At 60.2% G+C, this 57,671-nt stretch carries 37 protein-coding genes (2 of these 37 cut by a window edge); 26 read left to right on the top strand and 11 right to left on the bottom strand.

The features are described 5' to 3' along the window. From WMO46_RS02295 to WMO46_RS02260, 8 genes are all read left to right on the top strand, one after another. Positions 1-115, top strand: partial view of a lipopolysaccharide biosynthesis protein gene (locus WMO46_RS02295; protein WP_349093709.1) — the 3' portion only. Its footprint begins 1,391 nt before the window's first position; the window shows 115 of its 1,506 coding nt (coding positions 1,392-1,506); the start codon falls outside the window, past its left edge; it ends in the stop codon at positions 113-115. Continuing rightward, positions 85-1,086: a glycosyltransferase family A protein gene (locus tag WMO46_RS02290; protein ID WP_129651391.1), complete on the top strand. Its 1,002-nt coding sequence runs from the start codon at positions 85-87 to the stop codon at positions 1,084-1,086. Before WMO46_RS02295 ends, WMO46_RS02290 begins: the two co-directional genes overlap by 31 nt. Beyond that, complete coding sequence (locus WMO46_RS02285; protein ID WP_349093708.1) at positions 1,077-2,300, top strand: Coenzyme F420 hydrogenase/dehydrogenase, beta subunit C-terminal domain; 1,224 nt, start codon at positions 1,077-1,079, stop codon at positions 2,298-2,300. Before WMO46_RS02290 ends, WMO46_RS02285 begins: the two co-directional genes overlap by 10 nt. Further along, the gene (locus WMO46_RS02280; protein WP_129651395.1) at positions 2,297-3,352 is read left to right on the top strand and encodes a polysaccharide pyruvyl transferase family protein; all 1,056 of its coding nucleotides are present in this window, start codon (positions 2,297-2,299) and stop codon (positions 3,350-3,352) included. Before WMO46_RS02285 ends, WMO46_RS02280 begins: the two co-directional genes overlap by 4 nt. A 141-nt stretch (positions 3,353-3,493) precedes the next feature. Continuing rightward, positions 3,494-4,747, top strand: a complete 1,254-nt coding sequence (locus WMO46_RS02275) for a hypothetical protein (protein ID WP_129651397.1) — start codon at positions 3,494-3,496, stop codon at positions 4,745-4,747. Then, positions 4,723-5,730 carry a glycosyltransferase family 4 protein gene (locus WMO46_RS02270; protein ID WP_349093707.1) on the top strand — a complete coding sequence of 336 codons (1,008 nt, stop codon included), beginning with the start codon at positions 4,723-4,725 and terminating at the stop codon, positions 5,728-5,730. Before WMO46_RS02275 ends, WMO46_RS02270 begins: the two co-directional genes overlap by 25 nt. Next, the gene (locus WMO46_RS02265) at positions 5,727-6,815 is read left to right on the top strand and encodes a glycosyltransferase family 4 protein (protein WP_349093706.1); all 1,089 of its coding nucleotides are present in this window, start codon (positions 5,727-5,729) and stop codon (positions 6,813-6,815) included. Before WMO46_RS02270 ends, WMO46_RS02265 begins: the two co-directional genes overlap by 4 nt. Then, positions 6,790-8,013, top strand: a complete 1,224-nt coding sequence (locus tag WMO46_RS02260) for a glycosyltransferase family 4 protein (RefSeq protein ID WP_129651403.1) — start codon at positions 6,790-6,792, stop codon at positions 8,011-8,013. The genes WMO46_RS02265 and WMO46_RS02260 overlap by 26 nt, the downstream gene beginning before the upstream one ends. 230 nt (positions 8,014-8,243) lie before the next feature. Here WMO46_RS02260 and WMO46_RS02255 read toward each other — a convergent pair whose 3' ends face one another. The 10 genes from WMO46_RS02255 to WMO46_RS02210 all read right to left on the bottom strand — a co-directional run bounded on the left by WMO46_RS02255 (position 8,244) and on the right by WMO46_RS02210 (position 25,678). Beyond that, on the bottom strand, positions 8,244-9,821 hold the full coding sequence (locus WMO46_RS02255) for a beta-N-acetylhexosaminidase (RefSeq protein WP_349093705.1): 1,578 nt from the start codon (positions 9,819-9,821) through the stop codon (positions 8,244-8,246). A gap of 13 nt (positions 9,822-9,834) precedes the next feature. Then, complete coding sequence (locus tag WMO46_RS02250) at positions 9,835-11,028, bottom strand: GDSL-type esterase/lipase family protein (protein ID WP_349093704.1); 1,194 nt, start codon at positions 11,026-11,028, stop codon at positions 9,835-9,837. 50 nt (positions 11,029-11,078) lie between these two features. Then, the gene (locus WMO46_RS02245; protein WP_349093703.1) at positions 11,079-13,226 is read right to left on the bottom strand and encodes a SusE domain-containing protein; all 2,148 of its coding nucleotides are present in this window, start codon (positions 13,224-13,226) and stop codon (positions 11,079-11,081) included. Positions 13,227-13,237: 11 nt separating this feature from the next. Beyond that, positions 13,238-14,935: a right-handed parallel beta-helix repeat-containing protein gene (locus WMO46_RS02240; RefSeq protein WP_349093702.1), complete on the bottom strand. Its 1,698-nt coding sequence runs from the start codon at positions 14,933-14,935 to the stop codon at positions 13,238-13,240. A gap of 26 nt (positions 14,936-14,961) precedes the next feature. Then, positions 14,962-16,077, bottom strand: a complete 1,116-nt coding sequence (locus tag WMO46_RS02235) for an FISUMP domain-containing protein (RefSeq protein WP_349093701.1) — start codon at positions 16,075-16,077, stop codon at positions 14,962-14,964. Between the two features lie 18 nt (positions 16,078-16,095). Continuing rightward, positions 16,096-17,703 (bottom strand): RagB/SusD family nutrient uptake outer membrane protein, encoded by a 1,608-nt coding sequence (locus WMO46_RS02230; protein WP_349093700.1) that lies wholly within the window; start codon positions 17,701-17,703, stop codon positions 16,096-16,098. A 3-nt stretch (positions 17,704-17,706) separates the two neighbouring features. Further along, on the bottom strand, positions 17,707-20,784 hold the full coding sequence (locus WMO46_RS02225; protein ID WP_349093699.1) for a SusC/RagA family TonB-linked outer membrane protein: 3,078 nt from the start codon (positions 20,782-20,784) through the stop codon (positions 17,707-17,709). A gap of 61 nt (positions 20,785-20,845) precedes the next feature. Beyond that, positions 20,846-21,958, bottom strand: a complete 1,113-nt coding sequence (locus WMO46_RS02220) for a glycoside hydrolase family 43 protein (protein WP_349093698.1) — start codon at positions 21,956-21,958, stop codon at positions 20,846-20,848. An 8-nt stretch (positions 21,959-21,966) separates the two neighbouring features. Then, positions 21,967-23,826, bottom strand: a complete 1,860-nt coding sequence (locus WMO46_RS02215) for an alpha-1,3-galactosidase-related protein (protein WP_349093697.1) — start codon at positions 23,824-23,826, stop codon at positions 21,967-21,969. A 10-nt stretch (positions 23,827-23,836) separates the two neighbouring features. After that, entirely contained in the window at positions 23,837-25,678 is a 1,842-nt protein-coding gene (locus tag WMO46_RS02210; RefSeq protein WP_349093696.1) for a right-handed parallel beta-helix repeat-containing protein, read from the bottom strand. A gap of 202 nt (positions 25,679-25,880) precedes the next feature. Between WMO46_RS02210 and WMO46_RS02205 the strand changes: the two genes are divergently transcribed. The 16 genes from WMO46_RS02205 to WMO46_RS02130 all read left to right on the top strand — a co-directional run bounded on the left by WMO46_RS02205 (position 25,881) and on the right by WMO46_RS02130 (position 53,534). Beyond that, positions 25,881-29,834, top strand: coding sequence for a two-component regulator propeller domain-containing protein (locus WMO46_RS02205; protein ID WP_349093695.1), 3,954 nt, complete (start codon positions 25,881-25,883; stop codon positions 29,832-29,834). A gap of 108 nt (positions 29,835-29,942) precedes the next feature. Next, on the top strand, positions 29,943-31,241 hold the full coding sequence (locus WMO46_RS02200; RefSeq protein WP_349093694.1) for a TolC family protein: 1,299 nt from the start codon (positions 29,943-29,945) through the stop codon (positions 31,239-31,241). Between the two features lie 19 nt (positions 31,242-31,260). Beyond that, positions 31,261-32,445, top strand: coding sequence for an efflux RND transporter periplasmic adaptor subunit (locus WMO46_RS02195; RefSeq protein ID WP_349093693.1), 1,185 nt, complete (start codon positions 31,261-31,263; stop codon positions 32,443-32,445). A 2-nt stretch (positions 32,446-32,447) separates the two neighbouring features. Further along, positions 32,448-33,188: an ABC transporter ATP-binding protein gene (locus WMO46_RS02190; RefSeq protein WP_349093692.1), complete on the top strand. Its 741-nt coding sequence runs from the start codon at positions 32,448-32,450 to the stop codon at positions 33,186-33,188. 3 nt (positions 33,189-33,191) lie between these two features. Next, positions 33,192-34,412: an ABC transporter permease gene (locus WMO46_RS02185; RefSeq protein ID WP_349093691.1), complete on the top strand. Its 1,221-nt coding sequence runs from the start codon at positions 33,192-33,194 to the stop codon at positions 34,410-34,412. Positions 34,413-34,436: 24 nt separating this feature from the next. Then, on the top strand, positions 34,437-35,486 hold the full coding sequence (locus WMO46_RS02180; protein WP_276715081.1) for a sensor histidine kinase: 1,050 nt from the start codon (positions 34,437-34,439) through the stop codon (positions 35,484-35,486). Beyond that, a complete protein-coding gene (locus WMO46_RS02175) occupies positions 35,483-36,202 on the top strand; it encodes a LytR/AlgR family response regulator transcription factor (RefSeq protein WP_019151616.1) in 720 nt (239 codons plus the stop codon). Before WMO46_RS02180 ends, WMO46_RS02175 begins: the two co-directional genes overlap by 4 nt. A 107-nt stretch (positions 36,203-36,309) precedes the next feature. Beyond that, positions 36,310-36,828 carry an RNA polymerase sigma-70 factor gene (locus WMO46_RS02170; protein WP_187120523.1) on the top strand — a complete coding sequence of 173 codons (519 nt, stop codon included), beginning with the start codon at positions 36,310-36,312 and terminating at the stop codon, positions 36,826-36,828. Between the two features lie 36 nt (positions 36,829-36,864). After that, complete coding sequence (locus tag WMO46_RS02165) at positions 36,865-38,046, top strand: FecR family protein (protein ID WP_349093690.1); 1,182 nt, start codon at positions 36,865-36,867, stop codon at positions 38,044-38,046. Between the two features lie 127 nt (positions 38,047-38,173). Next, entirely contained in the window at positions 38,174-39,022 is an 849-nt protein-coding gene (locus WMO46_RS02160; RefSeq protein ID WP_349093689.1) for a WG repeat-containing protein, read from the top strand. A gap of 577 nt (positions 39,023-39,599) precedes the next feature. Continuing rightward, positions 39,600-43,139 carry a SusC/RagA family TonB-linked outer membrane protein gene (locus WMO46_RS02155; RefSeq protein WP_349093688.1) on the top strand — a complete coding sequence of 1,180 codons (3,540 nt, stop codon included), beginning with the start codon at positions 39,600-39,602 and terminating at the stop codon, positions 43,137-43,139. 13 nt (positions 43,140-43,152) lie between these two features. After that, on the top strand, positions 43,153-44,688 hold the full coding sequence (locus WMO46_RS02150) for a RagB/SusD family nutrient uptake outer membrane protein (protein ID WP_278819158.1): 1,536 nt from the start codon (positions 43,153-43,155) through the stop codon (positions 44,686-44,688). An 18-nt stretch (positions 44,689-44,706) separates the two neighbouring features. After that, on the top strand, positions 44,707-45,657 hold the full coding sequence (locus WMO46_RS02145) for a hypothetical protein (protein ID WP_349093687.1): 951 nt from the start codon (positions 44,707-44,709) through the stop codon (positions 45,655-45,657). A gap of 22 nt (positions 45,658-45,679) precedes the next feature. Further along, a complete protein-coding gene (locus tag WMO46_RS02140; protein ID WP_349093686.1) occupies positions 45,680-48,268 on the top strand; it encodes a zinc-dependent metalloprotease in 2,589 nt (862 codons plus the stop codon). A gap of 13 nt (positions 48,269-48,281) precedes the next feature. Beyond that, positions 48,282-50,846 (top strand): zinc-dependent metalloprotease, encoded by a 2,565-nt coding sequence (locus WMO46_RS02135; protein WP_349093685.1) that lies wholly within the window; start codon positions 48,282-48,284, stop codon positions 50,844-50,846. 12 nt (positions 50,847-50,858) lie between these two features. Further along, the gene (locus WMO46_RS02130) at positions 50,859-53,534 is read left to right on the top strand and encodes a zinc-dependent metalloprotease (protein WP_349093684.1); all 2,676 of its coding nucleotides are present in this window, start codon (positions 50,859-50,861) and stop codon (positions 53,532-53,534) included. 135 nt (positions 53,535-53,669) lie between these two features. On the opposite strand, the gene WMO46_RS02125 is transcribed toward WMO46_RS02130, so the two are convergent. Next, positions 53,670-54,590: a helix-turn-helix domain-containing protein gene (locus WMO46_RS02125; protein WP_349093683.1), complete on the bottom strand. Its 921-nt coding sequence runs from the start codon at positions 54,588-54,590 to the stop codon at positions 53,670-53,672. 153 nt (positions 54,591-54,743) lie between these two features. Here WMO46_RS02125 and WMO46_RS02120 point away from each other — a divergent pair, with 153 nt between their 5' ends. Both WMO46_RS02120 and WMO46_RS02115 read left to right on the top strand, forming a co-directional pair. Beyond that, complete coding sequence (locus WMO46_RS02120) at positions 54,744-55,757, top strand: efflux RND transporter periplasmic adaptor subunit (protein ID WP_349093682.1); 1,014 nt, start codon at positions 54,744-54,746, stop codon at positions 55,755-55,757. Next, on the top strand, positions 55,754-57,671 hold the 5' portion of the coding sequence (locus WMO46_RS02115; protein WP_349093681.1) for an efflux RND transporter permease subunit. 1,133 nt of this gene lie beyond the right edge of the window; the window shows 1,918 of its 3,051 coding nt (coding positions 1-1,918); it begins with the start codon at positions 55,754-55,756; its stop codon lies off the right edge, out of view. The genes WMO46_RS02120 and WMO46_RS02115 overlap by 4 nt, the downstream gene beginning before the upstream one ends.

The raw sequence follows: 57,671 nt of genomic DNA, 5'->3' as shown, positions 1-57,671 counted from the left end.
CTTTACGATAGCCGTCCTTACAATCGTGCTGCTATTCCACCGTACTCCTGAATATCGCCAAATCGTCAATCAAATCAATGAGATATGGAACAAACTGTGCCGAAGGTCAGCATAATCGTCCCATGTTATAATTCAGAACCTTATCTGGATGCTTTTTTCAAAAGTATTCTTGCTGATTCGTATGCCCGGATCGAGCTGATCATGGTCAATGACGGAAGTACGGACGGAACCGAATCGAAGATTCTGTCATATCGAGCCCAAATTGAACAGCGGGGTGGAAAATTGCTTTATATCCGTCAGGAAAACCAAGGGGCTGCTGCTGCAATTTCTTCCGGGTTGAAAGTCTTTACCGGCGATTATCTGATTTGGCCTGATTCGGACGATGAACTGATGAACGATTCGATTTCCGAACGGGTCGCCTATATGGAAGCCCATAAAGAGATCGCTTTGTTGATTACCAATTTTGTCAGTGTGCGGGAAGACGAACCGGAAAAAGTCGTGTGCAATTACAGACGCATTCTCGGAAGAATGAATTCCGAAAATTTTTTTGACGATGTGCTCGAAGGGGGCGGGCTCGTCGGACCTCCGGTTTATATGGCCCGCGGAGCTGTCGTGCGGGAGCGAATCCCCGATGGAGAGATTTTCAGTCTTACGCGTTCGGGGCAAAACTACCAGATGCTTCTGTCTGTGTGCTATAATAACAAGGTCGCTATCCTTCCCGACATGGGACCCCATTACAAATATTTTCTCCGACCGTCGAGTCACAGCCATACCAATCAGAAAGACCGGGAATCGGCCTATGCTCATTATGATCGTATCGGAGATAGTATAGTCGAAACAGTGCGTAGGTTACCCGGTATTGATCGGTCGGAACGGCAGATTTTGTTGGAGCGGGCCGTAGCATTAAAAAAGAATTTGCAGCTGACGGGCAGCTATGTGTTCGGAGATGATTCTCGGTTTCGGAAATTGTACAGGCAATACCGAAATGAGAAGGTTCACATCTCGGTCAGAAATCGAATCCGAAGAGTTATCATCGCGTTTCCCGGATTGAAATATCTCGAGCAAACATTCAGAAAATGGCGGTAAAACCCAAACTGGCCAATCGGCGGACTTGTACAGGGTGCATGGCGTGTGTCGATGCGTGTCCTCATGGTGCCTTGAGGAGTTATATGGGGCGGGACGGGCATCTTTATGTTCGGTGGAACAGGACGCAATGTATCGGTTGCAATATATGTAGCCGTACATGCCCTATTGTTTCCGGGCATGAACCGGCTCCGGGAAAATCCGAAATTTTTGCAGCCTGGGCCAATGACGAGGCGTTGCGCATGAAAAGTTCTTCGGGAGGTGTGTTTGCGGCATTGGCTGTGGAAATTTTGGCCCGAGGAGGTGTGGTGTTCGGAGCGGCGATGAACGGGACCGTTGTCGTTCACCGGGCTATCGAACGGATCGAAGATCTCGAAGCATTGCAGGGTTCGAAGTATCAGCAGGGCGATTTGAGCGGTGTGTATCGAAAAGCGAGGGAATACCTGCGCGAAGGACGGCCTGTACTTTTTTCGGGGGTGCCATGTCAGATCGCAGGGTTGTATGGTGTGCTCGGAGGCAGACGGCACGACAATCTCCTCACGGTTGATTTGGTGTGTAGCGGTTTCCCATCGCAACTCCCATTGTTAAGTTTTTTGAATCATGAATCGTATGGTAAAATCGTTACATTAACTTACCGTGATAAAAGAGACGGTTGGTATAATGATATAAAACAAAAGATCAGTTCTCAGGATCTTACATTATATCCAATGCATAAGATGCCGATTAAATGTTATGGAGGTCTTGTATATAAAGCTTTTGGCTCACATCTTACGAATCGGACAAGTTGTTTGAATTGCCGGTTTGCCAAAATACACCGAATTGCTGATTTAACTCTCGCAGATTTTTGGGGAGATCAAAATCATCCGGATCAACATTACGCAGGAGTATCAGCTGTTATTGTTCATAACAATAATGTTCGTGATGTAATAGCAAAGGCAAATCTAAGTATATATCCGACAACTTGGGGAAAGTTTCTGCAAATCAATTATCGGATGATTTGTGGTAAGCATAGTTTTATTAGTCTCCATCCCGGACGTTGGTTGAGAACAATCGCGTTTACAAAAGGTTCATATACTTTGCAACAACATATTTTTTATGCAAAGCCAATTAATCCGTTTACATTCTTATATCGGGCGTGGGGTGGATTATTAACTCGGATGTCTAGAATTCGGATTAATCGTGTTGTCAAACAAGCCATCAAAAATTTAGATCGATGAAACCTTGGGTTGCTTTACTGACTTTCCATCGGTCGTTCAATTATGGGGCCGTGTGTCAAACCTATGCCACTTGTCATGTGTTAAGGAAATTGGGCTGTGATGTTCGATTGATTGATCTGCGAATCCGTGAACATTATTCGTTTTTGCAACGTTTGCTCGGCCTGATTCGGACTGTTCGGTTCGCTCGGTTTCGGCATCGGTATTATCCGGCTTTGACGCACCGGTACCGTTCGGCTGCCGAGTTACGGGCGCAGCCGCCGGAGGCGGATATATATATGACTGGAAGCGATCAGACATGGAATACGCTGATTACGAAAGATCTGGCTCCGGCGTTCTGGCTCGATTTCGGTTCGCTCGAAAAAAAACGTATCGGCTTTTCAGTCAGTTTTGGACAGGATACATGGCCTGTGAAAGATGCGGCGGAAACGGCACGGTTTAGAACGCTTGCAAATCGGTTCGATGCCGTTTCGGTCCGTGAAAAGGAAGGTGTCGGATTATGCCGTGAGATATTCGGAATAAATGCGGTCCAAACGCTCGATCCGACTCTGCTCATGGATAATTTCGATGAATTGACAGGTCCGATTGTTCCTCGCCATCATATTGCCAGCTATAAGTTTCTGGATTCTCCGGCTTACTACTCGTGTCTTAAAGAATTGGGGCGCATATATGGCAAACCGGTCGAATTGCTCGGGAAGCTGAAACCCATACGAGGTTTTCGGTATCGTTACCCGCAGGGAATAGCCCGCTGGATCGAGTCTATTGCCGCGGCTGATCTGGTCCTTACCGATTCGTTTCATGGGGTGGCTCTCAGTATCGTCTATCGGCGTAATTTTGTCGCATTTGTCGGTGACCGAACCCGTATCGGTCGTATTCGAAGTCTTCTCAGTCAGCTCGGCTTGGAGGACCGGCTTTATTCCGGAACGCAAATTGACATGCGGTCCGTCCGGTTGCTTTGCGATACTCCGATAGATTATGTCGCCGTAGAGGAGCGGCTCAATAGACTGAAAACTGTCTCGATCGGATTCTTGCGCGAAATGACCGACCGTTTGTGAGTCGGCTGAAAGACTGTCGGCTGGATCGGGATGCACGTGCCGGTCAGCATATTATCGCAACCATTTATATTTCGCAATTCTGTGCGGCAGCGCTCTTTGCATATATCCGGGATTGGATTGACCGCTGAACGGATCAGGACGATGATCGCCGCCATTTTCTTATTGGCGGCTATTCCCTTGGGGGTATTCACCTCGGGGGGAATGCCTACTTACCGCATTATCGTACCGGCTGTGATTCTGATGCAGTTCTATTTGATAAGGTGTTTTCGGAATGTACAGATGCTGATGATTCTGACACTCTATCTGCAAATTTATTTTCTGTATTTAGTGCCGTATTTTTATTTTGGCACCGAATTGTCTCAGTATTCTGAATTTCAGAATCCGGTATATTTCGGAAAAATCGCTTTTTTGTTTTATCTTTTTTATACGGGTTTGGTTTGTTCTGCCCGCAAACCGTTCAATCCGTCGCGGATCGCCTTATGCCGGTTGATTCGAATCACGACTCCGCGCTATAAACAGGTTCTTTATCTGCTGTTCCTATTCGTCGCATTGGGACTGGTTCTGCGGCAGGGCCAGAATGTTTTGACGGCTGAAGTCGATTCGTACGGCGTATATATCGAAAATCTCGATAATACGAACAGTTTGCCGCTTTTCTATATCCTTTTTCTGATGATCGGTCATTATGTCATTGCCGATTGGCGATGGCGGAAATTGTTGACGGTCGTATTGATTGTTATGCTGACCGGTTATTGCGTCACCCGCGGGTTCCGGATGATTCTGGCACCGACCGGACTGCTTATTTTCATGCTGTTCGTCGATCAGAGGATTCGAACCCGTACGGTTTTGTTGCTGTTCGGACTGGGATTCGTTGCGTTGATTCTTGTCAACAGCTTAAAGATGAGTCTTTCATTCAGTCTGGATGGGATGTTTTCCGAAGGGCAGCATGATTATATCGTTGCGCACCATGCCGATAATCTTTACGTTGCGGCGGCGGGAATGGGTATGCTCGATTGCGGACGCATTGCGTTTTTCGACCGGGTTTTGCTGAATCTCGGTTTTTTGGCTGAAACCGTTATCCCTCCCGGTATGTTGCCCGATGCTTTGAAATATCCTCATATCATTACGCATACCGTCTCTACGGGCGGCGGCGGTCTGTTCGTCATGGGGGCCTATTTGATGTGGGGATATGCCGGTATCTGCATTTTCGGCTTTCTTCTGGGGGAATTCGTCCGGCGTACTTATCAATATCGTAAACCTTTACAAGCGATAGTATGCGCCGTACTCATGGTTTTTGCTCCACGATGGATTTCCTATGATTTCCATATCATATTGCGATTTTCCTGTTTGGCCGTTGTTATTTATTTGTTGTTATGTCCGCCCCGAAAATTCTCGTGATCAGCAATACGCCTTTCTTCGGCGGAGGTGAGGCTTTCATTGTCGATACGCTCGTTCATCTTCGAGAAACGGTTTATTATCTGGTCAGAAATACGACGCTTGCCGATAGTTTGCCTGCGGACCGTGTTTTCCGGTTTTCGAAAACTTCATTCGCCGGACAATTAAGTGAAGTGCGCCGGGTGATTGCCGGACTCGATCCGGATTGTGTGATTTTCAATGGCGGCCGGACTCTTTTTTTTGTTCCATGGGTGCGCGCCAAACGGAAGATCCTTTACAGGCATACGACGAATCAGTGTATCGGAAACAGACTGAAACGATTGATATACGATCTGTCGCTGCATGTTTGTTACTTCCGTGCCGATGCCGTGGTGCACGTGTCCGAATTTGCTCGCAGAGAACAAAAACTGTTCAAGGACAAGGCAGTTTGTATTCATCATGGCGTCGTTCCGCTGCCGTATGAACCGAAGTCCGGGAGTGGCCCCGTGAGATTCCTTTTTCTCGGGAGAACCGAACCGGACAAAGGCATTGAAATCATAGTGAGGGCATTTGCAAAATTGCCGGCGGAGATGGCGGTGCTCGATGTCGTAGGCACCGGGGAATCGGCTTCATGGCTTGCGAAACTCGATTACGGCAATATCCGATATCATGGTTTCAGCAAAATGGTGGCGGAATGGTATGATTCGGCCGATGTCTTTGTCAGTTTGCCTCGGCATGAAGCATTTGGTTTGACTATACTCGAAGCCATGAATCACGGTCTTCCCATTCTGACCTGCCGTACCGGAGGTATTCCGGAGATCGTTCGCGATGGGGAAAATGCAATCGTCATTCCTCCTGTCGAACACGCCGTATTTGCAGCCATGCTGCGTTTGTGCCGCGATCGGAGTCTGATTGCCCGTATGGGAAAAAGATCTCATGAAATCTGCTGCGGGCAATTCTCGCTCGACCGGACTCTCGCTAAAATAGAACAAGTGATTAATCCATGAGAATCGCCATAGATTATCGGTTAGCTGCCAATTCGAACCGCGGTATGGGGCGTTATTGTCGTGAGATCGTCGGTCGTTTGATGCGGCTCGATGCGGATAACCAATACATTCTCTACACCAACTCGATCGAGGATGTTTCCCAGGTATTGCCACCCAATTTCAAGGTCTGTCCAATCGGCCGTTGCAATTATATTTCCGGGGAGCAATGGGGAATTTCTCGTAGGCTTCTGCGCGATCGTCCGGACTTGTTTTGGGCTCCGTACAATACTTTTCCATTGATTATACCTCGCAAGACCGGATTGATAGTTACGATTCATGACTTGATTTTTCTGAAAAAATCCGGGAAACCCCGGAATATGGTGCAATATATCGGTAAACTGTATCGGAAATGGACGATTCGATTCGGATCTCGTCGGATCGATCGGTGTGTTTCCGTTTCACGGTATTCGGCCGATGAAATCAAGCGAGTTCTGAATATTCCGGAGGTAACCGTTACATATAATTGTGCGGATGCATTTCGAGGCAAACTGAAGGCGGGGACCTCGGAGGCGATGATAGGAGAGAAACAATATTTTTTCACGCTTTCGGGTGATGCTCCGAGTAAAAACCTTTCGTTCGTAATCGATCTGTTCAAGAATGATTTGCTGACCGAAACTCTCGTTATCGCAGGGATACCTGCGAACTCGCCGATACGATCGGAAGCCTGCGACCGGATTGTCTTCCTGCCTGCCAGAATTTCGGACGAAGAATTGATCGTTCATTATTCGCAATGCAAGGCTTTTCTGTTTCTTTCGCTTTATGAGGGGTTTGGCATTCCGGTTCTTGAAGCATTGATGTGCGGAGCGCGGGTCATCGCCTCGAATCGGACTTCGATCCCGGAAGTCGTGGGAGATTGCGGGGTGCTCGTTGACCCGACGGATCGCGGCCAATGTCTTGAAGCCATTTGCAATATTGCGTCATTCAGCCCCGATCCTCAGGCTATCGAACGGCAGGTCGAACCCTTTTCCGATTGGGATCGACCTGCAAAGATACTTTTGAACCTATTTCAAAATACATATTGTGAAAAACATCTTGGCCATGTCTAAATCCAAATGTTTCCTTATTTTGCCTCGCTCCGTGTTCCCTTGCGTCGGAGGATATGCAATGACGCATAGACGTCTGATTGAGATTCTTGATCGGCATTATCGGTTGAGTCTGATCGTTCTTTCCGATCATGCTGCTACGAATGAAGAGAATGCGTTTTACAAGGAACATTCGGCCGATTTCTGTTTTTTCTATTTTCCTAAATGGCGTTATTATTTCAATGCCTTGATATCTTTGTTCGGCAGCCGACCGCTGCAAGTCGGGTATTATTCTTTTGGTCGGGTTCGACGTGCGGTTGCATGTATGGCTGCCGATTGCGAGATTGCCGTCGGCGGACTTATCAGGGCTATGGATTATCTCGACTGGGCTCCGAAACGGTCGGTCTTGGTCTTCAATATGGTAGACTCGATTGGACTTAATTACCAGCGTTCGCGCACGGAAGTGAAATCAGTGTTCTGGAAACTGATTTATAATATCGAAACGAAACGATTGTTGCGTTACGAGCACGATTGGGTGCGAAAGGCTGATGTCAGTTATCTCGTGAATAATGACGAAAAGAATTATTGGGAACGATACGGACGCAATGTACGGCTTGTCCCGCATGGCGTTAAACCCGATTTGTTCGAATATGACGAATGTGATCCGCGTTATACCGGTAAAGTGGCTTTTATCGGTAAGATGGATTATCAACCCAATGTCGATGCCGTAGAATGGTATGTCCGTAAGGTCCATTCTCGAATTGGCGATAAGATTCCGTTGATAATCATCGGGGCATTTCCTCCGAAAAAGTTGTTGCGGCTCGTCGGACAATATGATAATATCGAAGTTACCGGATTTGTGCAAGATCCGTATCGCATATTGAAGTCTGTACTTGCGGTTGTCGCTCCCATGCAGACCGGCGGCGGGATTCAGAATAAAGTGCTCGAAGGAATGGCAATCGGCCAGATCAATGTTGTTTCAGGATTAGCCGCCCGTCCGATATTGGGTGCGGTCGATGGCGAACATCTGCTGATTGCCGATACTGCGGAACAATATGTTCGGACGTTGACTGAACTCCGGGAGAACCGGGAGCGTTTTGCTTTTATCGGGGAAAAGGCCCGTAGCTTTATTCGATCGCATTATACATGGGAGGCTTTCGAAGATGTATATGTCGAAGGTATCGAACAAGCACGCAAAAGCAAACAGCTTAACGCCGAGTGAAGAGATAATCGGGTATATATACGGCAAAAGAGTTCCTTGATCGACCGCATTTTTCGGTTTTGCAAATAACTGTTCCGGCCCCCGATTTGAGCGAACATTCTGCCCGAATCAGGGGCCGGAATAGGGTATGGATGGCTTTTGGCTCGTGACTGTCCTGCATCAGGATGTAAGAGACTCGCCGTTTGGCATGGTTCCTTGCATGAATTATAGCTACGGTCTCCCGTTCGGTTTTATTCGTCTTTGCCGTCGAAAAAGTAGGTGGCGTAGTTGTATCCCGCGGCATCGTAGCATTTGCGGAAGGAGTTCATGCGGCGTTTGAAATCCGCGAAGTCCTTGCGGTCGTAGGCCCAGCCCACCTCAGCGATGGCCGCCAGACGCGGCAGCAGCATGTGTTTCAGATGCGTGGACGTGAAGATGTATTCCGTCCAGAGGTTCGCCTGAACGCCGAGTATGTAGGGCCGCTCCTCCGGTGCAAGCCCGTTGTAGGGGTCGAGCGCATAGGATTTGCTGACCGGAACGAATCCGCCGATGCCCAGCGGCTCCTTCATCGGATCTTTCGTCTGATAGTAGTCCAGGTAGCAGAAATCGTTCGGCGCCATGATGACATGGTTGCCGGCTTTGGCTGCGGCGATACCGCCTTTCGAACCGCGCCACGACATGACGGTGGCCGTCGGCGAAACCCCGCCTTCGAGGATTTCGTCCCAGCCGATGATCTTGCGGCCGTGTTCGCCGAGCCATTTCTCCATGCGGCGCACGGTGTAGCTTTGGAGTTCGAATTCATCTTTCAGCCCCTCGTCCTTGATGCGCTGCTGGCACATCGGGCAGGTTTTCCAGCTCTCTTTCGGACACTCGTCGCCGCCGATGTGGATATACTCCGAGGGAAACAGCGCCAGTACCTCCGTGAAAACGTCCTGCAAAAATCCGAACGTCGTTTCCTTGCCCGGACAGTAGACCTCGGGACTGATGCCCCAGCGCGTGCGGACTTCGTAGCCTTCGCCCCGGCAGCCCAGCCACGGATAGGAGGCCAGCGCCGCTACGGCATGCCCCGGCAGTTCGATTTCGGGGATCACCGTGATAAAGCGGTCGGCGGCGTATTGCACGATCTCGCGGATCTCTTTCTGGGTGTAGAATCCCCCGTAGGGCGTTCCGTCGTATTCGGTCGAATTGGCGTAGTGGCCCACGATCGTTTCGCGGCGCACCGACCCGACGCGGGTCAGCTCGGGGTATTTCTTGATTTCGATGCGCCAGCCCTGATCTTCGGTCAGGTGCCAGTGGAAACGGTTCATCTTGTGCAGGGCGAGGATGTCGATGAATTCTTTGACTTGGTCCGGGGTCCAGAAATAGCGGCCGGAGTCGAGCATGCCTCCGCGGTGCCCGAAGAACGGACGGTCTTTCACCGTCACGGCGGGCAGGACCCCGCAGCCGTTCACGACAAGCTGACGCAGGCTTTGCAGGCCGTAGAATACGCCCTGCGCCGTGCCTCCGCGGACCGAGACGCCCGACGGCGTGATTTCGAGCACATACGCTTCGGCGGCCAGCGTATCGTCTGTCGTCAGGTTGACGGCACCTTCGGCAGCACTTTTCATGCGGCCTCCGAGCACCGGTTCGACGGCTTCGGCGAAGAGTTCGGCGACGTTCCGCAGCCGGGCGTCGCGGCCCGTGCCGATCACGGTCGAGGCGGTTAGGGTGAAGGTCCCTTCGCCGGGAACGACCGATGCGGGACGGGGGACGATATTCGCCTCGGGACCGGCTCCGAGCGCCGCGCCCGACAGCGAGCAGGCGCACAGCAGGAAAAACAGTTTTTTCATGTTCGTTCGGGTTTTATAGGTTCGTGTTTCGGTTGTCGAGATAGCGCCGCAGCCGCCCGGACCAGATCGCATAGCCTTGTTCCGTGAGGTGGGTGCCGTCGGTGGTGTATTCGCGTTTCAGCCCGTCGGCGTCCGCGAGGTCCGGGTTCAGGTCGAGCCAGTCGATCCCGTTCGCCGCACACCATTCCCGGAGCCGGGTGTTGAGTTCCCCGATCCGTGCGTTCAGCGCGGGGTTGCCGTGGACGAAGAGCACCGACTGGACGACGGGCCGGACGCCGCCCGCGATCAGACGGGTGACGATCCGCCGCTGGTTGGCGAAGACGGTCGCGGGCGGGATGTCGTTGAAGAGGTCGTTGATGCCCGCCAGTACGAAGCAGATTTCGGGACGGGCAGCGATCACGCAGGTGTCCAGCATCCACAGCATCTGCCCGGTCAGATAGCCGCCCTGCCCGGCGTTCCGGATGTCGTTCCGCCCGAGCCGGGGATTCCAGTCCCTGCCGTTGGCCGTCAGCGAATCTCCGAGCAGGACGATCCGCACCTTTGCGGGCGATTCGGACAGGATGCGCCGGATCACCTCGCCGGCCAGGTTCGACCGGACGGAGGCCGGAAGGGGTTCTCCGTCCGGGAGCATCCCGCCGAGGAATTGCCGGACATTGGCCGCGAACCGGGCGAGCCCGGCTTCGTCGAGCATCACTCCGTCGGCGGTGTACTCCGCAGAGAGGCAAGTCCCGTCGGTCAGACCTGCCGAGGGGTCGAAACAGGCGTAGCCCCGGCTTGCGGCGAAGCCTTTCAGCGCTTCGTTGAGCCGGGCGATGCGGTCGTTCAGACCGGGATGTTCGCCGGATGCCGGGAGCGTCAGCAGGATCACCGGCCGGACTCCCGCCGCATCGAGCCGTTCGCAGATCGCCCGGTAGGCTTCCAGCGTGCGCGGCATCGGTTGCCCGAGCAGGATTTCGGGCAGTCCCGAATAGACCGCGCAGATCTCCGGACGACGGTTCAGCAGCCGTTCGTCGAGGTTCCACAACTGTTGCGAGAGCAGGAAATTCTTGTCTCCGGCATCCGCCACGTCGTATTCCGGCAGCTCCTTCCGCCAGTCGATGTTGCATCCCTCGCCGTTCGTGATGAACCCGACGACGGGCCGGGCGCAGCAGTTGGCGGCGGTGAGCAGGCCGGAAAGCAGCCATATGTAAAATAGAGTGCGTTTCATCGGACGGTTTTGTAAAATCCGGGCGGAGCATTCCGCCCGGATTCTTCGGTTTAGTCGCGGTCGCGGACGCAGCGCACGTTCACCAGCATCGAAGCCGTGCCGTCGCCCTCGCTCCACGGGCGCGAATTGAAATTCCAGGGAACGATCTCGTTGCTCCAGCCGAACACCTCGAACATCTGGGCCGTCGTGACGTCGGTCTTGGTCGTCGTCCAGAAGCTGGCCTTGTCGTCGGCATTGTCCGGCGAGGGGACGTTGCCGTGCCAGAACTTGCCGGCCGGTACGATGTTCAGCCCCGTGTCGTTCGTGCCCGTGCTGCCGGTCCAGTACTGCGCCGACTTGACCCGCGCGGCGCTGTAATCCGCGGCGGTCCGCACGGCTTTCCACTCCTGCATGGTCGAGACGTGCCATCCCTCGGGGCAGACGCCCTGCATGCGGGTGTCTTCGGCCTCGGTGGCCTCTTCGTAGGTCCGCAGGGCCGTCGGCCAGCTGTAATAGACGCCGCGCACTTTCGCATCGCCGATCAGGTCGTTGGCGAAGGTCTTGGCCGCGGGTTTTCCGTAGATCACATCGACGGCCGTGAATGCCGTTCCGTCGCTGTACGACAGGGCCCGGAGGTTCTCGGCCATCCAGATGTCTTCGCCGATCTTCACCACCGCATAGGTCTCCGGGCTGGCCGGGTCGCGCAGGTCGGTGTAGGGGCGCAGCATGCCCGTCAGCCGCAGGCTCCGGGTCTCGGACGGCACGGTCTTGATACTGACCGTCGAGGTCACGCGCCAGTAGACCGTGCGGGTGAGGTAGGCGCCTCCCAGGTCGGAGAGCATGTCGTCGAGCAGCGAGTGGGTCAGCGCGGCGGATTTCTCGGCCGTCAGGGGCCGGGTTTTCGACGCGCTCATGTCGGCATTGAGGCTGTATTCGAGCGCATAGGTAACTCCGCGGGCGTTGCAGGTCCATGCCGCCGTGCTCAGCGTCTCGTCCTTGCGGGCATAGTCGAGGGCGTAGTCCGTTCCGTCGGCCGGGCCTGCGGTGAGAGTGATCGGATCGGCGGCGGTCACGGCCTCGAACCGCCGGATGTAGACGATCCGTTCGGTTTCGTCGGCTGCGGCGAACTCCGCGTCGCTCGGCGTCACGCTCCACGTGAATTTCTTCTTCTGCGAGGCGACCATGCCGAAAGTCTGTTCCAGCAGCAGGTCCAGATCACCCTGCGAAATCTCGTAGGAGGCCGTTTCGCCCGTGTTGAAGGTCGCGCTCTTGTCGAATTCGGCGTCGTGGAGCCGCAGGGTGTACGTGATCCCCGTCGTGTCGCACGACCACGCGAATTTCACCGCTTCGTCGGCCTTCTCCGCATCGAGCAGCAGTTCGGCGTCGGCCGCGGGCTCCGCGAGCGTCAGCGCTGCCGGGTCTTTCGTGAAGCGCCGGACGGTCGCCGTGCGCACGGCGCTGTTCTCGATCGGGTTGTTCAGGTCGCCCGTGCCCGTCACCTGCCAGTAGATCGCGGTTTCGGCGTTCCGTTCGATCCCCTGCGCCGCCAGCCAGTCGTCCAGCTCCTGCATGGTGAAGGCGTGCGAGGTCTCCGACCGGCAGGCCACGGTCATCGTCCCTTCGCCGGAAAGCCCGGCGTCGAGACCGACATGCAGCATGTAGTCGGGAACGGTCGAGGGGCACTCCCATTCGAAGGCGACCCCGGCTTCGGGGCTCTTCTTGTCGAGGACGATCTTCGCCTCGCTTGCGGGGCTCTGAAGCAGGATCAGCCCCGTCGGGAGTTCGCAGCGCGTGACGGTCAGCCGCCGCACCTCGTCGCACCAGCCGACCTCGGGATCGACCACTTCGACCGTCCAGTAGAGCTTCACCGTGGCGCCGACGGCGACGTTCATGGAGCTCAGCACCGAATCGAGTTGCAGCGTGGACATCCGCCACGAGTCGCTCACGCCGGGATTCTGTTCGCAGGAGGTCGTGAATCGTTCGTCCAGACCGAAGCGCAGTTTGTAGTCGATGAAATGGCGGCGCGAATGCCATGCGAAGGTGTAGAGCGAGTCGGGATGTTCGTGATTGAGGACGATGACCGTGTCGATCGCCGGGCGGGTCAGCGTCACCGGCTGGCGCCCCACCTCGTAGAAATCGTTTTCCTTGTTGCAGCCGCCGATCCACAGGGGAGCGGCGAACAGGGCTGCCAGAGCGGTATTTCGGATGATGTTGTTCATGGCCTTTGGTTTTAATGGTTATACGCCCCGATGTTGCGCGCGTTGCCGATGCGCTCGCCCCAGAAGTCGGTCGTGAGTGGGAATACCGGTTCGTCGGCGATTCCGGCGCCCGCACCGATGCAGGGCGATCCCGCGGCCAGTTGCAGTCCGGCGAGGATCTGCTCCTTGTCGATCAGGTCGTTATCGGCGGTGAACTCCTCCACGAGGCGGACGAATTTCGGGTCGGAGAGGATCGTCCCGACGTTGTGGTCGCCCGTGCCGGGGATGGTTCCCTCCCGGTAGCCGCAGATGCAGTTGTTGCGCAGGATCAGCCCCCGGTCGTCGATGAACTCGCCCGTGCCGACCTTGACGAAGGGATTGGCCGTGCCGGTGGTGTTGTAGAAGATGTTGTTGGTGAAGACCAGCGACCCTTCGATGTTGGTGTAGCTGTCGAACGTGACGGCCGTGTTATCGGCGTGCGTCGCGGCGGAACGGGTCTTGATGATGGTGTTGTTGTAGAAATGACATCCGCCCACGCGCCCCACCACGTCGATCGTCGATGAAAGGGTCTGGCCGTTGCCCTTCACGTAGTCGCGCGTGCCGTCGTTGATGCTGACGTTGTAGCGCACCACCGTGCCCTCCTGCGAGACGAAATTGCGGTCGAACGCCACGTCGCTCGGGCAGAGCATCAGCCAGCCGCCCGTGTTGTTGTAGGAGATGTTGTACTCGAAGAGCGTGTTGCGGCAGTTCTGATCAACGTCGAACGCCTGTCCGTCCCACGTGGCCTTGTGATCCTGCACGGTGTTGTAGCGGAAGACGGTGCCGTCGCTGTGGATGCACCACAAGGCTGCGGCGGCCTCCATGCGGTTGGGGACGCTCTCGTCGGCGAAATCGCCCGGCGCGCAGTTGCGCACGACGTTGTACTCCACGAGGGCGTCGTCGCAGCCGTTGACGATGATCTGGTCGCCGGGGATGCCCTCGAAGACGTTCCGGCGGAACACGAAGCCCGTGTTGGCCTTGCGCAGCGAGCGGTCGCCCGTCGAGAGATAGCCCGTCAGCCCGTCGCGCTGGCAGTCGGTCAGCCGGCAGTCCTCGACCACCAGGTCGTGGAACGACGACGGGTTCGAACCCCCGATGACGTTGTAGTAGAAGATGCCCGAGCCGCCGCCTTCGTTGTGGTGGGTCTTCGTGCCGTAGACATCGGCGATCTCGCAGCGGCGGATGTGGATGTGGTTCATCACGCCGCCCTCGATGTTGTCGGCCTCGATGCGGATGCCGGCGATCTTGGGCCGCGGGGCTTCGCCCTTGTTGGTGATCCGCAGGTCCTGCAACTCCCAGTACTGGACGTTGCGGATCAGGATGGCTTCGTAGTTTCCGCCGCCCGCGATCTCGGGCAGGGGCAGGCTCTCGTCCCCGTAGGAGCCCAGCACGATCGGCGCCTCGGCCGAGCCGCTGCCGCGCAGCGTGAGCGATCCGTTGTAGACCGTGCCGCGCTTGATGAGGATCGTGTCGCCGGCCTTCCACGAACGCTCCAGGATGCGGTCGATGCTCTCCCACGCCTGCGAGGGGGAGTGCCCGGTGTTGTAGTAGGACCCGTTTTCGGGGTCGATGTAGTAGCGGTGGGGATAGGCGGCCTCCTCCGGACCGTTTTGCGGGGTGCGGGGTTCGTCCTCCTTGCAGGCCGCGAGCTGGCAGGCGCCCAGCAGCGCGGCGAATATGATCAGGTGCATTTTCATGGCTTTTTCGCAGTTTGGGTTTACATCGGGTCCATCACGCAGCGGATGGGGTACATGTGGTTCTCGACCGACGGTACGATGCTGTACGACTGCATGTTCAGCGTCGAGGCGTCGTCGTAGATCGAGAGCAGGACGGCCTTCGTGGGATCGTCGGCCGAGGCGCTGTCGCCGTAGGCGAACTGCATGCCTCGCAGACGGGGCGTCGATGTCCAGAACCGCGCCGTGAAGGTCGGGTCGGTGAGGAACGTCAGCCCCTCGTGCCAGTAGAATCCCGATACCGCGACGTTCATCTTGGCGCTGTTCGTGATGCCGGCGGTTGTCAGCCAGTAGGAGGGGTCTTTCACGGCGTTGGCACCGTCGGCCCCGAGGTATTCGCGCAGGGCGTTGAATTCGTCCATCGAGGGCAGGTGCCACCCCTCGGGGCAGACGCCCTGCACCGTTTGGCCTGCTTCGTAGGCGGCTTTGGCTTCGTCCCACGTCAGGCGCGTGGCGGCGGCCCACGAGTAGTAGCGGCCGACCTTCTGCACGTAGAGCGGGTCGTTGCAATAGCCGCCGCCCGCGGCCGCCTTGGCTTCGACGGGCAGCGGTTCGCCGTCGGCATAGACCGTGGCGCGCAGGTTCTCGGACATGATGGTCATCAGCGAACCGTCGTTGAGGATGAACTGGCAGGCTCCGTAGACCTCGCCGTCGCGGGCGTCGGTGAAGCTCTCGACCAGCGGAATGGCGCTGAAATAGCGCCACGACGTGCGTACCTCGTGGCCGCGCGTCTGCTCGACGCGCCAGAAGAAGCGCTTGACGCCCGAGAAGTCGGGCCAGACGGTGCGCAGCATGTCGAGCATCTCCGAATTGGTCAGCACGAGCGAATCCTTATGCCCCATGTCGTAGACGCAGGCGTTCTCGAAGTGCATGTCCACGTCGAAGGCGATCTTGTAGGTGGCTCCCGGACGTGCCTCCCAGGTGAAGACCTGCTTGTCGTCGGGTTTGAAGAAGTCGATCTTCAGGGTCGAGCCTTCGGCCGGGGAGACGGGGCGCGCCCACGTCGCATCGACGTAGTCGATCTGCTGTTCGCACGACAGGCTCAGCAGCGCGGCCAGAACGGCGGCCGCGGGAATCAGATATGCGGTGAAACGTTTCATTGTCAGTGGCATTTGGGGTTAATAACCGGGATTCTGGTCGTCGCGGATCAGCGGATTGGCGTTCAGCTCTTTGAGCGGAATCGGCCACAGATAGTCGCGGTCCTTGTTGAACGAACGCTTGTCGATGACGATCTCCTCGTACTGCCAGTAGGGCGACGTGGCGCCGCTCGAAGGGTAGTACTGCAATTTCGATACGTCGAGGCCGTGAGCGTCGGTCATCACCTTCTCGGCGATCTTCCAGCGGCGGATGTCGTGCCAGCGCTGGCCCTCGTGGAAAAGCTCCACGCGGCGTTCGTTGCGGATCAGCGCCCGCATGGTCTCCTTCGTGAGGTTGGGCAGCGATTCGGTGAGGGTGACCATCCCCACGCGGCGGCGCAGCCGGTCGATCATCTCGTAGGCGCCCTTGGGGCCGTTCTCCTCGTTCTCGGCCTCGGCCCACGCCAGCAGCACTTCGCCGTAGCGCATCAGGATCTTGTCGCCGCCGTCGTTGTTGAGGTTCCCGAGCGTCTCGTTGGCGCCCTTTTTGGCCGCGAAGCCGGTCTTGTTGTCCCAGTTGGCGGGCTGCCAGTGGACCTGATAGCGGGAGGTGCCGTCGCAGCGGTATTCGTCGCCGGGGCAGAGCACCGAGAGTTTCAGGCGCGGGTCGCGGTTCTCGAAGGGATAGTCCTTGTCGTAGGTCGGATCGGCCGGGATCGAGGCGCCGTTGTCGGCTTCGAGCGGCTTGACGGGCAGTCCGTTGGCCGTGAAGAAGCTGTTGACCATTTCGAGCGTCGTGTTGAACGAGAACCAGTTGTACCACAGCTGGGTCATGTAGCTCGATCGCAGGTCCTCGGCGTAGTTGACCTTGAAGATCACCTCCTTGTTCGAGGGGTCGTTGATGCCTTCGTCGAGGAATAGCTTGCGGAAGTCGCCGTAGAGATCGTATCCGAGCTCCTTGATCGCCTTGGCGCAGGCGATGACCTCGGTGTTGTCGTATTCGTACTGCGCGATCTGCAATCGGAGCATGAGGGCCGCTCCGAGGCTGGCGACCTCGCCGCCCGGGATGTTGTCGAGATTCCCGACGGCATATTCCACGTCGCCCTTGATGAAGGCCATCACCTTGTCGAGTTCCTCGCGCGGGGCGTTCTCCTGCGGCGAGTTCTCGTCCACCAGCGGCACCCGGCCGTAGAAGCGCACCAGATCGAAATAGAACCATGCGCGCAGGAACCGCGCTTCGGCCAGGATCTTCCGGCTGTCCGCGGGGCCGATGCCCGTGGCGAGGGCCATCGAACGGATCAGGGAGTTTGCGCGCGAGATGGCCTGCCAGTCCTTGGTCCATTTCAGTTCGGCCCACCAGCTCGCGGCGGTCTGCGTTCCCGACGCGAATTCGGCGCTGAACTCCCAGGTGTGGTGGTTGTAGGAGTTGTCGCACATGTTTTCATAGGTGTAGGGGGTGATATAGGCCGGCGAATCGTCGTAGAAGCAGTAGTAGATGCCCGCCAGCATGCTCTTGGCCTGCTCGACGCCCTTGAGGAAGGTGTTGGGCGAGGACTTGTCCACGGGAACGGTGTTCAGATAGTCGGCACAGCCGCTCGACCATCCCGCGAGCAGCAGGGCTGCGATGAAGAGTGTGGAAAACTTTTTCATGGCTCAGAAAGTTACGTTCAGGCCGGCCGTGAAGGTCCGGACCAGCGGGTAATCGTAGATGTTGGTGGCGTTGACGCCCGCACGCTCGGGGTCGAAACCCTTGTAGCGGGTGAGCGTAAAGAGGTTCTGGGCGCTGACGAAGACGCGGACGCCCGAAATCCCGATCTTGCCGACCAGCGATTTGGGGAGCGTGTAGCCCAGTTCGAGGTTTTTCATGCGCATGTAGGAGAGGTCCTCGACGTAATAGTCCGATTTGATCTTCGCGCGCTGGTTGTCGATGTAGACCCGCTGATAGGTGTTGTTGGGATGTTCGGGGGTCCAGCGTTCGGTCATCCAGGCCGCGGTGTTGTAGCCGTTGAAGAACGGGGAGACCAGTTCGCCCGTGCTCCATCCCTCGCCGCCGCAGACGCCCTGGAAGAAGGCCGTCAGGTCGAAGCCCTTCCAGCGGGCCCCGAGGTTGAACGAGAAGAGAAAGTCGGGGTTGGGATCGCCCAGCGCCACCCGGTCGTGGTCCATGTCGATGATCCCGTCGCCGTTCTGGTCCTTGAAGCGGATGTCGCCCGGCGCGGCCACCAGTCCCGAGTAGGAGTTCACAGGGTTGCCGTTGCGGTCGAAGGTCGTCAGGTGGTTGTGGATCTCCTCGTCGCTCTGGTAGATGCCCTCCACCTCGTAGCCGTAGAGCGTGTTGATCGGCCGGCCCTCTTCGAGCAGGATGCCCGTCGTGGAGTTGAGGATCGGGCTCTGGCCCTTCAGGTCGAGAATCTTGTTGCGGTTGAAGGAGAGGTTGGCCCCGGCGCTGAACTCCCACTTGCGGAATGCCTTGAAGTAGGAGAGCGCGAATTCGCAGCCGGTGTTGCGCATGCGCCCGGCGTTTTTCCACGGGTCCTCGGTGAAGCCGAAGATGCCCGACACGGGCAGCTGCATCAGAATGTCGTCGGTCTCCTTCACGTAGAAGTCGCCCGTGAAGGTCAGCGAGCCGAACAGCCGCAGGTCCAGACCGATGTTGTACTGCGTGGTGGTCTCCCACGTGAGGCTCTTGTCGGCGATGTAGGAGGTGGCGGCTCCGGTGACCTGCTGGTTCTCCCAGATGTAGTTGCACGAACCGATCGAGAGGATGTCGATGCCGGCGTAGGAGCTCCATATCTTCTCGTTCCCGAGCTGGCCCCACGAGGCGCGCAGTTTCAGTTCGTCGATCCACCGCACGTTGCGCATGAACGCCTCCTGCGAGATGCGCCACCCGGCCGAGAACGACGGGAAGACGCCCCATTTGTGGTCTTCGGCGAATTTCGACGAGCCGTCGTAGCGGATGTTGGCCTCGACGAGGTATTTCTCCTTGTAGTCGTAGTTGAAACGCCCGAAGAGCGACATGCTCTTGACCTCGGTCTCCCAGCTCGAATTCTTCTGCGTCGAGGGGTCGCCCACTTCGAGCGACGGCAGGTTGGTGGTCAGGCGCGTGCGGGAAGCCTTGTAGTATTTGTTGTCCCACTGCCCCTGCTGCCATCCGGCCAGCACCTTGAAGTGGTGGTGGTCGCCGGCCGTGGCCCAGTAGGAGAGGGTGACGTAGCTCGAAAGGTTGCCGTAGCGGTAGGTCGATTCGGTGATCGACGACTCGCGCGAGGTGCTTTTGCCGATGGTCTGCGTACCGTCGGCTCCCGTGAAGACCTTGTAGAGGTCCACGTTCGGGGCGTAGATTTGCCCCGTTTCGGTCGTGCGGTCGTAGTTGACGGCGCCTTCCAGCCGCAGGTTTTTCAGCAGCGACAGTTGCAGGTTGAGGTTGCCGCTGAAATTCCCGGTTTTGGTCTTGTTGAAACCTCCGGCTTCGCGCACGGCGTCGTCGTAGAACCAGTCGGTCCAGCCGTATCCCTCCATCTTGGCGTTGACCATCGGGCTCATGGCCACGATGCGGTAGAGCGTGTTGCCCGTGCCGTCCACCAGGTCGTTCTTGACGCCCGAATACCCGGCGACGTTGGCCGAGATTTTCAGCCGGTCCTTGAACAGCGAGCTGGTCGTGTTGATGCGGAAGTTATACTTGTCGTACTCCGTGCCTTCGAGGATGCCGTCCTGTCCCAAATAGCCCATCGACAGCGTGTAGGCCAGCTGGTCGGTGCCGCCGTTGAGCTTCACGTAGTGGTTGTGCAGGATCGCGGGCTTGAAGTAGAAGTCGGCCCAGTCGCGGTCGGGGTAGAGCGCCGGATCGTCGCCCTTGCGGAAATGCTCGATGTAGCTCTGGCTGTAACGGGGCTGCTGGCCCGAGTTGAGGCACGCCTCGTTGTAGAGGTTCATGTAATCGACCGATCCGAGCAGGTCGGGATAGCGGGTCACCTGCTGGACCGAGACGTATCCGTTGTACTCGACCTGCAAGCGGCCCGAACGGCCCTTCTTCGTGGTGATGAGGATGACGCCGTTGGCGGCCTTGTTGCCGTAGATGGCGGCCGAGGCGGCGTCTTTCAGGACCGACATCGACTCGATGTCCTTGGGGTCCACCTTGTCGAACGACGATTCGAATCCGTCGATGATGACCAGCGGCGACGAATCGTTGAGCGTGCCGATGCCGCGCACGGTGATCGTGCCGCCGTCGGCTCCGGGCTGGCCCGAGGTCTGGGTCACCTGCACGCCCGTGATCTTGCCTTGCAGGGCCAGCGATACGTCGGTGATCGGGCGGTTCTTGAAATCGGCGGTCGAGACCGTCGATACGGCGCCCGTGAGTTTCTCCTTGCTGGTCGTGCCGTAGCCGATGACCACGACGTCCTGCACGGCGAGGGCGTCCTCTTCGAGCGTGATGTCGGCGCGGGTCATGGCCTGCGTCACTTTGAGCTGCTGTTTCTTGTAGCCGAGATACGATATCTCGAGCGTTTCGCCGACACGGGCCGTGATGGTGAACGTACCGTCCGTGCCGGTCGTCGTGCCGGCCTGCCGGCCCTGGACAGCTACGACGACGCCCGTGATCGGGCTGTGCTGTTTGTCCGTGACCTTTCCCTGGATGCGGACCTCTGCGCCGGACTGCGCATGCACGGCCAGGAGGAAGAATCCGGCCAGCGCTGTGAGCCACAGACGCAAATGGGTGCGATAGCTGTGTTTCATGTTCAACGTTTTTTAGGTTGGTAAGTTTGTTTCATATGCGGTAGGTTGGTTTTGCATTCGGTCACTCTTCCCAGCGCCAGCGGTCGCGCCATTCGACGCGGAATCCCTCTCCTTCGAACCGCACGGGCAGCCACACGTAGCGTCCGTCGGCGGCGTCGGCCGGGTTCCAGCGGTCGCCCATGTAGATATAGCGGTCGGTGCCCGCCACGGCGACGACGAAGGTGCTCTGCGAATCGTAGGTGGTCTCGGCTCCGGGGCCTTCGCAGGGGTTCCCGAGCTCCCGCCACGGGCCCCAGACCGATTCGGCGACGGCCGAGCGGGCGGCGTTGGGGGCCCAGCCCGTGCAGCCCGACATCATCAGGTAATAGCGCCCGCCGCGTTTGAAAAGCGCCGGGGCCTCCATGAACCGCCCGACGAAGAACCGCGCGTAGCGGCCGCTGTGGGCGAGGTAGTCGTCGGTCAGCTCCGAGATGTGGAGCGTGCTGTTCTCCTCCGAGGAGTAGACGTGGTAGGCGCGGCCGTCGTCGTCGACGAAGAGCGTCATGTCCCGGGCCATCTGCCCCTGCGCGGCGTCGCGTCCCACGAGGTTCAGCGAGTCGGGGTGTTCGGGCAGGCTGCCGCCGTCGAAGCGCATCCCCGCGGCGCGGCTCTTGCCGAAATGCTGCGGCAGGGCGTTGACCGGATAGACCCCGGCGTCGGGGCGTTCGGCCCGCAGGAAGGTGTAGGGGCCTGCGGCACGGTCGCTGACCGCCACGCCGCTCAGGGCGCCCGTGTACCCGGCCCCTTTGGGTTCGAGGTGGAACCACATGACGTATTTGCCCGTGCGGGCGTTGCGGATCACCTTCGGGCGTTCGAGGATGCAGCCTTTTTCGATCGGGCTGCCCGAGCCTTCGGGAGCCACGGCCAGGGCGATGCCTTCGTCGCGCCAGTCGTAGAGGTTCTCCGAGGAGTAGCAGTGTACGCCGACCTGCGCGAGGTTGCCCGCCTCGCCTGCGGTCTTGTGCTCGCCGAACCAGTAGTAGCGGCCTTCGTCGTAGAGGATGCCGCCTCCGTGGGCGTTGATGACGGCGCCGCCGGTGTCGGTCCAGACCGCTCCGGGCCGGAACTCCGGGCGGGTGCAGCCCGCGGCCGCAAGAATCAGCCACAGGGCTGTGAACAGGGTGGAAGTGCGCATGGGTGTCGTTATTGTTTGTAGTAGTAGGTGTTGGGTTTCTCGACCGTCGCGTCGGCGAATCCCGGCTGCCCGGGGGCCATCCGGACGCTGCCGCAGCCGACGGCGCTCACCTCGGCCGTGCGGTCGCCTTCGAAGCTGTTGCCCGAAATCTCGGCCTCCCGGCAGTGTTGCAGGTCGATGTACGACAGTCCGTCGAAGATCGGCGGATAGTCGCTCTGGATGAAGCGGTTGCCGCGGATTTCCACCCGGTCGGCGCTCAGGGCGTAGATCACCTGCGAGTCGAACGTGCGGACGGTGTTCTGTTCGAAGACGATGCGTCCGTGGTAGTGGAAGCCGCCGCCGCGGCCCGAGGCCGGAATCTCGGGCGAGATCTGCAATACCGACTGGGGATTTTCGCCGCCCGTGCCCATATTGACGAAGGTGTTGCGGCGGATGACGACATCGCCGACGCTGCCCGATTCGAACCACGAATTGGCGTCGCCGGCGATTAGCACGCCGGCCATCATCGACGAAAACCGGTTGTCCTCGACCGTCACGGGGCGCGGCGTCGAGATCAGGATGCTTCGCGCGCGGTTGTTGCGCACCGTGCAGCGGCGCATCTCGACGGCGGGCATGTTGCGGGGATTCTCGACGGCGAGGTGTTCCGACGGCGGAGTGGCGAGGGGGCCCGCCGCACGGATCGTCCACTGCTCGTCGCCGAGGGGCCGGGCTTCGGCCGCCACGAAGGTTTCCAGCGGGCGAAGGCTGATGCGGTCGATCAGCCGCAGGGTGTCTCCGGCGCGGGCGAAGTCGAACCCCTGCTGCTGGACGTGCCCGAAACGGGCGGTCAGCCGGTCGCCGGAAAGCGTGTCTACGGCCATGTAGGTTCCGTGGACGTTCGTGGCGTCGTCGAGCATGTTCTCGAACAGACAGCCGTCGAAGCGGATCGTACCCCGGCAGTTGACGAAGTGCGTGGCGTCGGCCGAGGCCGAGATGAAGCGGCCGGAGCCCTCCCGCAGACGGACATCGTATCGGTCGAGCGTCACGTCCTCGGTGTTCTCGCAGATCAGCGCCATGGCGCCCGAGGCGTGGACGGTCGTTTGCTCGATCCGCAGGTCCCGCGTGCGGTGCACGACGATGCCCGGACAGCGGCGGTTGTTGCGGAAGGGGCCTTTGTCGGCGTAGACCGAGCCCACGGGCGGCAGTTCCGGGGAGAGGAACCCCGTCAGCCGCACGGTGTCGGGGCCGAGCATCGCGGCCGTCAGTTTCCGCTGCCAGTAGGGATGGAGGAAGCGGGCCGTGTTGTAATAGGGGGCATGGGTAAGGGTGTCGAAGACGATGTTGTCGCCCTGGGTCTGCTCCCAGCCGTAGCCCGAGAAGATCAGCTCCCCGTCCTCGACCCGCACGGGGTTGCCGCTGGTGATTTTCAGGTCGATACTGCGTGTCGCGGCGTCCTGTGCGATCACGCGGCCTTCCAGCACGAACGGCACGTCGTAGTCGATCGTGACGCCCCGGAGGGCGATCTCCTCGCAGCTGTCGATGTAGAAGGGGACCAGCTCGCCGTGGAAACGGAACTCGGTGTCGTGCCCGCAGACGGTGACGCGGCGCATTCCCTCCATGCGGAAGGCGATGCGTTTGGTTCCGTTGTCGTTGTTCGACACGCGCAGGAACTGCTCTTCGGCCTGCTCGGGATAGAAGTCGTAGACGCCGGGTCCGAATTCCAGCGTGAACGCTCCTTCGGGGTGTGCGCGGAGGATCTCCCGCACGTGTGCGGTGTAGTCGGTCCGGCCGTCGAGCGGGACGCGGATGTGCGCGGGGCGCGTTTCGCAGCCCTGCGCGAAGAGCGCCAGCAGGCCGGCGAGGATCGGGGTCAGTCGTTTCGTATTCATTCGTCGGATGTTATTTGCAGATGATTTCGAGGGGCCGGCCGCCGCGCTGGACGATCTCCGAGGGGCGCATGTGCACGATGCCGATGTTGTGCCCCGGAAAATCGGGGCCGAAGCTGTTGCCGGCGACCCGCACCTTGCGGCATCCGTCCAGAAAGAGGTTGTAAGGACGGTAGAACGGTTCGTAGGTCCGGGTGCGTTCGAGGCGGTTGCGGCTGAACTCCAGCCCCTCGGCCGAGCGGGCGAACAGAACGGCGCAGTCGAAGTGGCGGAAGGTGTTCCCCACGATGCGGATATTGCGGTGGTATGCCTTCGCGTCGGCATCCTGCGGCCGGAAGGAGGGCGAGATCGAGATGACCCCTTCGCCCCAGCCCCAGGGGCCGTCGATGATGTTGTTGCCCGAGGTGTAGCAATCCTCGAAGAGATTGTTCCGGATCGTGATGTCGCATACGGCGCCCGATTCGAACCAGAGCTCCGTGTCGCCCTCGATGAGGACCGCGGCTCCGGCCGAGCGGAAATAGTTGTTTTCGATGAGGACTTTGGCCGGGGTGGTCACCAGAATCGAACGGCCGCGGTTCTGTTTCAGCATCCGGCAGTTGCGCACGGTGAGCCGGGGACAGAGCGTCGCGTTTTCCAGCATGTTTCCCGCCGCGATGCGTCCGGCGACCGGTTCCCGGAAATGCAGCACGTAGTCCCGCGATCCCGCGATGCGTTCCGTTCCGGCCGATGTCAGCGGACGGCCGCGCTGCATGGTCGCCGTATCGAGCGGCCATACCCGTTCGCCCGGGCGGAATCCCTGGTCGCGGCTCGTGGGCGCGATCCGCACGGAGCGTTCGCCGCAGACCTCCGCGACGGGGGCGTACATGCCGTGGACGTTGGTGAAATCGTCGCCCGAACCGCTTACCGTGCAGCCGTCGAACAGGATGTCGCCCGTGCAGCCGATGAAGTGCGTGGCGTCGGCGATGGTGCTGAAAACGCGCCCCGACCGTTCGTCGGCCACGATGTCGAGGCCGACCATCGCAACGTCGTGCGAACGGACGCCGAAGACGCCGCAGCTCAGCGTGTGGTGGATCGTCACCTGTTCGATGCGGGTCTGCCGGCAGTCGGCGATTTCGATGCCGTTGGTGATGTAGCGTCCGTGGAAAAAGACGACGACGGTTCCCGGTGCGGGCTTCATGGCCGGGCGGTAGTGGAAACGCACCCGGTTGTTCCCGAGGTCGGTGACCCGGGCCCGGAACATGTCGCGGCCCAGCGGTACGTCGCGCGTCTGGTAGAGCAGTTCGTGCGTCGCGGCGTCGTAGAGGTTCGTATATTCGGGGACGATCCGTTGCAGTCCGTATTCGCCGACGAAGGCCAGGGAGTCGCCCGCCACGACGTAGGGATAGCGCCCGGCGTCGATCTCCATATCTAAATAGGTGTCCGTCGCCGAAACGATCGTCGCCTGCGAGTTGTAGGGCTGCTGCCAGTCGATGCGCACGTTGCGGAGCGTCGTGTTGCGGCACCCCGAGAGCCGCACGGGATTCATCAGCCCGTGGAAGATCCAGTCGCATCCGCCGCCGTCGATCTCCACGCCGTCCGTCTGCGTCAGGGCAAAGGCCGTGGTCGGTTTGCCGGCCGCCTGCCGTTCGGCGTCGGGGTAGAAGTCGTAACGCCCCTCGTCGAAACGAATCTGCAAGCCCCGGACACCCTTGTTTTCCTCGATGATCCGCCGGACGACCGGCAGGGCGTTCCGGCCGCTGCCGGGGTGCAGCCCGTAGTCGGACACCCGCACGGTGCGGCGTGCGGCATTTGCGGCATATGGTACGGATGCGGCTGTGAGGAGCAGGAGGACGATAAGACGGGTGGGTCGGTTCATGGGTCGTTGTTTCGGTTGCAACAAAAGTAAGCGAACTCGGCCACTTTCGGCTATCCCGATGTTAAGAAATCGTGCAGGCTGGGTTAACGGCGGTTCCGGCGGGACGATTTGAACGAATTTATAGGTTCTGTGAACAAATATGCAATTTCGGCGTGATGTAAATACAAATATATATTGTTAACTTTCGGAAAAATGAGGATGTATGAAACGACTTCTGACCCTGTTGTCATGGCTGTTGCTGCTGCAAACGCCCGTATCGGCCCAGCATGACGGCGTCATCTGGAACTACGAGCATCTGAGCCGCAACGACGGGCTTTCGGGCAACCGCGTCACGGCGCTGTGCGACGATGCGTACGGCCGGATATGGATCGGAACCTCGCAGGGGCTGAACATTTACGACGGACGGAGGTTGCAGAAGGTCGAGGAGTACAACGGGCTGGAAGTATGGTCGTTCCACGATACCGGCGACCGTATCCTGATCGGCACGCCGCGCTTCCTCGGGGTGTACGACTACGCCAGCGGCCGTTTCTCGCGCCTGACCTGCGAGGGCCGCGACGTGGGGTATGTGCGCACGATCGTGCGGGCCGGGGACGACCTGCTGCTCAAGACCCCGAAGCAGCTGTACCGCTGCGACGGCGACCGGCTGACGCTCGTGGCGAAGGAGACTCCCTACGAATATTTCTGTTGCGACAAATTCGGGCAGCTGTGGGGGCTTTCGAAGGAGCGCGTATTCCGCATCGGCGAGGATTTCAACGTCGCGGCGACCTATGACCTGACCAGCGCCGACCGGTCGCCGCTGGTGGGGGTGAGCCTCTATGCCGATTCCAAGGGGTGCGTCTGGGTCGGAACGATCAAGGACGGGCTCTTCCGCTACAACCGGGCGGCCGACGAGTTCCGCCGCGAGCCCGTCGCCCGGCGGTTCCGTGTTCCGGAGATCGAGAACATCGCCAGCCTGAGCGAAGACCGTTACGACCGCTTGTGGATCGGCCACAACAACGGCGTTGCGGTCTACGACTATAACAACGATTTCTTCTGCAACTATGTCTGCGAACTCAATGACAATGCGCTGCTCAACACCGTGATCTGCATTTTTCGGACCCGCCGGCAGGACATGCTGCTGGGGACCTATTTTTCGGGGCTGTTCCGGGTCGGCAACCTCGATTCGGGCGTGGAGTACTACACGCTGGGCACCTCTGGGCCTTCGCTCCGCACCCGGAACGTCGCGGCCAACGGCATACAGCGCGATGCGCAGGGGAACTGGTGGGTCTCCACCAACAGCGCGGGGATCAACGTGCTCGATCCGTCGGGAGGTTTCCTGCGGCGCATATCGAGCCGCAATGCGGACATCAACGACAATATCCTCTCCCTCCAGCGCGATGTCCGCGGGAATCTGTGGGCGGGGTCCCTCGCCAGCGGCCTCTACTGCCTGGCCCCCGACGGCCGCATCCGCCACTACACCAGCCGCGCCGGCGACACCGCGTCCATTTCGAGCGGAAACGTCCTGCTGTTGTGTCCGCTCAACGCCGATACGCTCTTCGTGGCCACCGAAAAGGGGATCGACATCTACCGCTATGCGACCGATTCGTTCGGGCCGGTCTGCAAATGCGGCAAGGAGGAGTTCGCCTTTTACGACGCGCAGATTCATGGCGACAAGGTCTGGTTCATCAATTTCTGTTCGGTGCTCTGTTACGACCGTCGGCAAAGGCGGATCGAGGAGTTCCAGCTTCCCGAGACCGATACGCGGCCCTACATCCAGTGCGGCTGGGTGGACGGCGGCGGCTGTCTGTGGCTGGGGACGACCAAGGGCGACATCTGGCGCTTCGAGGAGGGGCGTTTTTCGCCTGCCGTGCAAAACCATCCGCAGATCAACGGCGGGATCGCCGGCATGCGCGGCGACGCCTCCGGCAATCTGTGGCTGGCGGCCGGAAACGACCTTTTCCGGCTCGACACGGCCCGGCGCCTGCGCCGGTTCAGCCTCGCCAAAGGCATGGGCATCAATGAATTCAACGTCCGCTCCGGATATGCGGGCCGTCAGGGCGAGATCTGCTTCGGAACGACGAACGGGCTGGTCTGCTTCTGGCCCGCGAAACTCGAAAACGACCTCCGGCAGCAGCCGACGCTTTTCATCTCCGGGCTGAAACTCTTCAACAAGCCCGTGGAGATCGGGGGCAGCGTGCTGAAACTCCCCGTCAACGACACGCAGGAAATCACGCTGGCCCACAAGCAGACCTTCCTGACCTTCGAGGTCTCCGTGATCGACTACGACATCTACCGCACGGCGCCCTATTCGTGCCGTTACCGGCTGGAGGGCTTCGACGACGACTGGTACGAACTGGGGCCGCAGGGCGAGATCACCTACACGGGGCTGCCCACCGGCCGTTACGGCCTGTCGGTGCGGCTGGTCGCGGACGACGGCGGGGTGCTGGCCGAAAAGCGGATCGCCCTCCGGGTCCGGCCGCCCGTGCTGCTCAGCGGATGGATGATCGCGCTCTATCTGTCGGTGCTGGGATTCGTCGTCTGGCAGTTCGTGCGGCTGGTGCGGCGGCAGCGGCATGCCCGGGAGCTGGTCGAGCAGGCCCGCCGCGAGCGCGAGACCCGCGACCGGATCAATGCCATGAAGCTCGATTTTTTCAGCAGCATCTCCTACGAGTTCAAGACGCCGCTGTCGGTCATCTCGACCTTGCAGGACAGCGTGCTGCCGCCGCCGGACGGCGATGCCGGGAGCGATCCGGCGATTTTCCGCCGCAACATCGAACGGCTCGACTTCCTGGTCGATCAGCTGCTGGACTTTCGCAACATCGAGTCGCGGAATATCTCGGTTTCGATCCGCAAATACGATCTGGTGCCTTTCCTGCGCAATATCTACGAGACTTTCGTGCCCCTCTACAACCGCAAGCAGATCGCGCACGGGTTCCATGCCGGGGTGGAGTCGCTGCCGATGCTCTTCGACGCCGCCAAGATGGAGATGCTGGTGGGCAACCTGCTGGACAACTCCTTCAAATCGGTGCAGCCGGGCGGCGAGAGCTCGTTGAAACTCACCTTCGACGGGCGGCAGGCCGTCGTCGAGCTGTTCAACAGCGGCCCCTGCCTGACCGAGGAGCAGAAGAAAGCCATTTTCCAGCCCTACAATTCGGCGGGGCTGCCCAACGGCGGCATCGGACTGGCGTTGGTGAAGAGTATCGCCCGGCTGTTCGATATCCGCCTGTCGGTGGAGTCGCTGCCGCAGCGGGGCAACCTCTTCCGGATGGAGATGGCCGTCGGGCAGGATGACGGGGCCGAGCCCGAACGGCCCGACGCCGCGACGGGCATCGTCGGGAGGATCGTCGATAACACGAGCTATTTCGAGGATGTCTCCCAGCCCCGGTTCCTCGATGCCGAGGGGCACCGCAAATTCCGCATCCTGCTCGTCGAGAACGACGCCGATTCGAAACGGGTGCTGGAAAAACGGCTGCAAAAACACTTCCACGTGTCGAGCGCCGCGACGGGCGACGAAGCCCTGCTGCTGCTCAAATCCCAGAGCATCGACGTGGTTATCTGCGACATGCAGCTTGCCGACACGAACGGATTCGACCTGTGCGGGATGATCAAGAACTCGAACCGCACGCGCCATATCCCGGTGATCCTGGAGAGTTTCGAGCTCTCGGGCGAGAACCGCATCCGGGCGCTGCAATGCGGCGCCGACGCCATGTTCCAGAAGCCGATCAACTTGCAGGAACTGTTCCTGCGGCTGAATAACCTGCTGCGGACGAAGGACGTGCTGCGCGACTATTACATGGCGGCGGGCAGTGTCGGGATCACGACCCCCGGACTGAACAACACCGACGAACGGTTCATCCTCTCGGTGACGGATTATATCCACGCCCACCTCGACGATCCGGGGCTGTCGGTCAACGAACTGGCGCGTTTCGCGAATATCAGCCGCACGCAACTCTATCTCAGCATCAAGCGGCTGACCGACCGGACGCCTTCGGACTTCATCCTGCAAATCAAGATGCGCGAGGCGGCCGGGTGGCTGCAAACGACGGCGATGACCGCATCGGAGATCTCCTATAAACTGGGTTACTGCAATCCGAACCATTTCAGCCGCCAGTTCAAGGAGTATTACGGCGCTTCGCCCGGCGAATACCGCCGCCGGCACGCGAAGCCCGGGGCGTGAAACGCTCGTCGGTGAAATCAGCCCCGTCGTCGGGGTGATCGGGGCGAACGTCTATTTCATTTGTACGCACGGAAGGCAGCCGGTAAATTTGCGTCAAATGAAAATGCCATGAAACGAAGAGTGTGGATAGCGTGCGTCGCGTTGCTCGGCTGGCAGTTTGCGGCGGCGCAGGACTCGCTGAAGGTTTGGACGCTCGGGGAGTGTCTCGACTATGCGTTGGAGAACAACATCCAGCTGCGGCAGAGCCGCAACGACTATCTTTCGGGGATCGAGGACACCGAGGAGGCCAAAGCCGCGCTGTTCCCGTCGCTGACGGCTTCGGTGACGCAGGGCTTCACGAACTACCCCTCGTCGAACGCCACGGACCGCAACAGTTACACCGGGACATACGGGCTGAACGCCGGCATGACGCTCTACGAGGGCGGCAAACTGCGGACGGCGGTGAAGCGGCAGCAGGTGCAGAACCGCATCGACGCCCTTTCGGTCGAGGAGAGCGCCAACGACATCCGCATCGCCATCGTCCAAGCCTACATGCAGTGCCTCTACGCCGCCGAGGCTGTCACGGTGAACCGCTCCACGGCCGACGCCTCGAAGGCCCGGCGCGACCGCGCGGAGGCGATGTGGCAGGCCGGGTCGATCAGCAAGGTCGATTTCGCACAGCTGGAAAGCCAGTACGCGAGCGACGAATACCAGGTCGTCGTGGCTTCTGCGTCGCTCGACAACTACAAGTTGCAGCTCAAGCAGCTGCTCGAACTCGACATAACGGAGGAGATGAATCTTGCGGCGCCCGCCATCCAGGAGAGTGAGGTGTTGTCAGCCCTTCCCGCCAAAGCCGAAATCTATGCCACGGCGCTGGACGCCATGCCCGAGATCAAACGCGGGGAGCTGGCCGTCGAATCGGCGGAGTTGGGCATCAGGCAGGCGCGCGCAGGATTCTTTCCCTCCGTTTCCCTCTCCGCGGGCATCGGCACCGGGCACATGTCGGGCGGTTCGTTCGAAAGCGGTTCGCAGGTCTGGAACCGCTTCAACGAGAACGTCGGGCTCTCGGTGAGCATCCCGATCTTCTCCAACCGCAAGAACCGCACGGCGGTCAACAAGGCGCGCATCGCCGTCTCGAACAGCCTTCTGGAGCGGCAGAGCCTCGAAAAGGAACTGCTCCGGGAGGTGGAGTCGGCCTATCTCGACGCCGTGTCGGCCCAGTCGCAGTACGTCGCCGCCTGCGAAAAACAGCGCTATGCCCAGCAGAGTTGCGACCTCACCGACGAGCAGTTCCGTGTGGGGATGAAGAACACCGTGGAGCTGATCACGGCGCAGAACGAACTGACGGCCGCCCGGCAGGAGGTTCTGCAAGCGAAGTACATGGCGCTGCTCAACATCGAACTGCTCGACATTTACCAGGGAAAATAAATCAAACACCATAATCACGATGAAAAAACGCAACATCCTGATCGGGGCCTGTGTCCTCGTCGCCGCCGCCGGCCTCTGGATCGCGCTGCGGCCGTCGGAAAAGAGCGGCATCACGCTGGAAACCGCCCCGACCGAGCGCATCACCATCCGCAACTCCGTGACGGCGACCGGCACGGTGGAACCCGTCACCGAGGTCGAGGTCGGCACGCAGGTGTCGGGCATCATCGACAAGCTCTACGCCGACTACAACGACGTGGTGAAGGCCGGACAGCTGATCGCCGAGATGGACAAGGTGACTTTGCAGGCCGAGCTGGAGTCGTCGCAGGCCGAGCTGGCGAGCTGCAAGACCGAGTACGAATACCAGCTGAAGACCTACGCCCGCACGAAGACGCTCCGCGAAAAGGAGCTGGTGAGCGACGCCGAGTACGACCAGGCGTACTATCTCTACGAAAAGGCCCGCAACGCCTACGAGCAGGCCAAGGCGGACATCGTCAAGGTCCGCCGCAACCTGGGGTATGCGACCATCACGTCGCCGATCGACGGTGTGGTGATCAGCCGCGCCGTGGAGGAGGGGCAGACCGTGGCCGCGGGGTTCGAGACGCCGACGCTCTTCACCATCGCCGCCGACCTGACGCAGATGCAGGTGGTGGCCGATGTCGATGAGGCGGACATCGGGCAGGTGGCCGACGGACAGCGTGTGCAGTTCACCGTCGATGCCTATCCCGACGACACGTTCGAAGGCACGGTCGAGCAGGTCCGTCTCGAAGCGACGACCGAGTCGAGCGTGGTGACCTACGAAGTGGTCATCACGGCCTACAACCCCGATCTGAAGCTCAAGCCGGGGCTGACGGCCAACGTCACGATCTTCACGCTGGAGAAGGACGACGCGCTGGCCGTTCCGACCAAGGCGCTGCGCTTCGTGCCCGATGCGGAACTGCTCGGGGAACTGGGCCTGACGGTCGAACAGCCTGCGGAGCAGACGGTTGCGGGCCGGCGCGAAATCTGGGTGAAGGAGGGGCAGACGTTTGCGGCACGGTTCGTCGTGACGGGCGCGGCGAGCGGCGACCGGACCGAAATCGTCGAAGGGCTCTCCGACGGCGATGTGGTGGCCGTGGGGCTGACGGCCGCCAGCGCCGCTCCGGCAGCCGCCGTCGAACGCAGTCCCTTCATGCCCTCGGGCCCCGGGGGAAACAAAAAGAAATAGCCATGAAAGAGGTCATCCGGCTGGAAAATATCCGGCGCGACTTCCGGGTCGGCGACGAGACGGTGCACGCCCTGCGCGGGGTGTCGTTCACCATCGAAGAAGGCGAGTTCGTCACCGTCATGGGCACGTCGGGATCGGGGAAATCGACGCTTCTCAACACGCTGGGATGTCTCGACACCCCGACCTCGGGCGAGTACTTCCTCGACGGCGTTCCGGTGCGTTCGATGGACAAGAACGAGCGGGCCGTGCTGCGCAACCGCAAGATCGGATTCGTTTTCCAGAACTACAACCTGCTGCCGAAGAGCACGGCCATCGAGAACGTCGAACTGCCGCTGATGTACAACTCCCGCTATTCGGCGGCGCAGCGGCGCGAACGGGCTGTCGCGGCGCTTACGGCCGTGGGGCTCGGCGACCGCCTGCTGCACAGGAGCAACCAGATGTCGGGCGGGCAGATGCAGCGCGTGGCCATCGCCCGGGCGCTGGCGAACGATCCGGCGGTGATCCTCGCCGACGAGGCCACGGGCAACCTCGATACCCGCACGAGTTTCGAGGTGCTGGTGCTCTTTCAGGAGCTCTACGCCGCGGGCCGCACGATCATCTTCGTCACGCACAACCCCGAGATCGCCCAGTACAGCAGCCGCAACATCACGCTGCGCGATGGGCGCATCACGAGCGACATCCGCAACGGGAATATCTTACGCGCAGCCGACGCCCTGGCGCAGCTGCCCAAACAGGAGGAGTAAACGATGAATTTCACCAATCTGTTCCGAATAGCCGTCAAGGCGCTGAGCAACAACAAGCTGCGCGGATTCCTCACGATGCTCGGCATCATCATCGGCGTGGCGTCGGTCATCACGATGCTGGCCATCGGCCAGGGGTCGAAGCGCAGCATCCAGGCCGAGATCAGCGAGATGGGGTCGAATATGATCATGATCCACCCGGGCGGCGACCGGCGCGGAGGCGTGCAGCTGAGCGCCGATGATATGCAGTCGCTGAAGATCAAGGATTTCGAAGACATACGGGCCGACACGCGCTATGTGACCTACGTCTCGCCGGCGGTTAACAGCTCCGGGCAGGCGGTTTACGGGGCGAACAACACCCCGACGACGGTCTACGGCGTGAACCTCGACTACCTCGACATCCGCCGCTACAAGGTGGCCGACGGCGACGTGTTCACCGAGCACGACATCAAGACCGCCGCCAAGGTGTGCCTCATCGGCCAGACGGTCATTGATGAGCTCTTCACCAACGGGGAGAATCCCGTCGGGAAGGTCATTCGCTTCGGGACCATTCCGTTCCGCATCGTCGGGGTGCTCGAAAGCAAGGGCTACAACAGCATGGGCATGGACCAGGACGACCTGATCATCGCGCCCTACACCACCGTTCAGAAGCGCATCCTCGCCATCACCCACTTGCAGGAGATCGTCTGCTCGGCGCTGAGCGAGGTCTATACGGACGACGCGATCGGGGAGATCACCGACATCCTGCGCACCAACCACCGTCTCAAAGCCGATGACGACGACGACTTCTCGATCCGCTCGCAACAGGAGCTGTCGTCGATGCTCACCTCGACGACCGACATGATGACCGTGCTGCTGGCCGCCGTGGCCGGAATCTCGCTGCTCGTGGGAGGCATCGGCATCATGAACATCATGTATGTCTCCGTCACGGAACGCACGCGGGAGATCGGCTTGCGGATGTCGATCGGGGCCAAGAGCCGCGACATCCTCGCGCAGTTCCTCATCGAGTCGATCCTTATCAGTGTCACGGGAGGTCTGATCGGCGTGGTGTTCGGCGTGGGGGCCGCCGTCGTGGTCAATGTCGCCGCGGCGTTCCCCATCTACATTCAGCCGTGGAGCGTCTTTCTCTCGTTCGCCGTCTGCACCCTTACGGGGGTCTTCTTCGGGTGGTATCCGGCCCGGAAGGCCGCCATGCTCGATCCCATCGAAGCCATCCGCTATGAGTAAATTTTTTTTCGTACATTTGTCAATATGACTGCTTCGCAATCGAAATACAGAGCCTGGCTCGTGCACTTCACGGCCTGGGCCGTGATCTTCGGCATGCCGCTCTTCGTCACGGGACCCGACCGTCCGCTGCTGAGCGGCGGGGAATACCTGCGGTTCCTGCTGATCCCGCTGTCGTTCATGGTGGTGTTCTACACGAATTACCTCGGGCTGATCGACCGCTATCTCACCACGCGGCGGTTCGGACGCTTCGCGGGGTACAACGTCCTGCTGATCGGAGCCGTGATGATCGGCGTGCACCTGCTGTTCCGCTACGTCCTGCCCGACACGGGGCACCGTCCGCCGATGGAGCGGACATGGCAGGACGCCCTGCGGTTTTTCGCCGGAAACGCCGTCCTCTACCTGCTGGTCGTCGGCGCCGGCGTGGCCATCCGGATGACGGGAGGCTGGTACCGTGCCGAGGCGGCCCGGCAGGAGCTGGAGCACAGCCGTACCGAAGCCGAATTGCAGAATCTCAAAAGCCAGCTCAATCCCCATTTCCTGTTCAACACGCTCAACAACATCTATTCGCTCATTCAGATCGACGTGGACCGGGCCCAGCGGTCGGTCCACGAACTGAGCAGCCTGCTGCGCTATGTCCTCTACGAGAGCAGCCGGCCGACGGTGCCGCTGAAAGCCGAGGTCGAGTTTTTGCGCGACTACATCGAGCTGATGCGCATCCGCCAGCCCCGCCACGTGCGGGTCTTCGTCTCGCTGCCCGAGGAGCCGAGCCCGACGCCCGTCGCGCCGCTGCTGTTCATTTCGCTGGTCGAGAACGCCTTCAAGCACGGGGTGAGCAACGAAAAGCCCTCCTACGTGACGATCGACATCCACGAGGAGGGGCGGCGGCTCGTCTGCCGGATCAGGAACAGCTGTTTCCCCAAGTCGGGCGATTCGGACCGCAGCGGTTCGGGAATCGGGCTGACGAACCTTTCGAAACGGCTGGAGATGATCTATCCGGGACGCTATACTTTCGAATACGGACAAGCCGGCGACGCCTATCAGGCGCTGCTGTGCATCGAACTGCCGGATGAATGAAACTGAGCTGCGCGATAATCGACGACGAGCCGCTGGCCGTGGAACTGATGGAGTCGTACGTCCGGAAGACCCCCTTTCTGGAGTTGCAGGGCTCGTTCGGCAGCGGCGTCGCGGCCTTCGGCATGCTGCGCGACCGTCCGGTCGATCTGCTTTTCTGCGATATTCAGATGCCGGGGCTGAACGGCGTGGAGTTCTCGCGGATGCTCCCCGCCGACACGCGCGTGATCTTCACCACGGCTTTCAGCCGCTATGCCGTCGAAGGATTCCGGGTCAATGCCGTGGATTACCTGCTCAAACCGATCAGCTACGCCGATTTTCTGGCCGCGGCGCAAAAGGCCCTCGAATGGTTCGAACTGAAACGCCGTGCCGGAGCGCCCGCCGACGACCTGCGGAGCATCTTCGTCAAGACCGAATACCGGCTGCGACAGATCGAGCTGGAGCGGATTCTCTATATCGAGGGGCTGAAAGACTACGTGAAGATCCACGTCGAGGACGAACCGCATCCCGTCTTGTCGCTCATGAGCCTGAAATCGCTGGAGGAGCAGCTTCCCGCCGACCGTTTTATCCGCGTCCACCGCTCCTACATCGTGCAGCCCGCGAAGATCCGCACCATCGAGCGCAACAGCATCGTTTTCGGCCGGGAGCGCATCCCGATCTCCGAAAACTACCGGCAGGCTTTTTTCGACTTTCTGTCCGACCGTTCCCTGCTGCTCTGAGACGGGGCCGTTAAAAAATCGGCGGGATTGCCGCGCTCCCCGGATTATTTGTCTATATTTGCAAGGCACGGATACTGACTTTGACAGGGAAGAGACGGATGGTTATGATGAAAAATCAGCTCATAAAGGCGTTTCAGCGGGGCGAGGAGTGGGCCTTCCGGAAGGTTTACGAGCAGTTTTTCAGCCCGCTGTGCATCTATGCCGTCAAGTATGTGCGGGATGCGAGCGAGGCCCAGGACATCGTGCAGGATGTTTTTGCCGCTCTCTGGCTTCAGCACGACAACTTCAACAATTATTACACGATCCGTTCGTTTCTTTATATATCCGTCCGCAACAGGTCGCTCAACCTGCTTAAAAAGAACTCGCTGACCACCGAAAAGATGATCCGCGTGCAGCAGAACTCGCTTTCCGAAGCCCAGGAGTCGGAGATGGTCATCGAAACCGAAGTGGAACGGCGGCTGATGGCGGCCGTCGAGGCGCTGCCGACCGAGTGCCGGCGGGTGCTGATCCTCTCCATGGAGGGCAAGTCCTACCAGGAGATCGGCGAACTGCTCCATATAGCCATCAACACGGTGAAGAACCACCGCATACGGGCTGTGAAGAAGCTGCGTGAAAAGATGTTGTGAACCCTGAAAAGACCAACCGCGAAAACCGATTATAGCATGACTGATGAATTGATGATCTCCGATCTGATCTACAAGGAGCTGATCGAAGAGATAACGCCCGAAGAGAGCCGTGTCCTGAAAAAGTGGCTCGAAGAACCGGCGAACCGGGCCTTGTACGACCGGATCAGGCAGAAAAACGGCCTGGGCAGGCGGCTGTGCGAATATGTGGATGTCGATTCGCAGAAAGACTTTCGCAGCACGCTGCCCGCGCCTGCGCCCGTCGCTCCCCGCCGGGGATTGCGCTATGCCCTGTATGCCGCGGCGATCGTGCCGCTGCTGGTCGCGGTGACCTTCTTCGGCGCGAGGTTCGGCGGGAGCGGCCGGACCGATGTGCGCCATCCCGAGATCATGCACAACAGCGAGGGGGCCCGACTGATCCTCTCCTCCGGGCAGGTCGTGGACCTGGCGGACGACGAGGGGCGTCCCGTCGTTCTGGCCGAGGCGAATGCCGTCGTCGATGCCCGCGACGGCGAGCGCACGCTCTCCTACAAAAAGCCCGAAGCGGCGGCTCCGGCCGCGGAAGCTCCGGCCGTCGCGGCGGCTCCCGCCCTGCATACGCTGGTCGTGCCGCGCGGCGTGAATTACAATGTGGAACTTTCCGACGGAACCGTCGTTTACCTCGACGCCGATTCGCAGCTCGAATACCCCGTTTATTTCGCCGGGGAGCGGCGCGAAGTGACGGTTTCGGGCCGGGCCTATTTCGATGTCGCCCACGATGCGGAACATCCGTTCATCGTCCGGACCGGCCGGACCGAAATTCAGGTCTTCGGCACCGAATTTTGCGTTTCGGCCAAGGGAGCGCAGAGCGTCACGACCCTCGTGAAGGGCAGCGTCGGGCTGTTCGATGCCGGCAGCGGCGAGCGGCTGGCGGTGCTGACGCCCGGACAGCAGGCCGTCGTCAGCGGCGACCGCTGCGAGGTCCGGCAGGTCGAAACGCTCTATCAGACAGCCTGGAAGGACGGCTATTTCATCTTCGAATCGAAGCCCGTGGGCAGTATCATGGAGGAGCTTTCGGCATGGTACAACATCGACTACGTGCTGAAAGACTCCCTGCGGAATATCAATATCACGGCGCGGATCAAGCGTTACGACGACATCGAATCCGTGCTGGACATCCTCTCCAAGACCCGCAGCGTGAACTTCAAACGCGACGGGCGGGTGATTACGGTTATGAATTGAAACTGCCTCCGGTAAAAGTCCTCATTTTTTTGGTGAAATTTCGGCCGTTCGGGTAGCCCGGGCGGCCGATTTGTTTGTTATATTATAAAAGTGTAATTTCAGTTCGATACCGATAAATGAGCCCATCATGAAAAAACCGTTCCTTTTTTCCGCTGCGGCATTGCTCCTGCTGACGGGAGCCGCGGCGCCCGAAAGTCCCGAGTACACCGTGTCCAAACATCATAACGGGCCGGAACTCTATTATTGCTATGTCGATGCGGCGGGCAACCGGCTCAACGATGTCCGTTACGCCGAGGCGCATCCTTTCTGCGGCGACCGGGCCCTGGTCCGCGAGATGAAAAAGTACGGCTACATCGGTCCTGCGGGTGAACTGGCGATTCCTTATCGGTTCGATGCCGCCCTGAATTTCGGCGATCTGGGCTTCGACAAAGACCTGGCTGTCGTGCGGTTCGCCTTCCGCGACGAACTCCGCGAATTCATAACCCCGTGGACGTACGGCGACAGCGAAATGGTGCTGATAAACCGCCGGGGCGAAGCCGTTACGCCCCGTTATGAGGTGATCCGCCCGGTGGCGTACGGGTTGGCCGTGGTCGTGGAGACGCGCCGCAACCACGGGCTTCCGGTCGAAATCGCCGAGCCGAACGAAGTCCCCGACGCCTGCAAGTGGGGCTGTATCGACAAATGCGGCCGGGAGGTCATTCCCTGCATTTACGACCGCATTTTCGGGATCGGCGAATCGCTGTTGCTGGCGCAGAAGGAGGGCAAGTGGGGCGCCGTGGACAGCCGTGGGCGGGAGGTCATTCCGTTCATCCACGATTCCTGCCGTTACAGGAACGGGCGCGAGCCGGTTTTCAGCTCCGACCGGGACGGTGGGTGGCCCGACGTGAGCCGGGTTACGCCCGGAAAGGGGCGGATCGACATGTATGCCGGCGGGAAAAAGAGCGTTTTCGACGGGCTCGGCCGGAAACTGAAATAGCCTTTGTCCTGCGGCTCGTGTCCGAAATCTCTCCGCATGCCCGGAGACGGAAAAACGACGGGATTCGACATAACCGGCAGAAAATAGGAATAATCCGTCACTGAGCCGCTTCGAAGGCCGATTTCAGGTTACGGATTGAAACTTCGCCGGAATAAAAAATCACTTTTTTTGCAAAAATAAGCCGTTCGGGATAGCCCGAACGGCTTATTCGATTGTTATAATAATCGTGCGAGGCAGCCCGATTCCGCTTCGGGTGCCTCGGCGGTTAGGTTAGTATTAATCCTTAAACTTTTGCGTATGAAGAAATCTTTACCTCCGGAAAAGGAAATCAGAGAACGTTCCGGCTGCGTAACACGGATGGCGGTGAAACGGCTGCTGTGTCTTGCCGTACTGCTGATTTCCGCACTTCACGTATCCCCCCCCCCTCGCTTACGGCCAGCCCAAAAAGCTCTTCACGCTCACGATTCGTGACGCTTACCTGACCGAACTTTTCCTGCAAATCGAGAAGCAGAGCAACTATTCGTTCGTCTACCAGACGGACGACATCGAGGCGCTGGGCAAAAAGAACTTCTCGTGCGTGCGTTCCGATCTCGAAGCGATTCTCAAACGGTGCTTCACGGGGACGGACCTCGTCTGGGAGATCACCGACGACCATGTCGTCATCCGCCACAAGGAGGGCCAGCAGGTCAAGTCGGACCGGGTGACGATCGAGGGCCGCGTGCTGGACGAGTACCGCAAGTCGCTCGCCGGCGTCTCCGTCGTGGTCAAGGGCACGCGCTACGGAACCACGACCGATGCGAAAGGCGAGTTCAAGATCGTCGCGCCCCGTCAGAAGGATATGGTCGTCCGGTTCTCGTTTATCGGCATGACGCCCCAGGAGATCAACTACGTCGAGGGCAAGAAACTGTATGTGAACCTTCAGCAGTCATCGACCGACATCGGCAACGTCGAGGTGGTCCACACGGGTTATCAGGAGCTGACGCCCCGCGAAATGGCGGCTTCGATCGTTTCGATCAAGGCCGAGAACATCTATAACCCCGGCCTTTCGACCATCGACCAGATGCTCGAAGGACAGGTTCCGGGCCTGACCTACATGCAGAGCAGCGGCCAGCTGGGAGCTGCGCCGAAGCTGCGCATCCGCGGTACGACGACCGTCCTCGGTTCGCAGGAGCCCCTGTGGGTGATCGACGGCGTCGTGCAGAGCGATCCCGTGAACATAGATCCCGAGCAGATCAACGACCTCGACTTCGTGAACCTGCTGGGCAACGCCGTGTCGGGCCTGAACCCCGAGGACATCGACCAGATCGACATCCTGAAAGACGCTTCGGCCACGGCGCTCTACGGAAAGAGCGCCTCGAACGGCGTTATCGTCGTGACGACCAAGCGCGGCAAGCAGGGCCCTCCCGTGGTCACCTACTCGTTTTCGGGCACTTTCACCCAGCGGCCCCGCTATACGGACCGTTCGGTCGATGTGATGAACTCGCTGGAGCGCACCTCGTTTTCGCGCGAGCTGATGAACAACCGGCAAGTCTATCCCAACATCACGTCGTGGCTCGGCTACGAGGCTTCCTACCGCGACTACATGAACGGCAGCATCGACTACAACGAATTCGCACGTCAGGCGAGCTACTACGAGACGCTCAACACCGACTGGTTCGACCTGCTGATGCAGAACGCCTGGTCGCACCGCCACACGCTGAGCCTTTCGGGCGGAACCTCCAATGTCCGCTACCACGCTTCGCTGGGTATGAACAACCAGCAGGGTTCGACCCTGGGCGAGAAGAGCAAGACCTACACGGCGACGTTCAATCTGACGGGCAACTACAAGCGTTTCAAGGTGACTTTCGGCATGAACGGCTCGGTGACGGACACCGACGGCGAGCCCTCCGACCTTAATATCAACGACTACGCCTACAACACCAGCCGTGCGGTGCCCGTCTACGATGCGGACGGCAATTACTGGTCCTATCTGAGATCGACCTCGGCGAGTGCCACCAGCACCGGCGACTCCTATCCGTTCAATATCCTCGAAGATATGGAGAACAGCTACCGCAAGCAGAAGAACAACAGCGTGACGGCGCGTGCAGGCGTTGACTACGACATCACCTCGACCTTGAAGATCACTTCGCTGCTCTCCTATTCCGTGTCGAACAACTACACGGGCAACTACCACGGACAGAATACCTGGTACGGGCGGACGCTCAACAAGCGGTTCAACGCTGCGACCGACTCGTGGTATTACGAGAATACGCTGCTGCCCGTCGGCGGAGAGCTGAAAGAGACCCGGACCGACCGCCGCGGCTATTCGGCGCGTGCGGCGCTCGTCTACACCGAGAAGTTCGGCAAGGACGCGCAGCACAAGATCGACGCTTCGCTGGGTACTGAAGTCTCCTCCACCACCTACGAGGGGCTGTCGCAGACCTACCGCGGCTACGACCCCGACCGCGGCAACATCATGCAGGGCGTGACGATCATCGGCAGTTCGAAGGTGGAGAATCCGGTCAACTACGATGCATACGCCGACTGGCTGCAAACGGCCGAGGCGATGGGCGTGCGCACGATCAATCGTTCGAACAACCTCGCGGCCTACATGACGCTGGGATACGGCTATATGCAGCACGCCTATTTCAGCTTCAACATGCGCAGCGACTTCTCCAACGAGTTCGGTTCGCGCGCCAACGAGCGTTTCCTGCCCACGTGGGCCCTCGCGGGACGCTGGAACATCACCGAGAACGTGTTGAAGGATGTCCGCTGGATCAATTCGATGTCGCTGCGCGCCTCGTTCGGTTCGCAGGGCAATGTGCCGAGCGTCCCCACGCGGCTGGTGATCAAGGAGGGCGGTTACGACAAATATTTCGACTCCTATTCCAAGAGCATCAACAAGTGGCCCAATCCCGACCTGAAGTGGGAGAAGACCTACACGACCAACATCGGTCTGGACTTCGCGCTCTTCAAGCGCAAGATCACGGGTACGATCGAGTGGTACTACCGCAAGACCACCGACGCCTACATGAGCCAGAGCGTCTCGGAGGTCAACGGCATCACCAGCTACACGGTCAACCGCGGTACGCTCACCAACCAGGGACTCGACCTGACGCTGAACTTCACGCCGATCAACCGTCTGACGGAGGTCAACGGCGAGATCAAGGGTTTCCGCTGGCGTTTCGACCCCTCGCTGGGTTCGGTCATCAACCAGCTGATCGACAAGGCCGTGCAGACGCCCGAGACGACGCTCAAACACGATAGCGAGATCTATTATTCGGAGTATCTGAACGGAACGATTCACGTCGTGGGCCGTCCGATCAACGGATTCTACTCCTACCGTTTCACCGGGCTCGACGGCAAGGACGGGCGTCCGACGTTCGACAATTTCAGCCAGATGGTCACCGTCACCGATCCCCAGACCGGCGAGCAGACGGAGATCACGCGCGCCAAGTGGCTGAACGAGTATTTCGACACCAACCAGCAGCGCTACATGACCGTCATGTCCTATTCGGGCACACGTGTCCCGACGATCCAGGGAACCCTGCGCAATACGTTTACCTACAACAATTTCACGCTGAGCGTCAACCTGGCTTACAGCCTCGGGTCGAAAATCCGTCTGACGAAACTTTATCCCAACGTCTCGGGAATCAACGGCACCATCGCGCCGCTGCCGACGGAGAACGTCCGCCGCGAATGGCTTCGCCGCTGGCAAAAGGCGGGCGACGAGAAGTACACCAACATTCCGGGCATTCTTTCCGGACGCGAGTTCACGGAGACGCTGAGCCCCTGGTGGCAGAGCGGTGTGTCGGGAACCGACATCAAGAATATCATGACGTATCTTTTCAAGGACGGTTTCGCCCCCAACATCTGGCAGATGTACGACTATTCGGATTCGCGCGTCGTGAGCGGCAACTACCTGAAAATCCAGTCGATTTCGCTGCGCTACCAGCTGCCGCGGAAGTTCTGCAACAGCATCCGGATGAAATCGGGGTATCTGATGTTCACCGGCACCAACCTCTACACGTTCGCCAATTCGCGGCTCAAAGGACAGGACCCGACCACCTCGGGCGGCTCTGCGATCGCCGTGTCGATCCGTCCGACCTACTCGTTTACGCTCAATGTCTCATTCTAAAGTACAGCCCGCTATGAAAAAAATACTTGCTATTCTGTTTTCCGGGGTTCTGCTGGCCGGCCTGCCTTCGTGCGGCGACTTTCTGGAAGAGTACTCCCAGACACTCTCCTATGTGGACGATCTCTCCGATCTCGACGAACTGCTGATCGGCGGCGCCTATCTGGAGGATCGTTCCCAAGTATGCAAATATCTGTGGATTAATTATATGGACGACGACTGCAAGGAGGAGTGGTTCGGACCTAACGAGGGAAACCGTCCCATGAACTACATCCGGGGAATTTACCTCTGGGAGCGCTATCCCTGGTGGGAGGATAAATCGGTGGTGCAGAATACGGCTAACAGAGCTCCCTACGGAGGCAACCCCTCCTGGCAGGACCTCTATGTCAAAATCGCCGTGACGAACGCCGTGATCGAGGAGGTCGAACGTTTTGCCGGGGATTCGAAGACCCGGAACCTCTACCGGCAGGTGAAGGGCAGCGCCTGTTTCCTGCGCGCGCTTTACTACTTCACGCTTACGAACCTCTGGGGGCTGCCCTATGTGGCCGAGACGGCTTCGACGGACCTGGCCGTGCCGCTGAAAACCGAGTCGGCGATCAAGGCCGGCGGTTTCGCGCGCAATTCGGTGCAGGAGCTCTACGACCAGATCGTCAAGGACCTCAAGATGGCCGTAGAGTGCTTGCAGCCCGTCGAGCGCAGCAACAAGCTCTATGCCAACGCCTCGGCGGCGCGGCTGCTGCTGGCGCGGTGCTATCTCTACATGTGCGACTGGGCCGAGGCCCGGAAATGGGCCGGGGAAGTCATCGCCGACGTTTCGAACGCCACGTTCCGCATGTGCAACATGAACGATTTCACGTCCAGCGCTTATCAGACTGCGACTACGGTAGACCGGAGTTTGGCTTGGAGCGAGTACATTTTCCTGAACGGCTGGCAGGTCATACTTATGAATACGACCAAATGTCCGCAGCCCTCTTATTCGGACGAACTTTACGGTTCGTATGCCAGCAACGACCTGCGGAAGAGCTACTGGTTTTTCAAGAAGTCGTCCGGAGGCAATAGCTTTTCGCATTTCCTTTTTCAGGCGAAGACCTCTTATTTCACGCCGCTGAGTTTCACGCTGCCCGAGGCTTACCTGATCGAAGCCGAGGCCGCCGCTATGGAGGACGACTGGACGGGAGCCGCCGCCGCGCTCAAGACGATTCGTGACAACCGCATCAAGACGGGAATGGAGGATGTCGCCTACGAGACCTTTACGGGACAGGAGATGATCGACTTCATCCGCGCCGAACGCCGCCGTGAGCTGGCTTTCCGCGGCTTGCGCTGGTACGACCTGCGCCGCTACGCCGTGCTGCCCAAGTATCAGCTCAAGACCACGATCCGCCATGCCGTTTACGAGTGGGGCGACAACGCCGCCGTGCTGAGCGGTTATCATGAACTGGGCGAATGGCCCGGCGACGGGGGTTGGGTGATGCCTTTCCCGACCTATGCGTTGCAGAACAACGAAGGAATGCTGGTGGACAACGATCGTCCCGACAGAGTGCTGGTACAATAATTTATAATGAGAGAGAATATGAAAAAAGCAATATATGCGGCTGTCGCGGCGCTGCTCGTTGCGGGCTGCGGCAAGGACAAGGACCTGAGCCCGTCGGGGCTGGACCGGAACTGGTTCGCCGTGGAGGATTCGAGCGATCCCGTCGATCACCTCCGCTACGAAATCTATTCGCAGACGGGTATCGCCTTGTTCCGCAATGACACCATCGGCTCGATCGACCGCGGGCTCGACGCGCTGGGCAATCCCTACGTCTACTACGAGGTGCTGGACGTGAACTACGCCATCACCAGCCGTACCGAGGTCGCCACCTACGAGCTTTCCGAGGATGACGATGCCGTCATCGCGGGTCTCGAACTGATGCGCGACCGGGTGATTCCGATCCTGCCCGAGAAACTCTATCCGCGCTGTTTCCTGCTGGTCGGCCGGCTCGACATCGACCAGAAAAAGAACCGGAAGGGCGAAGCCTCGGCTTACAGGGGGATGATGACGACGGCCGTAGGCCGCCTGAATTCCATCAAAACCATGTCCGAAGCGGAGAAGAAGCGGTTGGCTGCCGAGATCGCGGCCGAGGTCATCTCCGTGTATCTGGTCAACGAGCGCGCCACGGAGCTGGAAGATTTCTACGCCAAGGCGGACGCCAGCACGCAGGGCGGCGATAAGATCAGTCTCTACGACTATGTTTACGACATCAAGGAGACGAATTCCAGCGCCACCAGCCCGGTTTTCAAGGACTGGAAGGAGTACGGGTTCCTGGTGTACGATACCTCGGACACCAGCTTCAACGACACCGCGGGTTCGCGGAGCTACAAGACCGTGGGACAGCGCCGCGACGTGGAGACCTTCCTGGTCGAGGTGCTGCTCGGCGACGACGACGGCTTCGGGACCACGTATGCGGACTATCCGCTGATCCTGGAAAAATATGCGCTGCTCAAAGCGCTTTGGACCGAGATCGGGGAGGAACTGCAATAAAACCAAAACTGCCGATAACTGAATGAGAAACAATCTGTTGCTGGCTTTGTCGGCGTTGTGCGTGCTGTTGTGCTGCACAGCGCCGGCATCGGCCTTTTCGGACCTTCGGAAGAGGGAGTCGAAGAAAGAGCGTGCCGCCGGGGCGAAAAAGCCCGGCAAGTACGAGAAACTGTTTGAAAAAGGGGTTGAGAAGCGCGCCTCCGGGACATTCGCCACGTTGCACAAGGTGAACGGCAAACTCTATCTCGAATTCCCGCTGGAACTGCTGGGACGCGAGATGCTGCTCTCCTCGGCGACGGTGCAGACCAGCGACAGCCGGTTCTGCATCGTGGGCTACCGGACCCGGACGCCGATGCACCTGCGCTTCACGGTCCGGGACACGCTGCTGACCATCCTCCGGGTCAACGCCCGTCCGGACCGCCCGGACGACGGAAATCCGCAGGCCGCGGCCCTCGCGGCGCAGAACTTCGCGGACCCCGTATGGGAGGGGTGCCGGATTCTGGCCTACAATCCCGACAGTACGGCGCTCGTTTTCGATGCTACCAAACTGCTTTCGGATTGCAGCGACCCTGCGATGGAGCCCGTATCGCCCCATATCGGGACGTATGACCTCTATTTCACCCCGGACAAAAAGCTGACTTCGATTCTCGAACTGGGGGCTTACGACAAGAGCCTTTCGGTGACCACCCGCTTCTCGGGCAGGACTAGCGTCAAGGACAAAGGCGTGGTGATGTACGAAAAATATCCGCTGACCGTCACGGCCCGGCGCACGCTGTTGCTGCTGCCCGGGAACAAGATGAAACCGCGCATCTCCGACCAGCGTGTCGGGGTGTTCCTCACCTCGAAGCAGCGGCTTCCCGACGGTTCGCCGACCGAGACCTACACATTGGCCAACCGCTGGCGGTTGGAGCCCTCCGATCCGGCGGCTTATGCCCGCGGGGAGCGGGTGAAGCCCGTCGAGCCGATCGTGTTCTATCTCGACAGCCTCTTCCCGCCGGCCTGGAAAGGGGCCATCCGCCGCGGCGTGCTGCGCTGGAACGACGCTTTCGGGAGGATCGGATTCGCCGATGCCGTCGAGGTGCGGGATTTCCCGGCGGACGACCCTGCGTTCGACCCCGACAACCTCGAATACTCCTGTATCCGCTATGTGCCTTCGCAGGTCGAGAACGCAATGGGGCCTTCGTGGATCGATCCCGCGACGGGCGAGATCATCAACGCTTCGATCCTCATCTGCAATGACGTGATCCGGCTGGCTGCGGCCTGGCGCTTCTTGCAGACCGCGCAGGTCGATGAGCGGGTCCGCACGGCCGACATACCCGAAGAGCTGCTGATGGAGACCCTCAGCGGCGTGGCGGCGCACGAGGCGGGCCACTGCCTCGGACTGATGCACAACATGGCTGCCTCGTCGGCATTCCCCACCGATTCGCTCCGTTCGGCGGCCTTCACCCGCAAATACGGCATCACGCCCTCGATCATGGACTATGCGCGTTTCAACTACGTGGCGCAGCCCGGGGACAAGGGGGTGCGGCTCGCGCCCTCGGACCTGGGCGTCTACGACTATTACGCTATCGAGTGGCTCTACCGCTGGTATCCGGGCGATAAGAGCGTCCGCGAGGAGCAGGCCGAGGGCGAGAAGCTGATCGACGCGAAGGAGGGCGACCCGATGTACCGCTACGCGCCCCAGCAGGTGCTGAGCCGCTACGACCCGTCGGCCGTCGAGGAGGACCTCGGGGACGATGCCGTGAAGTCGGGCGCCTACGGCGTGAGCAACCTGAAGCTGATCGCCGCCGGCATGGACGACTGGATCGGCGGCGGCGATCCCGACTACAAGCTGCGCAAGGATCTCTTTCGGAAGATGGTCGATCAGTACCACCGCTATATCTACACGGCGATGCACAACGTGGGCGGCATCCGGCTCGACAACTCCCGCCGTTCGGTCGGGGAGGGGACGCGCTTCGTCTCCACGTCGGCCTCGGTGCAGGAGGCTTCGCTGCGCTGGGTGCTGCGGGAACTGAGCGACTGCGACTGGCTGGTCATGAAGGCCCATGCCACGGGCTATCCGCTGGGCTATTATCAGAATTACATGCAGGAGACGCTGTTCGAGTCCATGCGCAAGCGGCTGATTTCGCTGTGCGCCGGGGTGACCCTGTCGTCCTATCTGGCGCAGGAGGAGCCTTTCACGGTCGGGGACTACCTCGATGTCGTCTACGAGGAGCTGTGGGAGAATGTCGTGGGGCAGAAGCCCCTGACGCCGTCGTGCCGCATCATGCAGCGTCACAGCATCGTCCTGCTCAACTCGAAGATCAAGGCGATGGGCGGTCACGCGCTGTTCATGCTGGCCTATGCGCCCGACGATGCGGACCTGGAACTGTTCGGCCTCGACCGGGCCGCCGCTGAGGAGAGCGCCTCGCTGGGCAAGGGGTACGGCTGGCAGCCGACGATCGACGTTGCGGCGCTCGACGAAACGGAGACGGCCTTCTTCACCCTGCTGACGAAGCTCCGCACGCTGCTCACCGAGCGGATGCCCCGGGTGGCGGAGGACGAAAAGACCTACTACCGGGCCATGCTTTATTCCGTGGAGCAGATGATCGGCTCCCGAAACCTGAAATAACCGCTTCTTCAAGATGATGATGAAATACATGAAACTGATCGCGGTCGTCTGTGCGGCAGCATGGGCGGTCGCCTCGACGCCCGAAAGTTATGCGGGGCCCCGCAAGCGTGCGAAGGAGGGAAAGGAACAGACCGTCCGGAAAACGCCCTACGAAAAACTTTTCGACGGCAGGAAACACACGACCGCCGTCGGCGAGCTGGTCACCCTGCACAAGATCGACGGCAAGGTCTTCTTCGAGATTCCGTTGGCCTCGATGGGGCGGGATATGCTGCTGGGAACGACCCCCGCATCGACGATGTACGTGCGCGGATGCGTCGCAGGGCTCCGGCAGCAGGCGCCGATGCACGTCGCGTTCAATCTGGAGGACAGCACCGTGGTTCTGGTGCGGCGGAACGACGCCTGGCTGCGGAAGGGCGTTTCGGAGCGCGTCGGGACGGCCGTCGCCGCAGTCGGCTGCGACAACATCGTGGGGCAATACCGAATCAAGGTCTGCAACGACGACCGGACGGCCGTGGTGATCGACGCCACGGAGCTCTTTTGCACGGACATTCCGGAACTCTCCCCGATCGGCGAAGGATACGATCCGTTCGATATTTCGGCCGTGATGAAGACCGGCCTGACCCGCGTGACCGATGTCCGGAGCTTGAACGGCGAACTTTACGTCTGCACTTCGACGCAGTACAGCGTGAGCGAATGGCGGTTCATCTTTCCGGTGGCCGTCAATCTGCCCGTGGATGTGGATGTCGTCTTCTCGCTCGTTCCCATGCCCGAGGAAAGCATGCGGCCCCGGCCGGCCGACGACCGCATCGGCCTGTTCACGATCGAAAAGAAGGTGCTCTCCGAGGAGGGCGGGCCTGTCGGCGAGGTGAAGTACGCCGCACGCTGGAACATCGTTCCGGCGGATACGGCGGCCTACCTGCGCGGCGAGCTCACGGACCCGGTGCGCCCGATCACGATGTACATGGACCCGAATATGCCCGAGACGTGGCGCGAGCCGGTGAAGCGCGGCATTCTGAGCTGGAACAGGGCTTTCGAGAAGGCCGGGTTCCGGGAGGTGATCCGCGTGGAGGACTTCCCGAAGGACGACCCCGCGTTCAATCCCTACGGCATCAACACCTCGTGCGTCTGGTACGCTCCGTCGAACATCGAGAATGCCGAAGGACACTTCTGGACCGATCCCCGCACGGGCGAGATCCGCGGCGCCACGATGGTCCTGCACCAGCACGTCGCCGCGAAGATCAACCGCTGGCGTTTCGTGCAGACGGCGCAGATCGACCCCCGGGTCCGCAACGTCGTGATGCCCCGGGAGGTGATGGACGAGTCGCTGGCCTATGTCGCCGCGCATGAGATGGGCCACTGCCTGGGGCTCGCCCACAACATGGCCGGATCGTCGGCCATCCCGGTCGATTCGCTGCGCTCGGCGACGTTCACGCAGAAATACGGCACGACGGCTTCGATCATGGATTACGCCCGTTTCAACTACGTGGCGCAGCCCGGCGACGAGGGCGTGCGGCTCACGCCGCCCGAGATGGGCGTTTACGACGAGTATGCCATCGGCTGGCTTTACCGGTTCGTGCCCGACGCCGCGCAGGAGCGGGCGACGCTCGATGCGTGGATCGCCCGGCATGCCGGCGACCCGATGTGCCGGTACGCCGCATTGCAGGACGCATCGTTCAATCGTTTCGACCCCTCGGCTCTGGGCGAGGACCTGGGCGACGACGCGATCCGCGCCGGAGAGTACGGCATCCGCAATCTGAAATATATCATGGACAACCTGCCGTCGTGGATAGGCCCGGACAACGACCCCGACGGGGCGTACCGCAAGAGCGTGGAGACCAGGCTGTTGAAACAGTATCAGCTCTATCTGGAAACGGTGTGGCGCAACGTGGGCGGAATCTACGTCTACAACCGCGGGGACCGTCCCGACGGAGCGCGCTACAAGTGCGTGCCCCGCGAGGTGCAGAAGCGTTCGGTGGAGTGGGTGTTCGGACAGCTGCTCGGCTGCGAGCAGCTCCAGAATCCCGAGGTGTACGAGAAGTTCTCCATCAACGTCCCCTCGCCGCTCAAGGCCGTGAACCTGATCATGGGCAGCCTGGGGCTCTCTTACGATATGCTGGCTTACTGCAATGTCCTGTCGGACGATCCCTACACGCTGGAGGAGCTTTTCGACGACATCTACGAGAACGGCTGGAAGAACAGCATCGAGAACCGCAAGCTGACCGCCGCGGACAAGCTCTTGCAGCGCGGCCTGCTGAGAGGTTCCGAACTGCGTATCGCCGGTGTGGGCGGAACCCGTTTGGGTGCGCTCTCGTCCGACAACGGGTTCGGGGACTTTCCCGAGACCGTAGCCGGCATCGTGCCGGACGGCGAAGCGCCGCTTCGCTCCTATGTGCAGCCGATCGTCCCCGGCACCACGCAAAAGCTGTACAGCATGGACGACGAACAGACGCTGAAATTGCTGAAAAAACTGAAGACGCTGTTGGAAAAGCGGGTTGTCGATGCGGCCGATCCCGCCGACATCCCGTTCTACCGGGCCCAACTTTTCTCCGTCAACAAATTATTGAAACCGAAAAAATAAAACCACGCTAAAATGAAGAAGACTCTCTTTATCTGCATGCTCCTTGCGACGGCCCTGCTGTATGCCCAGCCGTCGGCGGCCAAGAGCAAAAAGAAAAAAACGGCCAAGACCGAGCAAAGCCAGGCCGACACGGTCAAAAAGAAAAAGATCTCGCCCTACGAAAAGCTGTTCAGGGGCAAGAAGTGTGTGAAGGCCGACGAGGGCTTTATGACCCTGCACATCGTGGGCAGCAAGCTCTACTTCGAGATGCCCCTCGCCGAGATGGGCAAGGAGATGCTGCTGGCCACGACCGTGACCGAGACCACCGACAACACGGTGGCCATAAACGGCTACAAGGCCAAGACGCCCCTGCACATTTCGTTCTCGCTGGGCGACAGCGTGGTTTACATGCACCGGATCAACTCCCGCGTGAGCTACGATACCGACGACGAGCGGATGCGCAGCGTCGCCGGCCGGAACTACGGCAATCCGATCGTGTCGAGCTATAAGCTGCTGGCCTACAACCGGGACAGCACGGCCGTGGTGTTCGACATGAGCAACTTGTTCAACGGCAGCGACAATTCGACCTCCCCGATCCAGGAGGGCGGCTTCCCGATCCTCCTGCGTGCCTCGGCCAACAAGTCCACCGTGGATATTTACGATGTCAAGTCGTTCGAGGACAACGTCGCCGTCAAGACTTCGATGACCTACAACGTGAGCGCGAAATCCGTGCTGGGCGGGACGCTCTTCTCCGACAAACCCGTGACGCTCAAGGTGACGCGCACGCTGATGCTGCTGCCCGAGGAGCCGATGAAGCCGCGTATCTCCGATTCGCGCGTGGGAGTTTTCCTCACCCTGAAGCAGCACATTCCGGCCGACGGCGAGGAACTGGTTGACTACTCGCTGGCCAACCGCTGGCGGCTGATTCCCTCGGACAAGGAGGCTTACGCCCGCGGCGAGCTCGTGGTTCCGGAGAAGCAGATCGTCTTCTACGTCGATACGCTCTTCCCCAAACAATGGGTGGCACCCATCAAGGAGGGCGCCTTGCGCTGGAACAAGGCTTTCGAAAAGATCGGTTTCAAGGATGCGGTCGTGGTGCGTGATTTCCCGGCCGACGACCCGAAGTTCGATCCCGACAACCTCAAATACTCGTGCATCCGCTACGTCCCCTCGGCCGTCGCCAACGCTATGGGCCCCTCGTGGGTGGACCCCCGCACGGGTGAGATTCTCAACGCCTCGGTGCTGGTTTACAACAATGTGATCAAGATGCTGACCCAGTGGCGTTTCGTGCAGACGGCGCAGGTCGATCCCCGGGTGCGTGCCAAGACGCTGCCCGAAGATGTCGTCTACGAGTCGCTGGCCTATGTGGTGGCGCACGAGGTGGGCCATACGCTGGGCCTGATGCACAACATGGCGGCTTCGGCGGCCTATCCCGTCGAGAAGCTCCGCGACCCGGCCTTCACGCAGAAATACGGCACCACGCCCTCGATCATGGACTATGCGCGCTTCAACTACGTGGCGCAGCCGACTGACAAGGGCGTGAAGCTGACGCCTCCCGAGCTGGGCGAGTACGATTACTACGTCATCAAGTGGCTCTACTCCTACCTGCCGGGCGACAAGAGCGCCCGCGAGGAGGCCGAGACGCTCGAAACGTGGGTGGACGAGAAGGCCGGCGATCCCATGTACCGCTACGGCAAGCAGCAGGTGGCCAGCCGTTACGACCCCTCGGCCTTGGAGGAGGATTTGGGCGACGACCCGCTGAAAGCCAGCCAGTACGGTATCAAGAACCTGCAATATATCTCGTCGCATCTCAACGAGTGGATCACCGACGATCCCACGGCCGAGCACCGCAAGGCATTCTACGATCAGATCGCCAAACAGTATGCGCGTTACGTGAACAACGTGCTTTATAACGTGGGCGGCATCTACCTCACCGAAGCCAAGGACGGCACCAAGGCCCGGCGCTCCGAATCGGTTCCCCGCCAGCGGCAGAAGGAGTCGCTCCGCTGGGTCCTGAAACAGATCAGTTCGAACGAGTGGCTCGACAACGACGACATCTGCCGGCGCTTCGGTCTGAACATGAAGTATTCGCCCGAGATCAACAACGCGCTGGCCGCGACGCTGACCAAGCTCTACATGAACGTGACCCTTTCGTCGTTCGTCGCCGGGAAGGACCCCTACACCGTGGCCGAGTTTTTCGGCGACCTCTATACGGGCGTGTGGGACAGCGCGATCAACAACCGCAGGCTCACCAACGGCGACAAGATCGTCCAGAAGGCCGTCGTCAAGATGATGGGCACTGCGGCCAGCGCCGTCGGTGCGAAGAAACCCTCGTCGCTGGCCGACGGCATGGTCAGCTTCGAGGAGGCTTATGCCCCCTCCGTCGATCGGATACTGCTCTACGGGCTGGACGAGGGAGGACAGGCCGCGCAGTTCGAATCGGAACTGCGGCGTATCGAGGAGGAGCAGGGCAGCCGCTATGTGGCCGAACGTCTTTTCGAACGGAATTTCGGCTACGGCTACGCCTGGCAGAACTGGGTGCGCTCGACGGTGATCGACGAGGCTCCGGTCTATTACCTGGAGATGATGCTCAAAGTCCGGTCGCTGCTCGCTCGGCGGGTCGATACCGCTCCCGTGCAGGATCGTCCCCACTACAAGGCGATGCTTTACGCCGTCACCCAGATGATCGACCAGACGGATTACAAGTAATATGTGAATCCGCTGCGATGAAATGCCGGACCGGAAAGGCCGCATTCGTACTGCTCCTCGCGGGCGGCACGGTGCGGCCTTTCGCATGGGAGCGGGCCGCCGGGCATCCGGACGCCGGCCGGCGTTGGCCGACGGCTATTTCCTCATCCGGTAGGCGGTCGGGGTGAGGCCGGTGTGCTCCTTGAAATATTTGCCGAAGAACGACTGGTTGGGAAAGCTGAGGTAATAAGCCACCTCCTGAATGCTCATCGTGGAGTATTTCAGGAGGTTTTTCGCTTCGAGCACGACGTAGTCGTCGATCCAGTCCGAGGCCGTGCGGCCCGTCGTTTTGCGGATGATCGTCGTCAGGTATTTGGGCGTCAGGTGCAGCTGCGCGGCGTAGAACCCGACCGAGCGGTGCTGCATGTAGTGTCTGGCCAGCTCCTTCATGAACTGGTTGAAATACTCCTCGTTGCGGCTGCGGGCCGAGGCGGGCAGGACGGCCGCCGCCGAGATGTGGCGGTCGATGACGCGGCAGACCTTGTAGGCCAGCGTGCGGATGACCGAGCGCATGACCTCGTCGGAATAGAGGTCCGTTCGCGGCGTGGCCCCTTCGGCGTCGATCTCGGCGAACGACCGCGTGATGCCGTTCCACTCCTCTTCGGTCAGCCGCAGGCAGGGCTGCTCCTCGACGCAGAGGAACAGCCGCGACAGCAGTTTGAAGTCGATGTTGATGCGCCGGATGAACTCCTCCTCGCACATCACGGCGTAGACCGAGGATTCGCGCTCGACGGACTCCATTTGCAGGATCGAGCCGGGAAGGTGTACGAAGAGCGTCCGTTCTTTCAGCGTGTGGTGCCGCAGCCCCGAGGTGAAGGTGATCGAACCTTTGGAACAAAAAACGATGGCGAAGGCGTTCAGACGGGTCGGGTAGCGGAACAGGCCGATGTTGAATTCGTCCGTCACATCGACGCGCGAAGCGATCACGCAGCCATCGTAATAGAGGTCTCCCGGGCGCAGGGTGTTGGCTTCGAGAAGCGTGGCGAGCGAGAAACTCCGGATGTTCTTTTCGTTCATTTTATGCTTGATTTTTTCGCAAATATAGTAAATCGGGAAACGGTTTTTCGCCGAAAGGTACGAAATCGAACCAATCGGCGAATTTAACCGACACGGCGGCCTTTTTCAAGAGCCCCTAAAAGGAGAACTTTGCATCGAGAAAATGCGAAATCCATGAAACGAACGATCCTTGCAGCCGCGCTGCTTATGGCCGCGGGCTGTTCATCCCCCGAAAAGGCCCGGACGGTCGATCCGCTGCGGGTCGCAACCGTCGTCGCCGCACCTTCGGCCGATGCCGGGGCTGCGGTTTATGTCGGCACGATCGAGGAGGAGGCGTCGGCCTCCCTGAGCTTCCCGGTTCCCGGAACCGTCGCCCGCACCTTCGCGGACGAGGGGCAGCGGGTGCGTCAGGGGCAGCTGCTGGCCGAACTCGACCCCACCTCGGCGCGCCGGACTTTCGAGGCCGCCGAAGCGGCCCTGAACCAGGCGAAGGATGCCTGCGAGCGTCTGCGGCAGCTTCACGACGCCGAGAGCCTACCCGAAATCCAATGGGTCGAGGCGCAGACGCGGCTTCGTCAGGCCGAATCGGCCTTCGGAATCGCCCGGAAGAACCTCGAAGACTGTTCGCTGAGCGCGCCTTTCGCGGGCGTCGTGGGCCGGCGGCAGGCATCGGCCGGGGAAAATGTGCTGCCGGGCGTTCCGGTGATGACGCTGCTGCGGATCGGGAGCGTCAAGGTGCGCTTCTCGGTGCCCGAGCAGGAGATCGCCGGGCTCGGGGCGGAGAGCCGCATCGGGGTCGTCGTCGCCGCGCTGGGCGACCGTGCCTTCACGGCCGGGCGGATCGAGAAGAGCGCCGTGGCGAACCCCGCGGCCCATACCTACGACGTGCGGGCGACGCTTCCGAACGACGGGGGCGAGCTGCTGCCGGGCATGGTGTGCCGTGTGACGGTTTCGCCGGCCGGAGCCGCCGAGGAGATCGTCGTGCCGGTGCGCGCCGTGCAGCAGGCCGGCGACGGCAGCCGCTTCGTATGGACGGTGCGCGGCGATTCGGCCGTGCGCACGGCCGTCACGACGGGGCGTCTGGTGAACGACGGCATCGTGCTGACCGGGGGCATCGCTGTGGGCGACCGCGTCGTCGTGGACGGCATGCAGAAGATCGGCGAAGGCAGTAAAGTGACGGAGCGATGAAAGGTTCGAACAACGTGATCGCATGGTCGATGCGCAATTTCCGCATCACCTTCCTGCTCGTCGGGTGCCTCTTCGTGTTCGGCATCTACGGGCTGGTGCGCATTCCCAAGCAGGAGTTCCCGGAGTATACGATCCGGCAGGGCGTCGTCGTGGGACTCTATCCGGGCGCCACGAGCGAGGAGGTCGAAGAGCAGCTGGCCGAACCGCTGGAGCAGTTCCTGATGACCTATAAGGAGGTGAAGCGCCCGAAGACCACCTCCACCTCGCAGAACGGCATGTGCTATGTGATGGTCGAGCTGGAGGACGACGTGAACGACAAGGACGAGGTCTGGTCGAAGATCAAGCACGGGCTGGCGTCGTTCAAGATGCAGCTGCCCTCGGGTGTCGCGGCGCTCGTCGTGAACGACGATTTCGGCGACACCTCGGCGCTGCTCATCACCCTCGAATCGGATACGCGCTCCTACCGCGAGCTGAAAGGCTATATGGACGACCTGAGCGACCGCCTGCGGCGCATCGAGTCGGTTTCGAACCTGCGTCCCTACGGCGTGCAGTCGGAGCAGATTTCGGTCTACGTCGATCGGGAGCGGCTGGCGGCCTACGGCATCGGCGAGAAGGTGATCTCCGCGGCGCTGGCCTCGCAGGGGCTCACGCCGCTGGGCGGTGCGGTGAGCAATGCCGAAACCGAGACGCCGATCCACATCGCGCCCTCGCTGGCCGGGGAGCGGGAGGTCGCCGAGCAGATCATCTGGAGCGACCCCGAGGGCCACGTGCTGCGCGTGAAGGACGTGGCGCGCGTCGTCCGCGAATACGACGATCCGGACAGCTACATCCTCAATAACGGCCATCGCTGCGTCCTGCTGTCGATGGAGATGCGCGCGGGATTCAACATCGTGGAGTACGGCCGGGAGGTGGACGAGGTGCTGCACGCCTTCATCGAGGAGGAGTTGCCCGCCGATGTCGAGGTGCAGCGCATCGCCGACCAGGCCAAGGTCGTCGGGGACTCCGTGCGCGGCTTCCTCCGCGACCTGTTCGTCGCTATGGCCATCATCATCGCCGTGATGATGCTCCTCTTCCCGCTGCGTTCGGCCATCGTCGCGGCCATCACCATCCCGCTCTCCACGTTTATCTCGGTGGGCGTCATGTATCTGTGCGGCATCCCGCTCAACACGGTGACGCTGGCCGCGCTGATCGTCGTGCTGGGCATGATCGTCGATAACTCGATCGTGGTGATCGACGGCTATCTCGACTATCTCGGGCGGGGTTATTCGCGCTGGTTCGCCGCCGTGGAGAGCGCCCGGGAGTTCTTCCCCTCGCTGCTGCTGGCCACGGTCTGCATCTGCATGATCTTCTATCCGATTCTCTTCACGATGACGGGCATGTTCCGCGACTTCCTGACCTTCTTCCCGTGGACCATCACTATCAACCTGATGGTTTCGCTGCTGCTGGCTGTGCTGGTCATCCCGTTCCTCGAAATACTCATCATCCCCAACGTGCAGCCGTGCAGGGAGGACCGGAAATCCGTCACCGACCGGGTGCACGACTGTTACCGCCGGGTGCTGGCGTGGACCTTCCGCCACGGCTGGCTGACCATCTCGGCGGGCGTCGCCTCGGTGGTGGTGTCGCTGCTGATCGCCACACAACTGAAACTGCGCATGGTGCCCTTCGCCGACCGCGACCAGTTCGCCGTGGAAATCTACCTGCGTCCCGACACGCCGCTGGAGCGCACGGAGGCCGTCGCCGACTCGGTTTACCGGGTGCTGCATGCCGACGGGCGGGTGAAGTCGGTCACCTCGTTCGTGGGGTGCTCGTCGCCGCGCTTCCAGATGAGTTACGCCCCGCAGATCGCGGGCAAGAACTACGCGCAGTTCATCGTCAACACCACGTCGGTGGACGATACGGAGGCCATTCTCGACG

This window comes from Alistipes intestinihominis (assembly GCF_040095975.1).
In the GTDB taxonomy this organism is placed as follows: Bacteria; Bacteroidota; Bacteroidia; order Bacteroidales; family Rikenellaceae; genus Alistipes; species Alistipes senegalensis.
This window is presented reverse-complemented; position numbering and strand designations above follow the sequence as displayed.

Bases quoted from the DNA above. Each gene is read 5' to 3' on its own strand.
- WMO46_RS02290 (WP_129651391.1), top strand. From the start codon at position 85: ATGGAACAAACTGTGCCGAAGGTCAGCATAATCGTCCCATGTTATAAT.
- WMO46_RS02285 (WP_349093708.1), top strand. From the start codon at position 1,077: ATGGCGGTAAAACCCAAACTGGCCAATCGGCGGACTTGTACAGGGTGC.
- WMO46_RS02280 (WP_129651395.1), top strand. From the start codon at position 2,297: ATGAAACCTTGGGTTGCTTTACTGACTTTCCATCGGTCGTTCAATTAT.
- WMO46_RS02275 (WP_129651397.1), top strand. From the start codon at position 3,494: ATGATCGCCGCCATTTTCTTATTGGCGGCTATTCCCTTGGGGGTATTC.
- WMO46_RS02270 (WP_349093707.1), top strand. From the start codon at position 4,723: ATGTCCGCCCCGAAAATTCTCGTGATCAGCAATACGCCTTTCTTCGGC.
- WMO46_RS02265 (WP_349093706.1), top strand. From the start codon at position 5,727: ATGAGAATCGCCATAGATTATCGGTTAGCTGCCAATTCGAACCGCGGT.
- WMO46_RS02255 (WP_349093705.1), bottom strand. From the start codon at position 9,821: ATGAAAAAACTGTTTTTCCTGCTGTGCGCCTGCTCGCTGTCGGGCGCG.
- WMO46_RS02250 (WP_349093704.1), bottom strand. From the start codon at position 11,028: ATGAAACGCACTCTATTTTACATATGGCTGCTTTCCGGCCTGCTCACC.
- WMO46_RS02245 (WP_349093703.1), bottom strand. From the start codon at position 13,226: ATGAACAACATCATCCGAAATACCGCTCTGGCAGCCCTGTTCGCCGCT.
- WMO46_RS02240 (WP_349093702.1), bottom strand. From the start codon at position 14,935: ATGCACCTGATCATATTCGCCGCGCTGCTGGGCGCCTGCCAGCTCGCG.
- WMO46_RS02235 (WP_349093701.1), bottom strand. From the start codon at position 16,077: ATGAAACGTTTCACCGCATATCTGATTCCCGCGGCCGCCGTTCTGGCC.
- WMO46_RS02230 (WP_349093700.1), bottom strand. From the start codon at position 17,703: ATGAAAAAGTTTTCCACACTCTTCATCGCAGCCCTGCTGCTCGCGGGA.
- WMO46_RS02225 (WP_349093699.1), bottom strand. From the start codon at position 20,784: ATGAAACACAGCTATCGCACCCATTTGCGTCTGTGGCTCACAGCGCTG.
- WMO46_RS02220 (WP_349093698.1), bottom strand. From the start codon at position 21,958: ATGCGCACTTCCACCCTGTTCACAGCCCTGTGGCTGATTCTTGCGGCC.
- WMO46_RS02215 (WP_349093697.1), bottom strand. From the start codon at position 23,826: ATGAATACGAAACGACTGACCCCGATCCTCGCCGGCCTGCTGGCGCTC.
- WMO46_RS02210 (WP_349093696.1), bottom strand. From the start codon at position 25,678: ATGAACCGACCCACCCGTCTTATCGTCCTCCTGCTCCTCACAGCCGCA.
- WMO46_RS02205 (WP_349093695.1), top strand. From the start codon at position 25,881: ATGAAACGACTTCTGACCCTGTTGTCATGGCTGTTGCTGCTGCAAACG.
- WMO46_RS02200 (WP_349093694.1), top strand. From the start codon at position 29,943: ATGAAACGAAGAGTGTGGATAGCGTGCGTCGCGTTGCTCGGCTGGCAG.
- WMO46_RS02195 (WP_349093693.1), top strand. From the start codon at position 31,261: ATGAAAAAACGCAACATCCTGATCGGGGCCTGTGTCCTCGTCGCCGCC.
- WMO46_RS02190 (WP_349093692.1), top strand. From the start codon at position 32,448: ATGAAAGAGGTCATCCGGCTGGAAAATATCCGGCGCGACTTCCGGGTC.
- WMO46_RS02185 (WP_349093691.1), top strand. From the start codon at position 33,192: ATGAATTTCACCAATCTGTTCCGAATAGCCGTCAAGGCGCTGAGCAAC.
- WMO46_RS02180 (WP_276715081.1), top strand. From the start codon at position 34,437: ATGACTGCTTCGCAATCGAAATACAGAGCCTGGCTCGTGCACTTCACG.
- WMO46_RS02175 (WP_019151616.1), top strand. From the start codon at position 35,483: ATGAAACTGAGCTGCGCGATAATCGACGACGAGCCGCTGGCCGTGGAA.
- WMO46_RS02170 (WP_187120523.1), top strand. From the start codon at position 36,310: ATGAAAAATCAGCTCATAAAGGCGTTTCAGCGGGGCGAGGAGTGGGCC.
- WMO46_RS02165 (WP_349093690.1), top strand. From the start codon at position 36,865: ATGACTGATGAATTGATGATCTCCGATCTGATCTACAAGGAGCTGATC.
- WMO46_RS02160 (WP_349093689.1), top strand. From the start codon at position 38,174: ATGAAAAAACCGTTCCTTTTTTCCGCTGCGGCATTGCTCCTGCTGACG.
- WMO46_RS02150 (WP_278819158.1), top strand. From the start codon at position 43,153: ATGAAAAAAATACTTGCTATTCTGTTTTCCGGGGTTCTGCTGGCCGGC.
- WMO46_RS02145 (WP_349093687.1), top strand. From the start codon at position 44,707: ATGAAAAAAGCAATATATGCGGCTGTCGCGGCGCTGCTCGTTGCGGGC.
- WMO46_RS02140 (WP_349093686.1), top strand. From the start codon at position 45,680: ATGAGAAACAATCTGTTGCTGGCTTTGTCGGCGTTGTGCGTGCTGTTG.
- WMO46_RS02135 (WP_349093685.1), top strand. From the start codon at position 48,282: ATGATGATGAAATACATGAAACTGATCGCGGTCGTCTGTGCGGCAGCA.
- WMO46_RS02130 (WP_349093684.1), top strand. From the start codon at position 50,859: ATGAAGAAGACTCTCTTTATCTGCATGCTCCTTGCGACGGCCCTGCTG.
- WMO46_RS02125 (WP_349093683.1), bottom strand. From the start codon at position 54,590: ATGAACGAAAAGAACATCCGGAGTTTCTCGCTCGCCACGCTTCTCGAA.
- WMO46_RS02120 (WP_349093682.1), top strand. From the start codon at position 54,744: ATGAAACGAACGATCCTTGCAGCCGCGCTGCTTATGGCCGCGGGCTGT.